31 protein-coding genes are annotated in these 41,188 nt (G+C 40.4%); 30 read left to right on the plus strand and 1 reads right to left on the minus strand.

Annotated elements, in window-relative coordinates:
* The 20 genes from RWZ99_RS04255 to RWZ99_RS04350 all read left to right on the plus strand — a co-directional run.
* A partial coding sequence (locus RWZ99_RS04255; RefSeq protein ID WP_314676649.1) for an SDR family NAD(P)-dependent oxidoreductase occupies positions 1–353 on the plus strand: 353 nt, incomplete at its 5' end.
* Between the two features lie 139 nt (positions 354–492).
* Positions 493–717 carry a hypothetical protein gene (locus RWZ99_RS04260; RefSeq protein WP_314676650.1) on the plus strand — a complete coding sequence of 75 codons (225 nt, stop codon included), beginning with the start codon at positions 493–495 and terminating at the stop codon, positions 715–717.
* Position 718: 1 nt separating this feature from the next.
* Positions 719–1,123: a GNAT family N-acetyltransferase gene (locus RWZ99_RS04265; protein ID WP_314676652.1), complete on the plus strand. Its 405-nt coding sequence runs from the start codon at positions 719–721 to the stop codon at positions 1,121–1,123.
* Positions 1,124–1,434: 311 nt separating this feature from the next.
* Positions 1,435–3,636, plus strand: coding sequence for a single-stranded-DNA-specific exonuclease RecJ (gene recJ / locus RWZ99_RS04270; RefSeq protein ID WP_314676654.1), 2,202 nt, complete (start codon positions 1,435–1,437; stop codon positions 3,634–3,636).
* 120 nt (positions 3,637–3,756) lie between these two features.
* Positions 3,757–4,275, plus strand: coding sequence for an adenine phosphoribosyltransferase (locus tag RWZ99_RS04275; protein ID WP_314676655.1), 519 nt, complete (start codon positions 3,757–3,759; stop codon positions 4,273–4,275).
* Between the two features lie 170 nt (positions 4,276–4,445).
* Entirely contained in the window at positions 4,446–5,390 is a 945-nt protein-coding gene (metA, locus tag RWZ99_RS04280) for a homoserine O-succinyltransferase (RefSeq protein WP_314676656.1), read from the plus strand.
* Between the two features lie 71 nt (positions 5,391–5,461).
* On the plus strand, positions 5,462–6,160 hold the full coding sequence (locus tag RWZ99_RS04285) for a DnaD domain-containing protein (RefSeq protein WP_314676658.1): 699 nt from the start codon (positions 5,462–5,464) through the stop codon (positions 6,158–6,160).
* The gene (gene nth / locus RWZ99_RS04290; RefSeq protein ID WP_314676660.1) at positions 6,160–6,804 is read left to right on the plus strand and encodes an endonuclease III; all 645 of its coding nucleotides are present in this window, start codon (positions 6,160–6,162) and stop codon (positions 6,802–6,804) included. The genes RWZ99_RS04285 and nth overlap by 1 nt, the downstream gene beginning before the upstream one ends.
* 126 nt (positions 6,805–6,930) lie before the next feature.
* Positions 6,931–7,692 carry a hypothetical protein gene (locus RWZ99_RS04295; protein WP_314676661.1) on the plus strand — a complete coding sequence of 254 codons (762 nt, stop codon included), beginning with the start codon at positions 6,931–6,933 and terminating at the stop codon, positions 7,690–7,692.
* Between the two features lie 187 nt (positions 7,693–7,879).
* The gene (gene xseA / locus RWZ99_RS04300) at positions 7,880–9,220 is read left to right on the plus strand and encodes an exodeoxyribonuclease VII large subunit (protein WP_314676662.1); all 1,341 of its coding nucleotides are present in this window, start codon (positions 7,880–7,882) and stop codon (positions 9,218–9,220) included.
* Entirely contained in the window at positions 9,198–9,413 is a 216-nt protein-coding gene (locus RWZ99_RS04305; RefSeq protein WP_002884058.1) for an exodeoxyribonuclease VII small subunit, read from the plus strand. Before xseA ends, RWZ99_RS04305 begins: the two co-directional genes overlap by 23 nt.
* Positions 9,413–10,285 (plus strand): farnesyl diphosphate synthase, encoded by an 873-nt coding sequence (locus RWZ99_RS04310; RefSeq protein ID WP_314676664.1) that lies wholly within the window; start codon positions 9,413–9,415, stop codon positions 10,283–10,285. The genes RWZ99_RS04305 and RWZ99_RS04310 overlap by 1 nt, the downstream gene beginning before the upstream one ends.
* Positions 10,278–11,105, plus strand: a complete 828-nt coding sequence (locus tag RWZ99_RS04315) for a TlyA family RNA methyltransferase (RefSeq protein ID WP_314676666.1) — start codon at positions 10,278–10,280, stop codon at positions 11,103–11,105. Before RWZ99_RS04310 ends, RWZ99_RS04315 begins: the two co-directional genes overlap by 8 nt.
* Positions 11,092–11,538, plus strand: coding sequence for an ArgR family transcriptional regulator (locus RWZ99_RS04320; protein WP_314676667.1), 447 nt, complete (start codon positions 11,092–11,094; stop codon positions 11,536–11,538). Before RWZ99_RS04315 ends, RWZ99_RS04320 begins: the two co-directional genes overlap by 14 nt.
* Before the next feature lie 8 nt (positions 11,539–11,546).
* Positions 11,547–13,217 (plus strand): DNA repair protein RecN, encoded by a 1,671-nt coding sequence (gene recN, locus RWZ99_RS04325; RefSeq protein ID WP_314676668.1) that lies wholly within the window; start codon positions 11,547–11,549, stop codon positions 13,215–13,217.
* A 69-nt stretch (positions 13,218–13,286) separates the two neighbouring features.
* A complete protein-coding gene (locus RWZ99_RS04330) occupies positions 13,287–14,123 on the plus strand; it encodes a DegV family protein (RefSeq protein ID WP_314676669.1) in 837 nt (278 codons plus the stop codon).
* Positions 14,116–14,991, plus strand: coding sequence for an SGNH/GDSL hydrolase family protein (locus RWZ99_RS04335; protein ID WP_314676670.1), 876 nt, complete (start codon positions 14,116–14,118; stop codon positions 14,989–14,991). The genes RWZ99_RS04330 and RWZ99_RS04335 overlap by 8 nt, the downstream gene beginning before the upstream one ends.
* Positions 14,984–15,553, plus strand: coding sequence for a YpmS family protein (locus RWZ99_RS04340; protein WP_314676671.1), 570 nt, complete (start codon positions 14,984–14,986; stop codon positions 15,551–15,553). The genes RWZ99_RS04335 and RWZ99_RS04340 overlap by 8 nt, the downstream gene beginning before the upstream one ends.
* Positions 15,554–15,689: 136 nt before the next feature.
* Complete coding sequence (locus tag RWZ99_RS04345; protein WP_002884048.1) at positions 15,690–15,965, plus strand: HU family DNA-binding protein; 276 nt, start codon at positions 15,690–15,692, stop codon at positions 15,963–15,965.
* Positions 15,966–16,023: 58 nt separating this feature from the next.
* Positions 16,024–16,224 carry a hypothetical protein gene (locus RWZ99_RS04350; protein ID WP_314676672.1) on the plus strand — a complete coding sequence of 67 codons (201 nt, stop codon included), beginning with the start codon at positions 16,024–16,026 and terminating at the stop codon, positions 16,222–16,224.
* Positions 16,225–16,291: 67 nt separating this feature from the next.
* Here RWZ99_RS04350 and RWZ99_RS04355 read toward each other — a convergent pair whose 3' ends face one another.
* A complete protein-coding gene (locus RWZ99_RS04355; RefSeq protein ID WP_314676673.1) occupies positions 16,292–17,227 on the minus strand; it encodes a dihydroorotate oxidase in 936 nt (311 codons plus the stop codon).
* Between the two features lie 256 nt (positions 17,228–17,483).
* Here RWZ99_RS04355 and RWZ99_RS04360 point away from each other — a divergent pair, with 256 nt between their 5' ends.
* The 10 genes from RWZ99_RS04360 to RWZ99_RS04405 all read left to right on the plus strand — a co-directional run.
* Positions 17,484–18,176 carry a phosphoglycerate mutase gene (locus RWZ99_RS04360; protein ID WP_042768625.1) on the plus strand — a complete coding sequence of 231 codons (693 nt, stop codon included), beginning with the start codon at positions 17,484–17,486 and terminating at the stop codon, positions 18,174–18,176.
* Between the two features lie 346 nt (positions 18,177–18,522).
* Positions 18,523–20,079, plus strand: a complete 1,557-nt coding sequence (locus RWZ99_RS04365) for a 2-isopropylmalate synthase (protein ID WP_004182645.1) — start codon at positions 18,523–18,525, stop codon at positions 20,077–20,079.
* A gap of 18 nt (positions 20,080–20,097) precedes the next feature.
* Positions 20,098–21,135: a 3-isopropylmalate dehydrogenase gene (leuB, locus tag RWZ99_RS04370; RefSeq protein ID WP_314676674.1), complete on the plus strand. Its 1,038-nt coding sequence runs from the start codon at positions 20,098–20,100 to the stop codon at positions 21,133–21,135.
* A gap of 4 nt (positions 21,136–21,139) precedes the next feature.
* A complete protein-coding gene (locus RWZ99_RS04375; protein ID WP_314676675.1) occupies positions 21,140–21,421 on the plus strand; it encodes a DUF1294 domain-containing protein in 282 nt (93 codons plus the stop codon).
* Positions 21,422–21,451: 30 nt separating this feature from the next.
* Positions 21,452–22,843 (plus strand): 3-isopropylmalate dehydratase large subunit, encoded by a 1,392-nt coding sequence (gene leuC / locus RWZ99_RS04380; protein WP_013990716.1) that lies wholly within the window; start codon positions 21,452–21,454, stop codon positions 22,841–22,843.
* A gap of 11 nt (positions 22,844–22,854) precedes the next feature.
* Positions 22,855–23,445 carry a 3-isopropylmalate dehydratase small subunit gene (gene leuD / locus RWZ99_RS04385; protein WP_002884116.1) on the plus strand — a complete coding sequence of 197 codons (591 nt, stop codon included), beginning with the start codon at positions 22,855–22,857 and terminating at the stop codon, positions 23,443–23,445.
* Positions 23,446–23,649: 204 nt separating this feature from the next.
* On the plus strand, positions 23,650–26,760 hold the full coding sequence (locus RWZ99_RS04390) for a DNA polymerase III subunit alpha (protein WP_314676678.1): 3,111 nt from the start codon (positions 23,650–23,652) through the stop codon (positions 26,758–26,760).
* Positions 26,761–26,854: 94 nt separating this feature from the next.
* Complete coding sequence (gene pfkA / locus RWZ99_RS04395; protein ID WP_314676679.1) at positions 26,855–27,874, plus strand: 6-phosphofructokinase; 1,020 nt, start codon at positions 26,855–26,857, stop codon at positions 27,872–27,874.
* Positions 27,875–27,944: 70 nt separating this feature from the next.
* Positions 27,945–29,447, plus strand: coding sequence for a pyruvate kinase (gene pyk / locus RWZ99_RS04400; RefSeq protein WP_314676681.1), 1,503 nt, complete (start codon positions 27,945–27,947; stop codon positions 29,445–29,447).
* Positions 29,448–30,060: 613 nt separating this feature from the next.
* The coding region (locus RWZ99_RS04405) for a CshA/CshB family fibrillar adhesin-related protein (RefSeq protein ID WP_314676683.1) at positions 30,061–41,188 on the plus strand (11,128 nt) is incomplete at its 3' end.

The following is a 41,188-nucleotide window of genomic DNA, read 5'->3' on the forward strand; positions in this document are numbered from 1 at the left end:
AAATTGCGACAGCCAACTCAAGTGTCTATGCAGCGACAAAGTTTGCGGTAATTGGCTTCTCAGATGCCCTTCGTCTGGAGCTGGCTGATAAGGGAGTCTATGTGACTACGATCAATCCAGGTCCAATTGAGACATCTTTCTTCGATCAAGCTGATCCCTCTGGAGCCTATCTTGAGCGTGTTAAGAAGTTTGTCCTCAGTCCTAAATACGTGGCTAAAAAAATTGTCCGTATTCTTGGCAAAAATAAACGAGAAGTCAATCTGCCACGACTCTTAGCAGTTGCTCACAAAGGCTATACGCTATTTCCACGCATCTCAGACAAACTAGCTACCAGTATGTTTAACTATAAATAAGGGGATGCTAGATGGTAGCAAATATCCAGACTTATTTAGATAACATCAAGCAACCTTGGTGAAAAATCTATTATGATATTCTTTTTGAATAGTTCAAAGATATCATAGGAAAGTAGGTCAGGATTTGGAAACCCACTCCATGGGCTTGGCTCAGGCCTATGATCTAGCTGAAACAGTAGAAGACCTAGCCCTTGAAGTCAAGGATTACCAAGGAATTCGCGTCTTTGATGGCTTGCAGGATAACCGCTTCAAAGGCCAAGAAGGTTGGCGAGAGTCTATGCTTCAAATGGAGCTGGCTGTTTGCCAAGAGTCCCCATATCGGGAGATCGCCTTCTTCCAGCACTATAGCTTAAAAAGGAGTTAAGATGTTACATTACAAACAAGAAATTCCAGCGATGACAGACCTACTCGCACTGTACAGCTCAGTCGGCTGGACCAATTATACCAACAACCCAGCTATGCTAGAAGAAGCTGTTAAAGCCAGTCTCTGGCAATTGGCCGTCTATGATGAGAAAGATCTCGTAGCCTACATTCGCTTGGTAGGAGACGGCCACTCTGTCATTTTTGTGCAGGACCTTTTGGTGCGACCAGATTACCAGCGCCAAGGTATCGGAAAGAAACTCTTAAAAGAGGCTTTAGCAACTTTCCCCCATGTCTATCAACGGCTTCTTGCTACTGATCGTAGCGAGAAAAATCTAGCCTTTTACCAATCTCTGGGCTTTGTCGAACTTTCAGAGCAAGCTTGTACAGGGATGATTTATAAATATTGATGTAAAGGATTTCCAAATAGGGAATCTTTTTCTTGTTTTCCTAATATTGCTTTAAAATGATAGTAGAATGGAGTTTGATAACGGGAAGAGGAGAAAGGAACATCTGAGAAAACACAAGTCAAATGAGGTGCAATGCCCAGTTATTTATTTTGTCTAGAAAAGTAGGTCTTAATCGGAAATGTAACACGAGTCGAAGCACCTTCCGATGTTTTCCCATTCTCTTTTTAGGAAACTCAGGCTTCTATCCACTATGATAAATTTATTCATGTTATAATAGGTAGACTAGATGACAGGGAGAAAATATAAAGAACATGATTACATCAACGTATGATTGGAAAATAAACACAAAAGAGCCAGATGCTGGCTTTTTTAAACTTGCTAAAGAACATGGACTGGCAGAAACCGCAGCTAAGATTGCCTATGAACGTGGCATGACGACAGAAGAGGCGCTTGAAGATTTTCTAAAGGCAGATTTATCACACCTTCATGATCCTTATCTGCTTCATGATATGGATAAGGCAGTGGCTAGAATTCGTCAGGCCATTGAAAATTACGAGCAAATCTTGATTTATGGAGATTACGATGCGGACGGTATGACGTCAGCCTCGATTGTCAAAGAAGCCCTTGAAATGATGGGAGCTGAAGCACGAGTCTACTTGCCAAACCGTTTTACAGATGGTTATGGACCAAACGAAAGTGTCTACAAGTATTTCATTGAGCAGGAAGGTGTTTCACTCATCATTACAGTGGATAATGGGGTAGCGGGGAATGAGGCCATTGCTTATGCGCAGGAGCAAGGTGTGGATGTTATTGTCACTGACCACCATAGCATGCCAACTCAGCTTCCAGAAGCCTATGCCATTGTCCATCCAGAACATCCAGATGCCGATTATCCTTTTAAGTATTTGGCAGGGTGTGGCGTAGCTTTCAAATTGGCAACGGCCCTCCTTGAGACCATACCTACTGAAATGCTAGACTTGGTAGCTATTGGGACTATTGCTGATATGGTTAGCTTGACCGATGAAAATCGTATTATGGTTAAGGTTGGGCTTGAAGTTCTCAAAACTACCGAGCGTATTGGGCTTCAAGAATTGCTTCGTATTTCCGATGTAGACCCAACAACGATTTCTGAAGAAACGGTAGGTTTCAAACTGGCCCCTCAACTCAATGCCTTAGGACGTTTGGATGATCCAAATCCAGCTATCGAATTACTGACAGGATTTGACGATGAGGAAGTGCAAGCCATTGCTCTGGAAATCAATGCCAAAAATGAAGAACGTAAGGAAGTTGTTCAAAACATCTTTGATGAAGCCATGACAATGGTAGACTTGGACAAACCTGTTCAGGTTCTGGCCAAGGAAGGTTGGCATCCTGGTGTTCTAGGTATTGTGGCAGGTCGTATCATGGAACAAATCAGTCAGACAGTGGTGGTTTTAAATATTGAGGATGGTCTGGCTAAGGGGTCGGCCCGTAGTTTGGAAGCTATTAATATCTTTCATGCACTTGATGACCACCGAGAGATTTTCACTGCTTTTGGAGGACACGCTGGAGCAGCCGGTATGACGCTTCCGGAGGAAAATCTTGATCAACTCTCAGATATTTTGTGTCGTTATGTCTACGATAATGACATTGATACGAGTGCTAAAAATACGCTTATTTTAGACGAGGAGCTCCAACTCGGTGAGCTTAGCTTGGATACCATTAAGAGCCTTGAAAAACTTGCACCTTTTGGTATGGATAATAAAAAGCCAGTATTTTGGCTACATGATATTTCCGTTATTCAAGCTAGAACTATGGGTCAAAATGGAGCCCATCTTAAGTTTAAGGTCAAGCAAGGCAAGGCTAGTTTTGATGTTGTGGCCTTTAATAAAGGTCACTTGCTTCAAGAATTTCAGCAAGCTCAGGGGTTGGAATTAGCAGTGACCCTGTCTGTTAATGTATGGAATGGTCAGACAACGCTACAGCTCATGTTGGAGGATGCGCGTGTGGATGGTGTTCAGTTATTTGACTTTCGCTCAAAAAATATGGCACTACCTGAAGGCGTACCAGCGGTAGAAGAGGCCTCAGACGAAGCAGTTGCAGTTGTCCTCAACACCCTACCGAATTCATCGACCAAATTAAAAGAGTGGTTTGACGGTAAGGAATTCCAGGCTATTTATTTTAAGAATAGCATTAAGGAAGCCTACTACCTGACAGGCTATGGAACGAGAGAACAGTTTGCAAGGCTCTATAAAACCATTTATCAATTCCCAGAATTTGATGTTCGCTATAAACTAGATGACCTCAGTCACTACCTTAAGATTGACAAGATCCTCCTCATCAAGATGATTCAAATCTTTGATGAATTGAACTTTGTCACTATTGATAACGGTGTCATGACAGTTAATAAAGAGGCTGAAAAACGTGAGATTGAGGAAAGCAAGATTTTCCAAGACCTTAAACAGTTAGTCAAGTTTCAAGAACTCATGGCTTTGGGAACACCACAGGAAATTTATGATTGGCTCTACAAATAGGAGTAGGGCTTGACTAAGATGATTCCTTTAGAAATTAAGGGTTAGCATTTTATAAATCCGCGCTTTCATGCTATAATAGTACGTAAATATTATTTGGCGAAATGCCTATAGGAAGAACAAATGAAATTAGAAGATTATATTGCATCAATTGAAAACTACCCTAAAGAAGGGGTTACTTTCCGTGATATTAGCCCCTTGATGGCTGATGGAAATGCTTATAGCTATGCTATTCGTGAAATCGTTCAGTATGCGACTGACAAGAAGATTGACATGATTGTTGGTCCTGAAGCGCGTGGTTTCATCGTTGGATGTCCAGTTGCCTTTGAACTTGGTATTGGATTTGCGCCAGTTCGTAAACCTGGTAAATTGCCACGTGAAGTGATTTCGGCCGATTATGAAAAAGAGTATGGTGTCGATACACTTTGTATGCATGCCGATGCCATCAAACCTGGCCAACGTGTGCTTATCGTTGACGATCTCTTGGCGACTGGTGGTACTGTCAAAGCTACAATTGAAATGATTGAACGCCTAGGTGGTGTCGTTGCTGGCTGTGCCTTCTTGATTGAGCTTGACGGTCTTAATGGACGTAAAGCTATTGAGGGTTATGACGCTAAAGTATTGATGAACTTCCCAGGATAAATCTATCTATGTTTTACAAAAGGCCTTAGGGCCTTTTTAACTCTTTTAAAAAATAAGTGTGTTCTTATATAGTTTATAGCTATAGCTAACTAGAGAAAATATATATTTGATAACAATATCTACCCGGTTTATAATATGAAGATAGAATAAACAAGGATGGAGATGTTGTTATGCCTATAAAACTTGATAATAAGTTACCTGCTCTTGATGTATTGCGTTCGGAAAATGTCTTCATCATGGATGAAAATAGAGCTAGTAGCCAGGATATTCGACCGATGGAGGTCCTAATCCTTAACCTTATGCCAACTAAAGAGGTTACGGAAACTCAATTGCTACGTCTTTTGGCAAATACACCACTCCAAATTAACGTAGAGTTTCTATATATGGCTAGTCATAAATCAAAAAATACCCACGCCGAACATATGGAAACCTTCTATAAGACTTTTGATGAAATCAAGCACAAGTATTATGACGGTCTCATTGTAACAGGTGCGCCTGTCGAACAAATGCCTTTTGAAGAAGTTGATTATTGGCAGGAATTAACAGAGGTTTTTGATTGGTCTAAAAAGCATGTTTATTCAACTCTTCACTTGTGTTGGGGAGCTCAAGCTGGTCTTTACTATAAGCATGGTGTTGATAAGGTTCCTCTGCCTGAGAAATTATCTGGTATCTATAAACAAACAGTTGACATGCCAGAAAATTTTCTTATGAATGGTTTTGATGATAGCTTTGTGTCACCGCACTCACGCTATACAGAGGTAACTCTGGAAGATATCAAGAATAAAACAGATTTAGACGTTGTTGTATCAGGTCAAGAGGTAGGTCTGTCCATTCTGGCAAGCAAGAATCTTCGTGAAGTTTATAGTTTTGGTCATTTCGAATATGATCGTGATACTCTGGCAAGAGAATATCGAAGGGATTTGGATGCAGGCATCAATCCAGATGTGCCAGCAAACTATTTCCCTGGGGATGATCCAAGTCAGGAGCCTAAACTTCGTTGGAACCTTGCGGCATCAGCATTCTTTAGTAATTGGATTAACTACGCGGTATATCAAGAAACACCTTATCGTTTAGAAGAGTTGGAAGACGATTTTTCATTCTACGGTTATTTGTAGTAGGTCTCTCAAAAGACTTATGTTGAAACATATCATTTTTTGAGTTGGCCTATCTACTCTGAAAGGTAAATATGAGTTTTTTTGAACAATATCGAACAGGAAATCTAGTACTTCCAAATGCCTTATTTTTCCATTTTAAGGATATTTTTCCATCTGCGGATGACTTTTTAGTTTGGCAGTTTCTCTATCTCCAAACGACTACTCAGATTGGAGAAGTGGCCTCTAGCCAGATAGCGCAGGCAACTGGAAAGACCCCCACTGAGGTTAATAAAAGTATTACGACATTGACTGAGGCTGGACTCCTTGATTTTACGACTATTAAAGTTAATAATGAAATTGAGATGGTTGTTGATGCCTCACCTGCCCTAGCAGTGTTAGACAAGCTAGTGAGTAATGAAAAGACAAGGACAGGTCCTGTAGTTGGTCAACCAACAAATACACAACTTATTAAACAACTGACAGATGAATTGGAACAGGCTTTGGGAATCTTGAATCCTATGGTAATCGAAGATTTAAATAAGGAAATTCAGGAAGAACACACTGACCCAGAATTAATTCGTGAGGCTTTGAAAGAGGCAGTATTTAACCGAAAAACAAATTGGAATTATATCAAAGGGGTTCTTCGTAACTGGAAATTAAGTGGTATTACTACTAAAATTCAAGTTGAAGAACGTCGTTTGGAGCATCAAGGAAAGAAACAACATCACCAGGTTTCGGATGATTTTAAAACTGGAATGGATGCGGCACGTCAATTGTGGGGTGGCCAATAATGTTAGGTAGAAAACGTGTTAATGAAGCCCTGGCTATAGTGGGAGAGATGTTTCCAGATGCACATGGCGAGTTGGAGTGGGAGACTCCCTTTCAATTACTAGTTGCTGTTATTTTATCTGCTCAAACAACAGACAAAGCTGTTAATAAGGTGACGCCAGGTTTGTGGGCTCGTTATCCAGGAATTGAAGATTTAGCATCTGCTAATCTTGATGATGTTGAAATGTGCTTGAGAACCATTGGGCTATATAAGAATAAAGCAAAGAATATCATCAAAACCGCTAGAGCTGTTTTAATGAATTTTGATGGACAAGTTCCCAAAACTCACAAGGAATTAGAGAGTTTACCTGGTGTTGGACGAAAAACAGCTAACGTAGTATTGGCTGAAGTCTATGGCATTCCGTCCATTGCTGTAGATACACATGTCTCTCGCGTTTCTAAACGGCTGAATATAGCTCCAGAAAATGCTAGTGTAGAGGAAATCGAGGCAGAATTGATGAAGAAAATACCAAAGAAAGATTGGATTATTAGTCATCACCGCATGATTTTCTTTGGACGTTATCATTGTTTAGCCAAGAATCCTAAATGCCAGACTTGCCCTCTTCAAAGCTACTGTAAGTATTATCGAGAAACAACTAAGAAATAAGCTGAGGATGTGATTTTTCTCGGCTTTTTACATCTGTAAGATTTTGTTACAAACTAGTAACTTGACAAAAGTCTCAGGCTTTAAGAAAATAGAAGAAACGATTTAGAAGCAGGAGCGAAATAGTGAATGGCTGAATTCAGTAATGAAGAGTATCTGAGGGCCTTAGCTGATAATGGTGATAGAGAAGCAGCCAAAGAATATGAGCAAGCTTTGGATAATCGTATTTTTCAGTTGCAAATTTCATTGGCTCAAACGAGTGACCCGCAGGGTCGTAGGGAAGTGCAAAAACTCTTGGAACAAGAGGAAAAGAAGAAAAGGGACTACTTTCAAGAAAAAGAGGATAAAGCTGTGAGCGAATTTAGACGTCGAAAAAAAGAAACAACTAGAGGAAGGAAAGTTTCGAGTTTTGATAAACTCAAAGACCCTAAAAACATTCGATGGGTAATTGGTGGGATTGCTTTAATTGCAGTGCTCATCCCTTTAATTGTTTTAATGTGGTATAGTAATAACCAAAACGAAAATGAAACTAACCCTTGGAAAAATGGTCAATTAGCCAAAAGCAAGGAAGAAGCGGCAGCATCATCAGATAGTCAATCATCTCAAGTTGATACGTCATCTTTGTCTGATCAGCAGTTAGGAGATTGGGTTGTTTCTACCTATGCTGAAGAACAAGGCTCAACTGGTGATAATTATAAAAATCTAGGTTGGAGCGTCTATTCTTGGAAAGACGATGATGATGAATTGACTTATGCACAACTTTATGATGCATATGGTAATGATGTCCTCCTTTTCCGAGTAAACACAAAGGGTCAACTCGAAGCCTATGGAGGTATTGACGGTTCAAGTGATTCATGGGATGTTGTTTCAAAGACTTATAAAACAAGCTAATTTAATCATGCGAAAGCACTAGCTAATAGTGGTTGAGACTGTCTTTTGACAGTCTTTTTTGGTATAATTTAAGGTAATCGTGTAAACAATTAAAAAGCTGACTGAGAGTATTGGAGAATCATGGTCTATAGAACTTTTTTAGTATCTTTAGATTTTTCAAGAGTCAAGCTAATAAAGGAGAGTTGTCGTGTCAGACTATTTATCGGTCACATCCTTAACCAAATATTTGAAAATGAAATTTGACCATGATCCTTATTTAGAGAGGGTATATTTGACAGGTCAGGTTTCCAATTTCCGCCGACGCCCCAGTCATCAGTACTTTTCGCTTAAGGATGAAGGGGCAGTAATTCAGGCAACGATTTGGGCTGGGGTCTTCAAAAAACTTGGTTTTGACCTTGAAGAAGGAATGAAGATTAATGTTGTTGGTCGGGTGCAGATTTATGAGCCTAGTGGGTCATATTCCATTATTATCGAGAAGGCTGAGCCAGATGGTATTGGTGCACTCGCCATCCAGTTTGAACAGCTTCGTAAAAAACTGACTGCTGAAGGCTACTTTGATGATCGTCATAAGCAACCGCTTCCTAATTTTGTCAAGAAAATTGGGGTTATCACTAGTCCTAGTGGTGCGGTTATTCGAGACATTATTACTACAGTTAGTCGCCGTTTTCCGGGGGTAGAGATTCTGCTTTTCCCGACTAAGGTTCAAGGTGACGGAGCGGCACAAGAGATTGCCGAAAATATCCATAAAGCCAATCAGAGGGAAGATCTTGATCTTCTTATCGTCGGTCGTGGTGGAGGTTCAATTGAGGACCTCTGGGCCTTTAATGAGGAAATTGTAGTTCAGTCCATTTTTGAGAGTCGTCTACCTGTGATTTCAAGTGTTGGTCACGAAACAGATACGACTTTGGCCGATTTTGTAGCGGATCGCAGGGCTGCTACACCTACAGCAGCAGCTGAACTTGCTACTCCCGTATCAAAGGCTGATACTTTAGTTTGGATTCGCGAAAGACAAAATAGAGCCTACCAAGCTTGTTTGAGGCGTATACAGTATAACCAAGAACGTTTAGCCAAATTATCCCAATCGGTTGTCTTTAGGCAACCTGAACGTCTTTATGATGGTTATTTGCAAAAGTTAGATCGACTAACAACAAGGTTAGAAACCTTCATGAGTCAAGATTTCGAGCGCAAACAAAAAGCAGCTGAACTATTGAGACAGCGATTACATGGTCTAAATCTCTTGACTCATGTTAAGAACTATCAAGACCGTCGTGAGTCCTTACAGCGTCTTTTAGTGACTACAACCAAGAACACTATCAATGGAAACCGCGTTAGGCTAGAGAAGGCTCAAGACGCCCTATTGTCTTTAGATACTAGCCGTATTGTTGCCAGGGGCTACGCTATTGTCAATAAAAACGATAAGCCCCTAACAACTATCAAGGATATTACTGAAGGTGAGCAATTAACAATCCAAATGAGAGATGGACAACTAGAAGTAGAGGTAAAAAATGTCAACGAAAAAAACATTTGAGGAAAATTTACAGGACTTAGAAGCTATCGTCACAAAACTTGAAACAGGTGATGTTGCTCTTGAGGATGCGATTGCTGAATTCCAAAAAGGTATGGCCTTGTCTAAAGATTTGCAGAAGACCTTGGAGGATGCTGAAAAGACACTTGTTAAGGTTATGCAAGCAGATGGTACAGAAACGGAAATGGATGCCTAATGACCAAGCTAAAAAAAATTGATGCTGCTATTCGAGATTTCTATCAAAAGAAAAACCTCCCAGTATCAAGCGATTTAATCACTGCTATTCTTTATTCAGTTGATAGTGGCGGTAAGCGTATCCGTCCACTGATTTTCTTGGATTTACTTGAAGGATTTGGTTTAGAGTTAACTCCTAGCCATTTCGATGTTGCAGCAAGTCTTGAAATGATTCATACTGGGAGTCTGATTCACGACGATTTACCGGCAATGGACAATGATGATTACCGTCGAGGACGACTAACAAACCATAAAAAATTTGATGAAGCAACAGCAATATTAGCTGGTGATTCTCTCTTTTTGGATCCCTTCGCACTTATAGCCCAAACAGAGCTTCCTGCAGAAATTCGTGTTCAATTAATTCAAGCTCTATCTCATGCGTCAGGAACCTTCGGTATGGTTGGTGGTCAGATGCTGGATATGAAAGGTGAAGGTCTGGAACTTGATTTATCGCAACTGGCTAAGACTCATGAGAATAAGACTGGTAAGCTTCTAACCTTTCCTTTTGTGGCGGCTGGTATTGTAGCCCAACAAGAAGACCGAGTCTTGGAAAGTCTTCAAGATGCTGGTCGCTTGATTGGTCTTGCCTTTCAAGTTCGTGATGACATTTTAGATGTGACTGCTGACTTTGAAGCCTTAGGAAAAACACCTGGAAAAGATGTGGTCGCTGGGAAATCAACTTACCCTGCTCTTCTTGGTTTGGAAAAATCACATGCCATTCTCGAGGAATCACTAAATAAGGCTGAGGCTATTTTCAAAGATTTGGCTGAGGACCAAGGTTTCAAACAAGACAATATTGTGAAAATTATAGAAAGGTTAAGACTCCATGCCTAAGGAAAGAGTAGATGTCTTGGCTTATAAACAAGGCCTATTTGAAACACGAGAACAAGCTAAACGTGGTGTTATGGCTGGTTTAGTTGTTAATGTTATCAATGGTGAGCGTTACGATAAACCGGGTGAAAAAATTGATGATGGAACAGAGTTGAAGCTCAAAGGTGAAAAGCTTAAGTATGTGAGTCGTGGAGGACTCAAACTTGAAAAAGCTTTAGATGTTTTCAATCTTTCAGTTGAAGATAAGACAACCATCGATATCGGGGCCTCAACAGGTGGATTTACCGATGTCATGCTTCAAAATGGTGCTAAACTAGTTTATGCAGTAGATGTGGGTACCAATCAGTTAGTTTGGAAATTGCGTCAAGATGAGCGAGTGCGTTCCATGGAGCAATATAATTTTCGATATGCTGAACCTGTCGATTTTACAGAGGGATTACCATCGTTTGCATCTATTGATGTCAGCTTCATCTCTCTTAATTTGATTCTACCAGCCTTGGCTAAGATATTGGTTGATGGAGGGCAAGTTGTTGCTCTTGTGAAACCTCAATTCGAGGCAGGCCGTGAACAAATTGGAAAAAATGGGATTGTACGCGAGAGCAGTATCCATGAAAAAGTTTTAGAAACAGTAACAGCTTTTGCAGTTGACTATGGCTTTTCAGTTAAAGGATTGGATTTTTCACCTATTCAAGGGGGTCATGGTAACATTGAATTTCTCGCACACTTGGAGAAGACAGCTTCTCCTCAAAATGATGTTCAAACCTCAATCAAAGAAGTTGTAGCACAAGCACATAAGGAGTTTAAGAAGAATGAAGAAGAATGATCGTTTGGAGTTAATCCGAAAGATTGTCCAAGAAAATAAAATTACAACCCAGGGAGAATTGGTAAAATTACTGCAAGCAGAGGGGTTGAAGGCTACTCAGGCTACAGTATCACGTGATATCAATGAAATTGGTATTACCAAAGTACCAACCGAAGATGGTTCTTACATCTATGGGCTTTCAACTGCTCCTAGACGAGTAGGTGGATCTTCTGTTGCGAGCCGTCGCTTGTTGCGTATTGATCGACAACATGCCTTTATGAATATCGTAGTTCAGCCAGGAACTAGCCGTCTCATCAAAAAGATTCTTTTGGATGAATATAAGCATTTGATTTTTAGCTTGATTGCTGACGATGACACGCTCTTTTTGGTCGCTCAGTCAGAATTAGCAGCTATCGAATTACAGGGACAAATCGTTAAGTGGGTTGAAGAATAGGAGGAAGCATGCTTCTCGAAATTACGATAAAGAATTTCGCAATTATTGAAGAAATTTCTCTTAACTTTGAAAATGGAATGACTGTTCTTACCGGAGAGACTGGGGCAGGAAAATCCATTATCATTGATGCCATGAATCTTATGTTGGGGGCCAGGGCCTCTAGCGAGGTTGTCCGTCATTCAGCTCCTAAGGCGGAGATTCAGGGCTTCTTTTCAATCGAACAAAATCCAGCCCTGATTAGCATCCTGGAAGACAATGGGATACCTGTTGAAGATGAATTGATTATCCGCCGTGAAATTTTCCAAAATGGTCGAAGTGTCAGTCGTATCAACGGTCAAATGGTTAATTTAACGATCCTTAAAACTGTTGGACACTTTTTGGTAGATATCCATGGTCAGCATGACCAAGAAGAACTTATGAGACCTGCTCTTCACATAAGCATGCTTGATGCCTTTGGTGACAAGGATTTTTTTCAAACAAAAAAAGAATATCAGGAATACTTTGATCGTTACCGTGAGCTAAGAAAAGCTGTTCTTGAAAAACAGAAAAACGAGAAAGAGCATAAGGCTCGAATAGAAATGCTAGCTTTTCAGATTGCAGAAATTGAAGCAGCCTCTCTAAAAACAGGTGAGGATTTAGCTTTGATGAAGGAGCGAGATAAACACCTCAATCATAAGCAGATTGCTGATACCCTAACGAATGCCTATGTTATGCTGGATAATGAAGATTATTCAAGTCTATCAAATGTTCGTTCTGCCATGAATGATCTCCAATCTCTTGAAGAGTATGACTATGATTATAAAGAACTCTCTAATAATTTATCGGAAGCCTATTATGTCCTTGAGGATGTCACTAAACAGTTGGGAGATCTTGTAGATAATTTAGATTTTAATGCTGGGCGTTTGCAAGAGATTGAACACCGTTTAGATACGATTAATGCCATTACCCGTAAATATGGTGGAACTGTCGATGATGTCTTGGATTACCTGGACAATTCGACTAAGGAATACAATCTTCTGACCGGAAATTCCAGCTCATCGGATGCTATGGAACAAGAGCTTAAGCAACTTGAAAAAGACTTACTCGCATCTGCAGAGACCTTGCAAAGGGCACGACATCAGATTGCAAAGGCTCTTGAGTCAGAGATAAAGACTGAGTTATGTGATCTGTATATGGATAAGGCTGATTTTAAAGTTACCTTTACTAAGGGGAAATTTAACCGTGATGGTAATGAACAAGTTGAGTTTTACATTTCAACAAATCCAGGTGAAGGCTTTAAACCGCTAGTTAAGGTTGCATCTGGTGGTGAATTGTCACGACTTATGCTAGCCATTAAGTCAGCCTTTGCCCGAAAAGAAGATAAAACTAGTATTGTCTTTGACGAGGTTGATACTGGGGTGTCAGGCCGCGTAGCCCAGGCTATCGCACAGAAGATTCATAAGATTGGAAGTCATGGACAGGTATTGGCTATCAGTCACCTTCCTCAAGTAATCGCTATTGCAGATTATCAATTCTTTATCTCTAAAGAAAGTGATAACGAGACAACGGTATCCCGTGTTCGTCTCTTGACACCTGAGGAAAGGGTTCAAGAAATTGCTAAGATGTTGGCCGGTGACAATGTGACGCAAGCTGCCTTGAGCCAAGCTAGAGCTTTATTAAAAGTGGATGAACCAGTTTAGGAAAAGAGTTGGGAAAACCTCTCTAGTCGTGCTATAATAGAATAAAAATTTGTGTTAAGCGAGAGAAATATGAGTAAAATCAGAATTGTAACCGATTCGTCAATCACGATTGAACCAGAATTGGTTGAAAAATACAATATCACTGTTGTTCCATTGTCAGTTATGGTGGATGGTGTCATCTATTCAGATAGTGACCTTCGTGAAGAAGGTCGTTTCCTAGAAATGATGAAGCATAGTAAAGAGTTACCAAAGACAAGCCAACCACCAGTGGGGTTGTTTGCTGAGACATATGAAAAATTGGTTAAAGATGGTGCAGAGCAAATTGTGGCCATCCATCTTATGCATACTCTTTCTGGTACATGTGAGGCTTCGCGTCAAGGAGCTAGCCTTTCAGGAGCTGATGTAACAGTTTTAGACTCAGGTTTTACAGATCAGTGCCTCAAATTCCAAGTAGTTGAGGCTGCTAAACTTGCCCAAGCAGGGGCTAGTCTTGAAGACATTGTGGCACGTGTAGAAGAAGTGAAAAGTAAATCTGAACTTCATATTGGTGTCTCTACCCTTGAAAATCTTGTCAAGGGTGGTCGCATTGGTCGTGTTACAGGACTCTTGTCATCATTGCTCAATATCCGTGTTATTATGGAATTGAAAGACTATCAGTTAAATACTATTGCTAAAGGTCGTGGTGCAAAAACTTTCACGAAATGGTTGGATTCTTACATTGATGCTATCAAGGATCGTAAGATTGCTGAGATAGGCATTTCTTATGCTGGAACACCTGAGTTGGCACATGAATTTGCTTCAAAACTTGAAGTTCTGGGTGCCCCAATTTCAATTCTTGAGACTGGATCCATCATTCAAACACATACCGGTGAAGGTGCTTTTGCCATAATGGTTCGCTATGAATAAATTGAAAGAATCAGAATTACTTAGAAGCCTTGTAGGCTTCTTCTTGCTTTTCCTATTATTTGTGGTGCTATTCATTTTTATTGTACCGAGCAATCATCAGTCATCAAAGATTGCTGACAAGATAAGGTCTGTAAAAAAAGAAAAGGTAACTTATGTGGCCATTGGAGACTCACTTACTCAAGGTGTAGGTGATAGCAGTAATCAAGGAGGCTTCGTTCCTGTTTTATCTCAGGCGTTAGAGTCAGATTTTAATTGGCAAGTGACTTCTCGCAACTATGGTATCGCAGGAAATACCAGTAATCAAATCCTCAAGAGAATGCAGGAAAAGAAGGATATCCAAAGGGATCTCAAAAAGGCAAAATTGATGACTTTGACTGTTGGTGGAAATGATGTGATTCACGTCATTAAGGATAATATCACCAATCTTAATGTAAATACTTTTAGCAAACCTGCTGTAGATTACCAAAAGAGATTGCGACAGATTATTGAGCTAGCTCGTAAGGATAATAAAACATTACCAATTTATATTGTTGGTATTTACAATCCTTTTTATCTTAATTTTCCAGAGATGACAGAAATGCAAACCATTGTTGATAATTGGAACCAGTCTACCGAAGAAGTGTGTAAGGAGTACGACAATGTCTACTTTGTTCCAGTTAATGATTTGCTCTATAAGGGAATTGATGGTAAAGGTGGAGTGACGAGTTCTGATGAAACATCTCAGTCTACCAAATCATCCCAAGATAGTTTAAACGATGCTCTATTCGAGGATGATCATTTTCATCCCAACAACACAGGTTATCAAATTATGTCAGATGCGATTTTGAAACGTATTAACCAAACAAAGAAGGAGTGGTCAGGTGAGTAAGCTATGGAAATGGTTATTTTTGGGACTTTTAGCCTTAAATCTAGCCCTAATTAGTGTCGTGACAGTTAGAATCATGACACCAGTCGAAACGAGCTCAGTATCCTTACCTAAAGGAGCTACTAAAATTGGAAAGTATAGTATGAGTAAAGAGGAGCTTGATGCGGCTCTTACAGGGTTTGCCCAAGATTATTCTACGGATAAAATGCGTTTCAAGGTCAATGTTACCAATTCCAAAATTGTTTTTGAGAGTAGTTACAAGGTCTTAGGTCACGCAGTACCCCTCTATGTTTACTTTACGCCTCTTGTAAGTGAATCGGGTGCTGTTGTTCTTCAAGTGTCTGAGCTCTCGGCAGGGAGCTTGAAACTCCCTGTTTCAGATGCTCTTAAGATGATTAAACGTTCAACAAAACTTCCTGATTACATTGCCATTGACAGCAAAAAGGGAAAGGTTACCCTAAATATTCAGTCTATGAAGAATGATAAGGGTATAACAGCACGTGCTCAGAGTTTCGATTTGGTTAACGACCGTATCGAATTTGACATCTATAAGACAATAAATTAAAAAGGCTTTACTTTTTACAAAAAAGCGATTAAATTAGCGTTTATTACTTGACCTCATAAGGCTTTTAGGATAAGATAATACTTGTCCAAGCGCTAAAAATACTATTCGCTTAGAAATAAATTGGAGGATTGTTACAATGGCTAACAAACAAGATTTGATCGCTAAAGTTGCAGAAGCAACTGAGCTTACTAAAAAAGATTCAGCAGCAGCTGTAGATGCGGTTTTCGCTTCTATCGAAGAATTCCTTGCTGCAGGTGAAAAAGTACAATTGATTGGTTTCGGTAACTTTGAAGTACGCGAACGCGCTGCTCGTCAAGGTCGTAACCCACAAACTGGTGAAGCTATCTCAATTGCAGCTTCTAAAGTTCCTGCATTTAAAGCTGGTAAAGCTCTTAAAGACGCAGTTAAATAATGTTAAAACCCCTAAGCTTTTAGGGGTTTTGATTTATACAAAAAATATAAGGAAAACTATGAAAAACATAACAGTGGTATTGATCTTTCTTTTGGTTTTTACTGTTATTAAGTTATCGGCCATTTTTGCTATTAGTAAACTGATGAAGCCAAGTGAAGAACAGATCGAAGAAGCTCGTCAAAAGCGTCTTCAAGCCCAAAAAGAGGGCAAGGATCCTTTTGAAGTCTGGGATGAACGAGATGATGATAGTCTCGTATAAGAAGAGAAACTCATCCTCTAATAAAGATAAAAAGAGTTTGGAAAAAATCCAAGCTCTTTTTGGTTATCTAGTCAATATAGTGTAGTTTTCCACGAAAGTCTTCAATAGTTTCATAACCTTTTTCTTCCATGATTTCTTTGAGTTCTTTAGTGATACGATCAAAGATAGCAATACCTTCTTTTTGAAGTGCAGTACCTACTTGCACCATACTTGCGCCACAAAGGATATGTTCAAAAGCATCACGACCAGATTTCACACCACCGGTACCAATAATTTGGATTTCAGGTTTCAAACGTTGGTAGAAAGCATGAACGTTTGCCAAGGCAGTAGGTTTAATGTAATCACCACCGATACCACCAAAGCCATTTTTGGGTTTGATGACAACAGACTCATCTTCAATGTAAAGTCCATTACCAATAGAGTTCACACAGTTAACGAAGACAAGAGGGAATTGGTTGAAAACAGCAGCTGCTTGATCAAAGTGGACAATATCAAAATATGGTGGTAATTTCACACCAAGAGGTTTTGTAAAGTAAGCGAAGACTTCAGTAAGGATCTCAGTTGTGGTTTCAAAATCGTAAGCAATTTGAGGTTTACCTGGAACGTTAGGACATGAAAGGTTGAGTTCAACGAGTCCCTCATAGTCACTTTCTTGAACTTTTTTAAGAATAGTGTGTGTTTCTTCTGGTGAGAGACCTACTAGTGAGAGGAAATGATTTTTTGTATTGGGTTGATTTTGCAATTCAATGACATAGTCAAGATAATATTCAAAACCGTTATTTGGCAACCCCATTGAGTTGATTGAACCAAGGGGTACATTGACATAACGAGGTTCTGGGTTACCAGGACGTGCCTCAAGTGTCCCTGTTTTGGTGACAAATGAACCAGCAGCTGAAGCTTCAACCTCTCCCAACTCTTCTTTAGTCATGCAGTAAACACCAGCAGCATTCATAAGACAGTTATCAAACGTAAACTTACCAATTTTTGTAGCAGTAGAAACCATAAGATCCTCCTTAAAGATCACAACGTAAAATGTTACTATTTTCATCCCATTTTAGCATGAAAGAAGACCTAAAACAAGGAAATAATGGATAGGTATAAGCTTCTGATTTAAAATTTCGCTTAGTTCCAATTTGACAAAGGAATGAAGCAGTAGAATTTTACAGAATTTTTTGGATTTTGCTAGCTTTTTCAAGGTTTTTTGGGTAGAATAGATAGAGTAAATGGGTTTAACCCAAAATAAAAAGGAGACATAACTAATGGTAAAATTGGTTTTCGCTCGCCACGGTGAGTCTGAATGGAACAAAGCTAACCTTTTCACAGGTTGGGCTGACGTAGATCTTTCTGAAAAAGGTACTCAACAAGCTATCGACGCTGGTAAATTGATTAAAGAAGCTGGTATTGAATTTGACCAAGCATACACTTCAGTATTGAAACGTGCGATCAAAACAACTAACTTGGCTCTTGAAGCATCTGACCAACTTTGGGTTCCAGTTGAAAAATCATGGCGCTTGAACGAACGTCACTACGGTGGTTTGACTGGTAAAAACAAAGCTGAAGCTGCTGAACAATTTGGTGATGAGCAAGTTCACATCTGGCGTCGTTCATACGATGTATTGCCTCCAAACATGGACCGTGATGATGAGCACTCAGCACACACAGACCGTCGTTACGCTTCACTTGACGATTCAGTAATTCCAGATGCTGAAAACTTGAAAGTTACTTTGGAACGCGCGCTTCCTTTCTGGGAAGATAAAATCGCTCCAGCTCTTAAAGATGGTAAAAACGTATTCGTAGGTGCACACGGTAACTCAATCCGTGCCCTTGTAAAACACATCAAACAATTGTCAGATGACGAAATCATGGATGTTGAAATTCCAAACTTCCCACCATTGGTATTTGAATTTGACGAAAAATTGAACGTTGTTTCTGAATACTACCTCGGAAAATAAGCTGAGATAAGTAGATATTAAGAACAATTAGAAAAGCTGGCTTTGGTCAGCTTTTTGTTTTTCTGAAAAAAATTGTAAAAAACGGTCAGAAAAGTCAGTCAATTCAGTATTTTTTCCTTGACTTTCGAGATTGAAAGAGGTATCATATAAAACAAGATACATCGAAAGGAAATCAGTCAGATGACATTCGCAACTACAACTACTTTGCTATTGCGTAATGAGGGCTAGTGCAAAAGCATTAGTCCTGTTTGGCTTACCAAGCGGGAGTTCAAAACATCTCGCTTGGGTTTCCGAGTGAGATGTTTTTTTACTACTATCGTTTTTACTTTTAGAAAGAGGATTGTCTATGCGTAAAGTTGAATTTTTTGATACAAGTCTTCGTGATGGGGAACAAACACCTGGTGTTAACTTTTCAATCAAAGAAAAAGTTGCCATTGCTAAACAACTTGAAAAATGGGGAATTTCTGTAATCGAAGCAGGTTTTCCTGCAGCTAGCCCAGATTCATTTGAGGCAGTAAAACAAATTGCGGAAGCTATGACAACAACTTCTGTTACTGGTTTGGCTCGTTCAGTAAAATCTGATATTGATGCTTGTTATGAGGCTTTGAAAGATGCCAAGTATCCACAAATTCATGTCTTTATCGCAACAAGTCCGATTCACCGTGAGTTTAAATTGAAGAAATCAAAAGAAGAAATTCTTGAAGCTGTAAAAGAGCATGTATCATATGCACGTTCAAAATTTGAAGTTGTTGAGTTTTCACCAGAGGATGCTACTCGTACGGAGCTTGATTTCTTGACTGAAGTTGTTCAAACAGCGGTTGATGCTGGTGCATCATATATTAATATTCCAGATACAGTAGGATTTACGACTCCAGAAGAGTTTGCACGTATTTTTGATCATTTGACTGAAAATATTAAATCAGACCATAAAGTTGTTTTTGGTGTTCACTGTCACGATGACCTCGGTATGGCAACTGCAAATACTTTGACAGCAATTAAACACGGTGCTGGACGTGTACAGGGAACTGTTAATGGTATCGGTGAACGTGCGGGTAATGTTGCTCTTGAAGAAGTAGCTGTTGCTTTGAAAATTCGTGAAGACTTTTTCCAAGCAACAAGTGATATTGTGCTTAATGAAACAATGAATACTTCAGAGCTTGTTTCTCGCTTCTCTGGAATTCCTGTTCCTAAAAATAAAGCTGTTGTTGGTGGAAATGCCTTCTCTCATGAATCAGGTATCCACCAAGATGGTGTTCTTAAGAACCCACAAACTTATGAAATTTTCACACCAGAATTGGTAGGTGTGAAGAGTAACAGTCTTCCTCTTGGTAAATTGTCAGGTCGTCATGCCTTTGTTGAAAAATTGAAAGAACTTGAGCTTGACTTTGTGGAAGAAGATATCAAACCACTCTTTGCCAAATTTAAAGTCTTGGCTGGGAAAAAACATGATATTACTGATGCAGATATTCGTGCACTTGTTGCTGGTACAAGTGTAGATAATCCAGAAGGTTTCCACTTCGAAGATCTTCGTTTGACTACTAATGCTGATGAAACAATCACTGCTACAGTAAGCTTGGCTAATGAAGATGGTGAATCTGTTGAATTTTTGGCAAATGGTCAAGGGTCAGTTGAAGCTATTTTCAATGCTATCGATAAGTTCTTCAATCAAACAGTCCGCTTGACTTCTTATAATATCGATGCGGTAACTGATGGTATTGATGCCCAAGCACGTGTACTTGTAACTGTAGAAAATGTAGACACAGATACAATCTTCAATGCTTCAGGTTTGGACTTTGACGTCTTGAAAGCTTCAGCAATTGCTTATATTAATGCGAATACGCTGGTTCAAAAAGAAAATGCTGGTGAGATGGCACGAAAAGTTTCTTACCGTGACCTTCCATAAGTCAAAGAGGAGTTAAACATGACAAAGAAAATTGTAACACTTTCAGGGGATGGAATTGGACCTGAGATTATGGCAGCTGGTCTTGAAGTGCTTGAAAAAGTAGCTTCAAAGATTGGATTTGATTATGATATTGATGCTAAACCTTTTGGTGGTGCTGGTATTGATGCTGAAGGTCATCCACTTCCTAAATCTACTCTAGATGCTGCTAAATCGGCAGATGCTATCCTTTTGGCTGCTATTGGCGGACCTAAATATGACAATGCACCAGTTCGTCCTGAACAAGGACTTTTGGCTATTCGTAAGGAGTTGAATCTTTTTGCTAATATCCGTCCTGTTCGCATCTTTGATGCTTTGAAACACTTGTCACCTCTTAAACCTGAGCGTATTGAAGGCGTAGATTTTGTTGTTGTTCGTGAGCTTACAGGTGGTATCTACTTTGGTGAGCACATCTTAGAAGAAGATAAGGCTCGTGATATCAATGATTATTCAGCTGATGAGATTCGTCGTATCATGCGACGTGCTTTCAAGATTGCCCAAGGCCGTGGTAAAAAGGTTACTAGCATTGATAAACAAAATGTTTTGGCGACGTCAAAATTGTGGCGTAAGGTTGCTGATAAAGTCTCATTGGAGTTTCCAGATGTAACTCTTGAACACCAGCTCGTTGATAGTGCAGCAATGATTATGATTACCAACCCAGCTCGTTTTGATGTTGTTGTGACTGAAAACCTCTTTGGGGATATCTTATCTGATGAGTCAAGTGTTCTTCCAGGTACCCTCGGTGTTATGCCATCTGCCAGTCATTCTGAAAATGGCCCAAGTCTTTACGAACCAATCCATGGTTCAGCACCAGACATCGCTGGTCAAGGTATTGCTAATCCAATTTCAATGATTTTGTCAGTAGCTATGATGTTGCGCGAAAGTTTCAATGAAACTGAAGGGGCAGAATTGATTGAAAATGCTGTTGATAAGACCTTGAATCAAGGTATCTTGACACGTGATTTGGGTGGTCAGGCATCTACTGCTGAAATGACAGCAGCTATTATTGGCAATCTCTAAAATCATGACACTGAAATTAGTGTTACTAAGTGTTTTGTTGGTGTGGAATCTAGTCGTCTTATCCGTTTATGGCCTTGATAAACATAAGGCTATTCATCATAAGAGACGGATTTCTGAGAAGGCATTATTATTGCAGACTATTATCTTTGGTGGTATTGGTGCCTTTCTAGGTGGGAGACTATTTAGACATAAAATTAATAAATGGTACTTTAAGCTCTGCTGGCTTTTAGGTATTGTTATAGATGTCGTTCTTTTATACCTTATCCTAACGAAACTTTCAGATTAATCAATCTTTAGATTATAATTGGAGTATTTTATGAGCGGAAAATCAATTTTTGATAAACTTTGGGAACGCCACGTTGTTACTGGAAACGAGGGCGAACCACAATTGATGTATGTGGATCAACATTATATTCACGAGGTTACGAGTCCACAAGCCTTTCAAGGTCTTCGTGATGCTGGACGTAAAGTGCGTCGTCCAGATTTAACTTTCGGTACGACTGACCACAACGTTCCTACGGTTGATATTTTTAATATTCGTGACCTTATTTCTAAAAACCAAATTGATACTTTGGCGAAAAACGTTGAGGAATTTGGTATTGATGCGGCTACCCACGGTACTGCTCGTCAGGGAATTGTCCATATGGTTGGTCCTGAAACAGGTCGTAGTCAACCAGGAAAATTTGTAGTTTGTGGGGATAGTCATACGGCTACCCACGGTGCTTTTGGTGCCATCGCCTTTGGTATTGGTACATCTGAGGTAGAACATGTCTTTGCGACACAATGTTTGTGGCAAGTGAAACCTAAGAAAATGAAGGTTGAGTTTGTTGGTAAACCTCAGCCAGGTGTCTATTCAAAAGACTTTATCCTTGCCCTTATTGCTCGTTATGGTGTAGATGCAGGTGTAGGATATGCAGTCGAATATTGTGGTGAAGCTATCGATGCCCTTTCAATGGATGAACGCATGACCATTTGTAACATGTCTATTGAATTTGGTGCTAAGATGGGTCTTATGAATCCAGATCAAAAGACCTATGATTATGTAGAGGGACGTCCATGCGCACCTAAAGGTGAGAAATTTGAAGAAGCAGTGGCTGATTGGAAAACTTTGGTTTCAGATCCAGACGCTGAATATGATAAAGTAATCACTATTGATGTTTCTGAATTGGCTCCTATGGTTACTTGGGGAACTAACCCTGAGATGGGTGTTGAGTTTGATCAACCATTCCCAGAAATCAAGGACTTTAATGATGAACGTGCTTACGAGTATATGGATGTTAAGCCTGGTGAATATGCTAAAGATATCGATCTTGGTTATGTCTTTATCGGTTCTTGTACCAATGCACGTCTTAGTGACCTTGAGTTAGCTGCTAAATTCGTTAAGGGAAAACATATCGCACCGACCTTGACAGCTATTGTTGTTCCAGGCTCACGTCCAGTTAAGAAAGAGGCTGAACGTCTTGGTTTGGATAAAATTTTCTTGGATGCGGGATTTGAATGGCGTGATCCAGGATGTTCAATGTGTCTTGGAATGAACCCAGACCACGTTCCTGAAGGTGTTCATTGTGCCTCTACAAGTAACCGTAACTTCGAGGGACGTCAAGGATATGGAGCGCGTACTCACCTTTGTAGTCCAGCAATGGCAGCAGCTGCAGCAATCGCTGGTAAATTTGTAGATGTACGTGATATGCCAGAAGTTCAAGCATAAGGGAGAAGATAATGGAAAAATTTACCGTCTATACAGGGAAATCAGTACCTTTGATGAATGATAACATCGATACGGACCAACTCATTCCCAAACAATTCTTGAAAGCTGTTGATAAAAAAGGCTTCGGTAAGAATTTGATGTTTGAATGGCGTTATCTTAATGATGACTACGAAGAAAATCCTGATTTTGTCTTCAATAAACCTGAGTATCGAGATGCGACCATTTTGGTTACTGGTGATAACTTTGGTTCAGGATCATCTCGTGAACACGCTGCATGGGCATTGGAAGACTACGGTTTCCGATGTGTTATCGCTGGGTCGTTCTCAGATATCCACTATAACAACGAATTGAAAAATGGTATGTTGCCAATCGTTCAACCCTTGGAAGTACGTCAAAAATTGGCAGCTCTTCCTGCGGGTGAAGAAATCACGATTGACCTTCCAAACCAAGTGATTAAATCTTCAGCTGGGGAATTTCCATTTGATATTGATCATGAGTGGAAACGTAAATTGGTTGAAGGTCTTGATGATATTGGAATCACTCTTCAATATGAAGATTTGATTGCTGCTTATGAAAAACAACGTCCTTCATATTGGCAATAAAGGACTAGCTTGTTTTGACATTACACCTGCTATCAGAAAGCAATGATGAGTTAATAAAAAGCTAAGAGTACTAAAAAGAATGAGATAAGAATAATGTTTAAACTATTGTTCTAACTCATTCTTTTTGTTTTTTTATAGTTGACATGGTAGTGGACTTTTTACAAGTTCCGTATGCTATAATAGAAAGATAGAAAGGAGGCCCTCATGTTTGCACAATTGGATACAAAATCAGTATATAGTTTCATGGATAGTGTTGTAGATTTAAACACCTATGTAAAACGTGCCAAAGAGCTTGGCTATCATAGTATTGGTTTGATGGATCGTGATAATCTCTATGCTGCCTATCATTTTGCCCAGCTTGCAATCAGAAATGGTTTACGTCCCTTGATTGGAATAGAAGCTAATTTATTCTATGAAGGGAGAAAAATTGCCTTTCGCCTATTAGCTAAAAATAATCAGGGCTATAAAAACTTGATGAAGTTGGCAACAGAGCTCTCTTCAGGGCAGCGCGAGTTTACGTCTTTTTCAGACTATCTGAATGACATCGCCCTCATTCTTCCAAGTGAGGACTGGGAGTCCGGGATGAATCTTGGCTCAGAAGTTTTCATTGGGGTAAGGCCTGAGGACGCTGGTAAAGATTTCGATTATCCTGTGGTTCCTTTACATACAATGCGTTATTTTGAAAATGCAGATCGCTCGACTATCCAGATGTTACATGCCATCTCACAAAATGTGTCCTTGTCTGAGGCCTCTATCTGTCCTATGAATCAGCTCCTCTTCTCAGCTAAAGAAATGGAAGAAGCTTATAGTAAACTTCCAGAGGCTTTGAACAATTTGAATCAGCTTGTTTCAGATATCACTTATCAATTTGATACAAATCTGAAGCTTCCTCGTTTTAATCGTGAAATGCCAGCGGTTGATCAATTGCGTCAATTAGCTCAATCTGGATTAGATAGTAAAGAGTTAATAGAACCAGTTTATCAGGAACGTTTAGACAAGGAATTGTCAATAATACATCAAATGGGTTTTGATGACTATTTCTTGATTGTTTGGGATTTATTACGTTTTGGTCGTAGTCGTGGATATTATATGGGAATGGGACGTGGGTCTGCTGCAGGGAGTTTGGTAGCCTATGTCCTTGATATTACTGGAATTGATCCAGTTAAAAATGATTTACTTTTTGAGCGTTTCTTAAATGAGGAACGTTATAGTATGCCTGATATCGATATTGACTTGCCTGATATCTATCGAAGTGAGTTTCTTCATTACGTTAGAGACCGTTATGGTAGTAAGCACTCTGCACAGATTGTTACTTTTTCAACTTTTGGGGCCAAGCAGGCTATCCGAGATGTTTTTAAACGTTTTGGAGCTAAGGAATTTGAGCTATCTCAACTCAGTAAAAAAATATCTTTTCGAGATACTTTGACAACCGTCTATGAGAAAAATATGTCATTCAGACAGCTAATTAATCAGAGACAGGAATTTCAGAGAGCTTTTGAAATTGCTAAGGCTATTGAAGGTCAGCCAAGACAAACCTCCATACATGCTGCAGGTATCGTGATGAGTGATGATGACCTGACCAACCATATTCCTCTTAAGGCTGGTGAGGACATGATGGTCACACAGTACGATGCTTCCGCAGTCGAGGCCAATGGCTTGCTTAAGATGGATTTCTTGGGCCTTCGAAATTTGACCTTTGTTCAAAAAATGAAGGAGAAGCTTGAAGAAGAACAGGGAATCGCTATCGATATCAAATCAATTGACTTGGAAGATTCACAAACCCTAGCGCTCTTTGCCAGTGGTAAGACAAAGGGGATTTTTCAGTTCGAGCAGGCAGGTGCTATAAATCTCCTTAAACGGATTAAACCTACTAAGTTCGAAGAAGTAGTAGCGACAACCTCTCTCAACCGTCCAGGAGCTAGCGATTATACAGATAATTTCATCGCTCGTAAATATGGTAAGGAGAAAGTAGATCTCATTGACCCAGTGGTTGCTCCAATTCTTGAGCCTACCTATGGTATCATGCTTTATCAAGAGCAGGTTATGCAGATTGCCCAAGTATTTGCTGGCTTTAGCCTTGGGAAAGCCGATTTGCTTCGTCGGGCAATGTCTAAAAAAGATGCCAATGAAATGTCCAAGATGTCCGAACAATTCATGGAAGGAAGTCGTCAGTTAGGACGTGACCCACAGATTGCTAAACGCCTCTTTAGTATGATGGCTAAGTTTGCGGGTTATGGTTTTAATAGAAGTCATGCCTATGCTTATTCAGCCCTAGCCTTCCAATTAGCTTATTTTAAAACGCATTATCCTCAGATATTCTATGACGTCATGTTAAATTATTCGTCAAGTGATTACATAAAGGATGCAATTGAAAATGGCTTTTCCTTAACTAGCCTCGATATCAATAGAGTCCCTTATCTGGACAAGATTTCTGATGGAAAGATTGTATTAGGTCTGAAAACCATAAAAGGTTTGCCCAGAGATTTTGCACTTTGGCTAATTGAGGATCGCCAACAAAATGGCAAATACATTTCTATAGAAGACTTTTTGACGCGTATCCCTAGTAAATATCAAAAAGTAGATATTCTGACTCCTCTTATCCAAATCGGATTATTTGATATTTTTGAGCCTAATAGACGGAAAATCATTGGAAACTTAAGCAACCTCCTTACTTTTGTCAATGAATTGGGGAGCTTGTTTGCAGAGTCGTCTTATTCTTGGGTAGATTATGAAGACTATAGTCAGACAGAACGCTACAGTATAGAGCAGGATTTGCTAGGTGTTGGGCTTAGTACGCATCCATTACATTTGGCTCAAAAAATGGCATCACGACCCTACCAACCAATCTCTGACTTGACTTTAAATAGTAAGGCTACAGTTTTGATTCAGCTTGAATCAGTGCGCATTATCAGGACGAAAAAGGGAGACCAGATGGCTTTTCTAAGGGTTTCTGATGGAGTGAATAAACTGGATGTCACTCTTTTTCCAGAAACTTATTTCTATCATAAAGATAAGTTAAGCGAAGGTGGTCTCTTTTATCTAGAGGGACGAACTCAAGAGCGCGACGGACGAGTTCAATTAATTCTCTCAAATATTGAGGAAGCTAGCACCGAGCGTTTCTGGATTTTACTAGAGAATCATGATAAAGATTTAGAAGTTTCCCAAATTTTAGCCAAGTATCCTGGACATATTCCTGTAGTTATTCGTTATCAGGGAAGCAAGGAAACAATAGTTAGTCAACGATATAAAGTATCTAAGAACGAAGAACTTAATAGGGAATTAGCACCTTTTGTGTTGAAAACGGTTTTACGTTAAAAAAAAAACGATAAAACTTTTCAAATTTAAAGCCATTTAGAATTCTTTGTGTTATAATGAAAATGTTAAATATATAAAAGGAGTATCAGGAATAATGAAACGTATTGCTGTTTTGACTAGTGGTGGAGATGCCCCTGGTATGAACGCTGCCGCTCGTGCGGTTGTTCTCAAAGCAATTTCTGAAGGAATTGAAGTATTCGGCATTAACCGTGGATACGCTGGTATGGTTGAAGGAGATATCTTCAAACTTGATGCCAAAGGCGTAGAAAACATCCTTAGCCGTGGTGGTACTTTCCTTCAGTCTGCTCGCTATCCTGAGTTTGCCCAACTTGAAGGTCAACTTAAAGGTATTGAGCAACTTAAAAAACATGGAATCGAAGGTGTAGTTGTTATTGGTGGAGATGGTTCTTACCATGGTGCTATGCGTTTGACTGAACATGGTTTCCCAGCAGTTGGTCTTCCAGGAACTATCGATAACGATATCGTTGGAACAGACTACACAATTGGTTTTGATACTGCTGTTGCTACCGCTACAGAAGCTATCGATAAAATTCAAGACACTGCTTTCAGTCATGGACGTACTTTTGTCGTTGAGGTAATGGGACGTAACGCTGGTGATATCGCTCTTTGGGCTGGTATTGCTTCAGGTGCTGACCAAATTATCGTTCCAGAAGAAGAATACGACATCAACGAAGTGGTTCGTAAAGTTAAAGAAGGTTACGAATCTGGTGAAAAAACTCACCACATTATTGTACTTGCTGAGGGTGTTATGGGGGCTGAAGAGTTTGCAGCTAAAATGAAAGAAGCTGGAGATACATCAGACCTTCGTGCTACAAATATTGGGCACGTAGTTCGTGGTGGTTCACCAACTCCGCGTGACCGTGTTCTTGCTTCATGGATGGGTGCGCATGCCGTTGATCTTCTTAAAGAAGGAATTGGTGGTGTTGCTGTAGGTATCCATAATGAACAGCTTGTTGAAAGTCCAATCCTTGGTACTGCAGAAGAAGGTGCTTTGTTCAGTCTTACTGAAGACGGTAAAATTATCGTAAACAATCCACACAGAGCTCGTCTTGACTTTGCAGACCTCAACCGTTCTTTAGCTAACTTGAAATAATAGCGGTTCTATTAATTATTGTTAATCCGTCGCAAAAGCGACAATAAATATAAGGGAGTTTTTATTTATCATGAATAAACGTGTAAAAATCGTTGCAACACTTGGTCCTGCGGTTGAAGTCCGTGGTGGCAAGAAATTTGGTGAAGATGGTTACTGGGGTGAAAAACTTGACCGTGAAGCATCTGCTAAAAACATTGCTCAATTGATCAAGGAAGGTGCTAACGTTTTCCGTTTCAACTTCTCACATGGTGACCACGCTGAGCAAGGTGAACGTATGGACGTCGTACGTATGGCTGAAGATCTTGCTGGTCGAAAAGTAGGTTTCCTTCTTGATACTAAGGGACCTGAAATGCGTACTGAATTGTTCGAAGATGATGCTAAAGAGTTTGCATACAAAACTGGTGAACAAATTCGTGTTGCTACTAAACAAGGCATCAAATCAACTCGTGACGTTATCGCTTTGAACGTTGCTGGTGGACTTGACATCTTTGATGATGTCGAAGTCGGTAAACAAGTTCTTATCGATGATGGTAAACTTGGTCTTCGTGTTGTAGACAAAGATACTGAAAAACGTGAATTCATCGTTGAAGTTGAAAATGATGGTATCATCGCTAAACAAAAAGGTGTAAATATCCCTTACACTAAAATTCCTTTCCCAGCACTTGCTGAACGTGATAATGCTGATATTCGTTTTGGTCTTGAACAAGGACTTAACTTTATCGCAATCTCATTTGTACGTACTGCGAAAGACGTACAAGAAGTACGTGCTATCTGTGAAGAAACTGGAAACGGCCATGTTCAATTGTTGGCTAAAATCGAAAACCAACAAGGTCTCGATAATCTCGATGAAATCATTGAAGCTGCTGATGGTATCATGATCGCTCGTGGTGACATGGGTATCGAAGTACCATTCGAAATGGTTCCAGTTTACCAAAAAATGATTATCACTAAAGTAAATGCTGCTGGTAAAGTTGTTGTTACAGCTACAAACATGCTTGAAACAATGACAGAAAAACCACGTGCAACTCGTTCTGAAGTATCTGACGTATTTAACGCAGTTATCGATGGTACTGATGCGACAATGCTTTCTGGTGAGACCGCAAATGGTAAATATCCAATTGAATCAGTTCGTACAATGGCTACAATTGATAAAAACGCTCAAACTCTCTTTAAAGAGTATGGTCGTCTTGATTCATCAACATTTGATCGCTCAAGTAAAACTGAAGTTGTTGCATCTGCAGTTAAAGATGCTACTAACTCAATAGATATCAAACTTGTTGTTGCGCTTACTGAATCAGGTAACACAGCTCGTTTGATTTCTAAATACCGTCCAGATGCTCTCATCTTGGCAGTAACATTCGATGAAATTACTCAAAAATCATTGATGCTTAACTGGGGTGTTGTTCCAGTAGTTACTGAAAAACCTGATTCAACTGATGACATGTTTGATGTTGCTGAACGTGTTGCTGTTGAATCTGGCCTTGTAGAATCAGGTGATAATATCGTTATCGTTGCTGGTGTTCCAGTTGGTTCTGGTGGTACAAATACTATGCGTATCCGCACTGTTAAATAATTTGAGTTATACTTCAATTGAAAGAAGGTCCATGAGGATCTTCTTTTTTCGTTTTATTTTTTATTTAACTATAAAATTTATCTAGTGGAAAAAAGTATATAGATTATCTTATTTTAAGTAGTTAGTTAATGTGAATTACTTAAGATATTTTGCCTTGAAATAAATTGTTCTAATCACATTTTATTTTAAGAGTGCCTACGAAATTTATTAATTCCACTAGGAACTTTCAAAAAGATACTAAAAAGAAGTTTTATGAAGTTGAGTATAATCATTAAGATTTAGAAATCTAATCATTTCTCTTGAATTCATTAATCTACGGTTAATTAAGATAATCGCTTTCTTGAAAATAATGAAACTTTAAATTACTTTTTACAGATAATTCTAAAAACTGATATATATACATTTTCCTTCATTTAAACTTGCGTAATTTTATATATATACAACGAAAAATCGTTTTCACTGATTTTGTTGAATGTATTTCTATAAAATTTGAGCAAATGTTTTCACAAATATTAGGAAATTTGTTAGAATGTTTAACGATTAGTATTTTAAAATACTTTTAATCTCATTGAGGGGTGAGATACTTAAATGTTAAGTGTGGAGGATTACCAAAGTGGGTAAAGATTTATTTAATGATCGTATAAGTCGATTTTCAATTCGTAAACTCAATGTAGGTGTATGCTCTGTCTTACTTGGAACTCTTGTAATGGTTGGTACTGCTAACCAAGTTTCAGCAGACGAGTCAACTACAGAAGCTCAAACAGAAGGTGTAGCAAGTGCTGCTACCCCTACAAGTCAAGATGCACAGCTATATAGTACGTTGGCATCAACGATTGCGAATGAAGCAGCAAGTGAAACTGCAACTGAGGTTGCAGCTAGCCAAGCAAATGCTACAAGTGAAGCTGCTCAATCGACAGCTAACGCTAGTGGAACTGCTCAATCAACGACTTCATCTAGTGAAGCATCAGAAACCAAGAATCAGGAGTCAGCTTCTATAGCTCAAGCCTCATCAGAGAATGTGGTAGTTGCTAACGGTTTGACAAATACTTCAGCACTTTCTGCAGGCAATGAATTAGCAGCAACAGCCACTGAGACAGCAACTACGAATATTGAATCAGATTCAGGTAAAGATTCTAAATTATCAACTGCTAGCGCTGAGGTAACTGCAAATGCTCAAGCACCTAGCGTAGAAACAAGTGAAGCACCAGTTGTTACACCTGCCCGTTCTCGTCGTAATCGCCGCGCATTGGGTGATAGTAATGATCCAAACCTCATCGGAGATGATGTAGAAGACGCAACATCAACTCCAAAAGTAGAAAAACCAGGATTCTCTGATCTTAATGCTAAAGAACTAGTAAAACAAATCAATTGGTTGGACTTTGGAGATACAGCTAACTGGACGGGAGCTTCTACAACAGCAAGTGGTCAGCTTGCTCTTGAAGTTGGAGCTACATATACTAAGGAGATCATGCCTGGTTATGTAGTTACTATTAAAGTAAAATCATTGAAACCTTTCCAAGCCACTGAAATCTATAAGAATCGGATGGAAAAACAAGGGGCCACTGATGCAGAAAAAGCAACCTATGACCCTAATGCAAAGAATGGTTATATGAATGGTACATCTGACCCCGTTACTAAAAAAGCAGCAGCAAACGGTGAAGAAGCCAAAATTATTGCCGAGGCTCAAAATAAATGGACTGAAATTCGTCATGAAGGTATTGATACTAAAGATAAAATTACAACCATTTCATCAGAATTGAAAGGTGGTAATATTGGAGTTCAGTTTGAAATTTCTGCAACCTATAAAGGTAAAGTTGTAAAACCAGCTATTGTCATGGCAGATGGTGAATCAGCTAACCCGGGTGAATTAGTAACATTTACAACGAATGGTACGGGTTGGGAACATGTTGGTGAGTGGCTGAAAAACAATAATAAAAACACGAGAACCTATGTCCCACAAAATACAAATGATCTTTTTGATCCAACCAAGAGAACTCCTAACTCGATAAATGTTGACGGTGTAGCAATCTATGGTCAAAACTTAAAATTATTACGTGATAGCACCTATGTTGGAAATGATAAAGCTCCGTTACCTGCCTGGAAGTATTTTGGTAATCCTGATTTGACAACAGGAGGTCTTGGCACAGGAGTATTTGGACCGAATGTTTCTGCTTCTGTTTTCTCTGTTCCACTTGTCATGACGCGTGGAGCGTCTGAAATTGGTTTGTATATCACATCTTCTGGTAAACAATCTGCTATGCTCGGGTTCTTCCCATTAGATGCTGGTGATGCACCTGAATCTTATGGAAAAGCCATCCACTCTATCGGTACTGTAGATGGCGTTACAGGAGCCAAGACTTCTCAACCATATTTAGGTAATGTTAGTCCTGATATGGATGAAGATAATACCAATGATTGGATGGGAGATGATAATTCAACCATAGCTGACGAAGGGATTGATCAGATTTTACCAGAAGAACTTAAGGGTTCAACAAATGAAATGATCAAGATGGACCGAACTCGTCCTGGAAATTACACTTTAACAGTTCAAGCTCATACGGATGGTGCTGATAAGGCCTATCTCTATGCTTGGGTTGACTTTAACCAAAATGGTAAATTCGATGACAATGAGCGCTCTGATCTTGCTACAATTACAAAAGATGGAAATGTTGAACTGAAGTTCAATAATGCTCCTGCTCTTGTTGATCCAAGTGTAAATGAACTAGGTGTTCGTGTCCGTATTGCGAAGAATGCTAAAGAAATTGAAAGTCCAACCGGTATGGCTCTTTCTGGTGAAGTGGAAGACTTCTTGACTCAGGTTACCTATCCACCAAAAGGGGAACGTAAGGAAACAACAGGCGTTCAAGGTGCTAAACAATCTGCAACTGTAGCCTTTACGCCTCAAGGTTTGTCAAAATACAGCCGTACTGAAAATGCTGTGATCGATGAATCCGTTGCTCCGGTTATGATCGACAACAAAACGAAACAAGTTGTTACTCCAGGAGCAGATGGTTATTATGCTGTTGCTGGTCAAGGAAAATACAAGATCACTGCCAATGGTACAGATGTTGATGTTGAGTTTATTCCTGAAGATAACTTTGTAGGAACAGCAGATGGTATTTCAATCCGTCGTACGGATAACAATGGCTATACAACTGATTGGTTCTCAAAAGACAAAGAAGCCCTTCCTTCTATCAATGACGTCTTGGATAACATGGATGGTCTATACATTCCAACTGTTACTCCGAAGGAACTTGAAGGGGAAGATAAGACATCTACAGATGTTCAAGGAGCTAGTCAAACTGGTACTCCAGAATTCGCTATTGAAGGAACAAATAGTAATGGTGAGAAAGTTAAAATCACACCTGATTTTGATTATCCGGCTAAGTTTGTCGATCCAACGACTGGAAATGTCATCATTGATCCTGTTTTGACTGTAGAAGGAGAAGGAATATACTATTTAAACGATATAACTGGAAAGGTTACCTTTGTACCAGAACCAGGATTTACTGGGACTGCCAAGGGTGTAACAGTTTCTCTTACGGCTCCAGTTGGTCGTGACAAAGATGGTAGAGTACCAGATAATGCTCTTAAGACTGCAACTGCTAAGTACACTCCAACTGTCACACCAATCACAGTGACTCCTACAGATAAAGTTTCTGCAGATGTTCAGAACGTTCCTCAAACACAAACACCAACCTTTGATTTGAGTAACGACAAGACTGCGAAAATTACAAGTAAAAAAATGGTAGATCCAGCAACAGGTCAACCAACTGATGAAACAACAGTGACTGTAGCAGGTGAAGGAACTTACACAATCGATCCGACTTCAGGAGCAGTGACCTTCACACCTGAAAAAGACTTTGTCGGAACTGCAAAAGGTGTTACTGTTCAGGCAACTGCTACGATTACAAATGCCAACGGCAAGACTGCAACCATTACTTCAGATGCAAGTTACACACCAACAGTAGTAGCTGCTGTTCCAACTGCAAACCCTGCAACTTCTAAAGATGTTCAAGGGGCGACTCAAACGGGGACACCAAGCTTTGCAGGAACAACTGTCCAAGTAAATGGTGAAGATAAAGCTATCACGATTAAAGAGAATAGCTATACTCTCTTGGATAATGATGGTAACGAAGTTTCAAGCACCCCAGCTTATGCTGAAGATGGTACAACACCAATCGGTACATTCACGATTGATTCTGCAACAGGTCAAGTAACCTTCACACCAACAGATAAATCATACACTGGGAAAGTAACCCCAGCCAAGGTTCAAGCTGAAAGCTCAAACGGTATCAAAGTGGATACAACTTACACACCTGAGATCGTTCCTGTAACCCCAACAGCAACACCAGCAGAAACAACTGACATTCAAGGTGCGACTCAAACAGGTAAACCTGAATTCAAGGGTGGAACTGTAACAGTTGGTGGTGTTGAGAAAACTGTTGAAATCAACGAAGACGTTCCAGCAAGCTTTGACGATGGCTCTACTACTAAGGTAGTTGATGGTGTTGGTACTTTCACAGTAGCTTCAGATGGAACAGTGACCTTTGTTCCAGAACCAAACTTTACTGGTACGGCTTCAGCCGTAACTGTTGTTCGTGAAGATATGAACGGAACTAAAGCTTCAGCTACTTATACCCCAACTGTAACACCAATCTCAGTAACTCCTACAGATAAAGTTTCTGAAGACCTTCAAAATGTTCCTCAAACACAAACACCAACCTTTGATTTGAGCAACGATAAGACTGCTGAAATCACAAGCAAGAAATTGGTGGATCCAGCGACTGGTCAACCGACATATGAAACAACTGTGACCGTAGCAGGTGAAGGTAGCTATACAATCGATCCAACAACTGGAGCAGTAACCTTCACTCCTGAAAAAGACTTTGTTGGTATTGCTAAAGGTGTGACCGTTCAAGCAACTGCAACAATTACAAATGCTAACGGCGATACTGCAACCATTACTTCAGATGCGACTTACACACCAACTGTGGTAGCTGCTGTTCCAACTGCAAGCCCTGCAACTTCTAAAGATGTTCAAGGTGCAACTCAAACCGGTACTCCAACCTTTGCTGGTACAACTGTTTCTGTAAATGGTGAAGATAAAGAAATCACGATTAAAGATAACAGCTACACATTGTTGGATAATGACGGTAACGAAGTTTCAAGTACAACAGCTTACGCTGAAGATGGAACAACACCAATCGGTACATTCACGATTGATTCTGCAACAGGTCAAGTAACCTTCACACCAACTGATAAGTCTTACACAGGTAAAGTAACACCTGTTAAGGTTCAAGCTGAAAGCTCAAACGGTATCAAAGTAGATACAACTTACACACCAGAAATCGTGCCTGTAACACCAACCGCTACACCAGCTGAAACAACGGACATTCAAGGTGCTACTCAAACAGGTAAACCTGAATTCAAGGGTGGAACTGTAACGGTTGATGGCGTTGAGAAAACTGTTGAAATCAACGAAGATGTTCCAGCAACCTTTGACGATGGATCAACAACTAAGACAGTAGAAGGTGTTGGTACTTACACAGTAGCAGCAGATGGTACAGTTACATTTGTACCTGAGAAATCATTCGTCGGAACAGCCCCAGCAGTGACAGTTGTTCGTGAAGATATGAATGGAACTAAAGCTTCTGCAACCTACTCACCAACTGTGACACCAGTAACACCAACAGCAGAACCAGCGACATCTACAGATATCCAAGGTGCAACTCAAACAGGTAAGCCAAGCTTCACTGAAGGTGACAGCCGTGTACCAATGAACGATGACGTTCCAGCAAGCTTTGACGATGGCTCTACTACTAAGGTAGTTGATGGTGTTGGTACCTATACAGTAGCTCCAGACGGAACAGTTACATTTGTACCTGAGAAATCATTCGTCGGAACAGCCCCAGCAGTGACAGTTGTTCGTGAAGATATGAATGGAACTAAAGCTTCTGCAACCTACTCACCAACTGTGACACCAGTAACACCAACAGCAGAACCAGCGACATCTACAGATATCCAAGGTGCAACTCAAACAGGTAAGCCAAGCTTCACTGAAGGTGACAGCCGTGTACCAATGAACGATGACGTTCCAGCAAGCTTTGACGATGGCTCTACTACTAAGGTAGTTGATGGTGTTGGTACCTATACAGTAGCTCCAGATGGAACAGTAACCTTCGTCCCAGAGAAATCATTCGTCGGAACAGCCCCAGCAGTTACAGTTGTTCGTGAAGATGTGAACGGAACTAAAGCTTCTGCGACATATACTCCAACTGTGACACCTGTGACACCAACGGCTACACCAGCCGAATCTACTGGCCCTCAAGGACTTGTACAAACTGGAACAGTAACCTTTACTGAAGGAAATCCAGCTGTTGCAATCGATAAGGATACAATTACCCTTCTTGATGAAAATGGTCAACCAGCTGCTTCAGTAGTTGCGAAATCACCAAACGGTGACGTTATCGGTACTTTCACAGTTGATAAGGAAACAGGTGTTGTAACCTTCACACCAACTGATAAGTCATACTCAGGTGATGTGATTCCAGTTAAGGTTCAAGCCAAGGATACAAATGGTACACCAGCAGAAACAACCTACACACCTAAGATTACTCCAGTCGTACCAACTTCAGAAGATGCCACATCTACAGATATCCAAGGTGCTACTCAAACAGGTAAACCAAGCTTCACACCAGGTAATGAAAATGTGCCAATGGACGATGATGTACCAGCAACCTTTGAAGATGGAACAACAACTAAGACAGTAGATGGTGAGGGAACTTACACTATTTCACCAGATGGAACAGTAACCTTCGTCCCAGAAAAAACATTTACTGGAACTGGAACAGGCGTGACGGTTAAACGTGTTGATAAGAATGGAACTGAAATCACAGCTAAGTACACACCAACTGTGACTCCAGTAACCCCAAGTGCGACACCAGCTGAAACAACAGATAAACAAGGTCAGACTCAAACAGGTAAACCTGAATTTACTGAAGGTGATAGCCGTGTACCAATGGACGATGATGTACCAGCAACCTTTGACGATGGAACAACAACTAAGACAGTTGAAGGCGTTGGTACTTACACAGTAGCACCAGACGGAACAGTTACATTCGTACCTGAGAAATCATTCGTCGGAACAGCCCCAGCTGTGACAGTTGTTCGTGAAGATGTGAACGGAACCAAAGCTTCTGCAACATATACACCGACTGTAACTGCAGTAACACCAACTGCAACACCTGCAGAAACATCAGGCATTCAAGGTGCTACTCAAACTGGAAAACCTGAATTTACTGAAGGCGACAGCCGCGTACCAATGAACGATGACGTTCCAGCAACCTTCGATGATGGATCAACCACTAAGACCGTTGAAGGCGTTGGTACTTACACAGTAGCAGCAGACGGAACAGTAACATTTGTTCCAGAACCAAGCTTTACTGGTACTGCCCCAGCCGTAACCGTTGTTCGTGAAGATAAGAACGGAACCAAAGCTTCTGCAACCTACACACCAACTGTAAATCCAGTCACTCTTACTCCAACAAATAAAGTTTCTGAAGACATTCAAAATGTACCTCAAACAGAAACGCCTACATTTGCTTTGAGTGATGATGAGACTGCTCAAATTACAAGTAAGAAGTTGATTGATCCTGCAACAGGTCAACCAACAGATGAAACAACAGTAACTGTTGAAGGTGAAGGAACCTACGCAATTGATCCGACTACAGGAGCAGTGACCTTCACACCTGAAAAAGACTTTGTCGGTACTGCAACTGGAGTGAAAGTCCAAGCGACAGCGACGATTACAAATGAAGATGGTAAGACAACAACCATCACTTCAGATGCTAGTTACACACCAACAGTTGCAGCAGCTGTTCCAACAGCTGAGCCAGCTACATCTAAAGATATCCAAGGTGCTACTCAAACAGGAACACCAACCTTTGAAGGTGCAACTGTTCAAGTAAATGGTCAAGATAAAGCAATCACGATTAAAGAGAATAGCTATACACTCTTGGATAATGATGGTAACGAAGTTTCAAGCACACCAGCCTTTGCTGAAGATGGAACAACTGAAATTGGTACGTTCACTATCGATTCAGCGACTGGTCAAGTAACCTTCACACCAACTGATAAATCTTATACAGGTAAAGTGACTCCAGTTAAGGTTCAAGCTGAAAGCTCAAACGGTATCAAGGTGGATACAACTTATACACCAGAGATTGTTCCAGTAACACCAACTGCGACACCAGCAGAAACAACAGATATTCAAGGTGCTACCCAAACAGGTAAACCTGAATTCAAGGGTGGAACTGTAACAGTTGATGGCGTTGAGAAAACTGTTGAAATCAACGAAGATGTTCCAGCAACCTTTGACGATGGATCAACAACTAAGACAGTTGAAGGTGTTGGTACATACACAGTAGCAGCAGATGGGACTGTAACCTTCGTACCTGAGAAATCATTCGTTGGAACAGCACCAGCAGTAACAGTTGTCCGTGAAGATAAGAACGGAACCAAAGCTTCAGCTACTTACACACCAACAGTAACTCCTGTGACACCGATGGCAGAAGCAGTTGAAACAACAGGGAAACAAGGTCAGACTCAAACAGGTAAACCAAGCTTTACTGAAGGTAACAGTCGTGTACCGATGAACGATGACGTTCCAGCAAGCTTTGACGATGGCTCTACTACTAAGGTAGTTGATGGTGTTGGTACCTATACAGTAGCTCCAGATGGAACAGTAACCTTCGTCCCAGAGAAATCATTCGTCGGAACAGCCCCAGCAGTTACAGTTGTTCGTGAAGATGTGAACGGAACTAAAGCTTCTGCGACATATACTCCAACTGTGACACCTGTGACACCAACGGCTACACCAGCCGAATCTACTGGCCCTCAAGGACTTGTACAAACTGGAACAGTAACCTTTACTGAAGGAAATCCAGCTGTTGCAATCGATAAGGATACAATTACCCTTCTTGATGAAAATGGTCAACCAGCTGCTTCAGTAGTTGCGAAATCACCAAACGGTGACGTTATCGGTACTTTCACAGTTGATAAGGAAACAGGTGTTGTAACCTTCACACCAACTGATAAGTCTTACTCAGGTGATGTGGTTCCAGTTAAGGTTCAAGCAGCAGATGCAAATGGAACTACAGTAGAAACAACTTATACACCTAAGATTACTCCTGTTGTCCCAATTTCAGAAGATGCCACATCTACAGATATCCAAGGTCAAACACAATCTGGTAAACCAACTTTCACAGAAGGTGATCCAAATGTGCCAATGGATGATGATGTACCGGCTACCTTTGAAGACGGTTCAACAACTAAGACAGTAGAGGGAGAAGGAACTTACACTGTTGCACCAGATGGAACAGTGACCTTCGTCCCAGAAAAATCATTTACTGGAACAGGAACAGGCGTAACTGTTAAACGTGTTGATAAGAATGGAACTGAAATCACAGCTAAGTACACACCAACAGTGACTCCTGTAACACCAACAGCAGACCCTGCTACATCTACAGATATTCAAGGTGCTACTCAAACAGGTAAGCCAGAATTTACTGAAGGCGACGCCCGTGTACCAATGAATGATGACGTTCCAGCAACCTTTGACGATGGCTCTACTACTAAGGTAGTTGATGGTGTTGGTACCTATACAGTAGCTCCAGATGGAACAGTAACCTTCGTCCCAGAGAAATCATTCGTCGGAACAGCCCCAGCAGTTACAGTTGTTCGTGAAGATGTGAACGGAACTAAAGCTTCTGCGACATATACTCCAACTGTGACACCTGTGACACCAACGGCTACACCAGCCGAATCTACTGGCCCTCAAGGACTTGTACAAACTGGAACAGTAACCTTTACTGAAGGAAATCCAGCTGTTGCAATCGATAAGGATACAATTACCCTTCTTGATGAAAATGGTCAACCAGCTGCTTCAGTAGTTGCGAAATCACCAAACGGTGACGTTATCGGTACTTTCACAGTTGATAAGGAAACAGGTGTTGTAACCTTCACACCAACTGATAAGTCTTACTCAGGTGATGTGGTTCCAGTTAAGGTTCAAGCAGCAGATGCAAATGGAACTACAGTAGAAACAACTTATACACCTAAGATTACTCCTGTTGTCCCAATTTCAGAAGATGCCACATCTACAGATATCCAAGGTCAAACACAATCTGGTAAACCAAGCTTCACTGAAGGTGATCCAAATGTGCCAATGGATGATGATGTACCAGCTACATTTGAAGATGGCTCAACAACTAAGACAGTAGAGGGTGAAGGAACTTACACTGTTGCACCAGATGGAACAGTAACCTTCGTCCCAGAGAAATCATTTACTGGAACAGGAACAGGTGTGACTGTTAAACGTGTTGATAAGAATGGAACTGAAATCACAGCTAAGTACACCCCAACAGTGACTCCTGTAACACCAACAGCAGCCCCAGCGACATCTACAGATATCCAAGGTGCTACTCAAACAGGCAAACCTGAATTTACTGAAGGTGACAGCCGTGTACCAATGAATGATGATGTTCCAGCAACCTTTGACGATGGCTCTACTACTAAGACAGTGGACGGTGTTGGTACTTACACAGTTGCAGCTGATGGAACGGTAACCTTCGTCCCAGAAAAATCATTCGTTGGAACTGCCCCAGCAGTTATAGTTGTTCGTGAAGATGTGAACGGAACTAAAGCTTCTGCGACATATACTCCAACTGTGACACCTGTGACACCAACGGCTACACCAGCCGAATCTACTGGCCCTCAAGGACTTGTACAAACTGGAACAGTAACCTTTACTGAAGGAAATCCAGCTGTTGCAATCGATAAGGATACAATTACCCTTCTTGATGAAAATGGTCAACCAGCTGCTTCAGTAGTTGCGAAATCACCAAACGGTGACGTTATCGGTACTTTCACAGTTGATAAGGAAACAGGTGTTGTAACCTTCACACCAACTGATAAGTCTTACTCAGGTGATGTGGTTCCAGTTAAGGTTCAAGCAGCAGATGCAAATGGAACTACAGTAGAAACAACTTATACACCTAAGATTACTCCTGTTGTCCCAATTTCAGAAGATGCCACATCTACAGATATCCAAGGTCAAACACAATCTGGTAAACCAAGCTTCACTGAAGGTGATCCAAATGTGCCAATGAATGATGATGTTCCAGCAACCTTTGACGATGGCTCTACTACTAAGACAGTGGACGGTGTTGGTACTTACACAGTTGCAGCAGACGGAACAGTTACATTCGTACCTGAGAAATCATTTGTCGGAACAGCCCCAGCAGTAACAGTGGTTCGTGAAGATGTGAACGGAACAAAAGCTTCTGCGACTTACACACCAACTGTGACACCTGTAACACCGACAGCTGAGCCAGCAACATCTACAGACCTCCAAGGTCAAACCCAATCAGGTAAACCAAACTTCACACCTGGTCAACCAAGTGTACCAATGAATGATGATGTTCCAGCAACCTTCGATGATGGATCAACCACTAAGACCGTTGAAGGCGTTGGTACTTACACAGTAGCAGCTGATGGAACGGTAACCTTCGTCCCAGAAAAATCATTCGTTGGAACTGCCCCAGCAGTTACAGTTGTTCGTGAAGATGTGAACGGAACTAAAGCTTCAGCAACCTACACACCAACTGTGACACCAGTTGCTCCGACAGCTGAACCAGTTACTTCAATTGGTAAGAAGGGTGCAACTCAAACAGGCAAGC

The organism is uncultured Streptococcus sp., from assembly GCF_963545685.1.
GTDB lineage: Bacteria > Bacillota > Bacilli > Lactobacillales > Streptococcaceae > Streptococcus.

What these genes read in the sequence shown, in the direction of transcription:
- RWZ99_RS04275 (WP_314676655.1), top strand. Translation starts at nt 3,757, where the DNA reads ATGAAATTAGAAGATTATATTGCATCAATTGAAAACTACCCTAAAGAA.
- RWZ99_RS04355 (WP_314676673.1), bottom strand. Translation starts at nt 17,227, where the DNA reads ATGGTTTCTACTGCTACAAAAATTGGTAAGTTTACGTTTGATAACTGT.
- RWZ99_RS04285 (WP_314676658.1), top strand. Translation starts at nt 5,462, where the DNA reads ATGAGTTTTTTTGAACAATATCGAACAGGAAATCTAGTACTTCCAAAT.
- RWZ99_RS04310 (WP_314676664.1), top strand. Translation starts at nt 9,413, where the DNA reads ATGACCAAGCTAAAAAAAATTGATGCTGCTATTCGAGATTTCTATCAA.
- RWZ99_RS04330 (WP_314676669.1), top strand. Translation starts at nt 13,287, where the DNA reads ATGAGTAAAATCAGAATTGTAACCGATTCGTCAATCACGATTGAACCA.
- leuD (WP_002884116.1), top strand. Translation starts at nt 22,855, where the DNA reads ATGGAAAAATTTACCGTCTATACAGGGAAATCAGTACCTTTGATGAAT.
- RWZ99_RS04390 (WP_314676678.1), top strand. Translation starts at nt 23,650, where the DNA reads ATGTTTGCACAATTGGATACAAAATCAGTATATAGTTTCATGGATAGT.
- RWZ99_RS04375 (WP_314676675.1), top strand. Translation starts at nt 21,140, where the DNA reads ATGACACTGAAATTAGTGTTACTAAGTGTTTTGTTGGTGTGGAATCTA.
- RWZ99_RS04350 (WP_314676672.1), top strand. Translation starts at nt 16,024, where the DNA reads ATGAAAAACATAACAGTGGTATTGATCTTTCTTTTGGTTTTTACTGTT.
- RWZ99_RS04305 (WP_002884058.1), top strand. Translation starts at nt 9,198, where the DNA reads ATGTCAACGAAAAAAACATTTGAGGAAAATTTACAGGACTTAGAAGCT.
- RWZ99_RS04335 (WP_314676670.1), top strand. Translation starts at nt 14,116, where the DNA reads ATGAATAAATTGAAAGAATCAGAATTACTTAGAAGCCTTGTAGGCTTC.
- nth (WP_314676660.1), top strand. Translation starts at nt 6,160, where the DNA reads ATGTTAGGTAGAAAACGTGTTAATGAAGCCCTGGCTATAGTGGGAGAG.
- RWZ99_RS04315 (WP_314676666.1), top strand. Translation starts at nt 10,278, where the DNA reads ATGCCTAAGGAAAGAGTAGATGTCTTGGCTTATAAACAAGGCCTATTT.
- recN (WP_314676668.1), top strand. Translation starts at nt 11,547, where the DNA reads ATGCTTCTCGAAATTACGATAAAGAATTTCGCAATTATTGAAGAAATT.
- RWZ99_RS04295 (WP_314676661.1), top strand. Translation starts at nt 6,931, where the DNA reads ATGGCTGAATTCAGTAATGAAGAGTATCTGAGGGCCTTAGCTGATAAT.
- RWZ99_RS04360 (WP_042768625.1), top strand. Translation starts at nt 17,484, where the DNA reads ATGGTAAAATTGGTTTTCGCTCGCCACGGTGAGTCTGAATGGAACAAA.
- RWZ99_RS04320 (WP_314676667.1), top strand. Translation starts at nt 11,092, where the DNA reads ATGAAGAAGAATGATCGTTTGGAGTTAATCCGAAAGATTGTCCAAGAA.
- RWZ99_RS04365 (WP_004182645.1), top strand. Translation starts at nt 18,523, where the DNA reads ATGCGTAAAGTTGAATTTTTTGATACAAGTCTTCGTGATGGGGAACAA.
- metA (WP_314676656.1), top strand. Translation starts at nt 4,446, where the DNA reads ATGCCTATAAAACTTGATAATAAGTTACCTGCTCTTGATGTATTGCGT.
- leuC (WP_013990716.1), top strand. Translation starts at nt 21,452, where the DNA reads ATGAGCGGAAAATCAATTTTTGATAAACTTTGGGAACGCCACGTTGTT.
- recJ (WP_314676654.1), top strand. Translation starts at nt 1,435, where the DNA reads ATGATTACATCAACGTATGATTGGAAAATAAACACAAAAGAGCCAGAT.
- leuB (WP_314676674.1), top strand. Translation starts at nt 20,098, where the DNA reads ATGACAAAGAAAATTGTAACACTTTCAGGGGATGGAATTGGACCTGAG.
- pfkA (WP_314676679.1), top strand. Translation starts at nt 26,855, where the DNA reads ATGAAACGTATTGCTGTTTTGACTAGTGGTGGAGATGCCCCTGGTATG.
- RWZ99_RS04260 (WP_314676650.1), top strand. Translation starts at nt 493, where the DNA reads ATGGGCTTGGCTCAGGCCTATGATCTAGCTGAAACAGTAGAAGACCTA.
- RWZ99_RS04265 (WP_314676652.1), top strand. Translation starts at nt 719, where the DNA reads ATGTTACATTACAAACAAGAAATTCCAGCGATGACAGACCTACTCGCA.
- RWZ99_RS04345 (WP_002884048.1), top strand. Translation starts at nt 15,690, where the DNA reads ATGGCTAACAAACAAGATTTGATCGCTAAAGTTGCAGAAGCAACTGAG.
- pyk (WP_314676681.1), top strand. Translation starts at nt 27,945, where the DNA reads ATGAATAAACGTGTAAAAATCGTTGCAACACTTGGTCCTGCGGTTGAA.